The organism is Pseudomonas costantinii (assembly GCF_001870435.1).
GTDB classification, from domain to species: Bacteria; Pseudomonadota; Gammaproteobacteria; order Pseudomonadales; family Pseudomonadaceae; genus Aquipseudomonas; species Aquipseudomonas costantinii.
Map to the genome: position 1 here is coordinate 1 of NZ_MDDR01000045.1, position 57,671 is coordinate 57,671.

At 60.6% G+C, this 57,671-nt stretch carries 49 protein-coding genes and 1 pseudogene (1 of these 50 running past the window's edge); 28 read left to right on the plus strand and 22 right to left on the minus strand.

All coding sequences use genetic code 11. The features are described from left to right. A partial coding sequence (locus BFL40_RS25910; protein WP_071486602.1) for a response regulator transcription factor occupies positions 1-606 on the minus strand: 606 nt, incomplete at its 3' end. 378 nt (positions 607-984) lie between these two features. On the opposite strand from BFL40_RS25910, the gene BFL40_RS25915 reads away from it, so the two are divergent. Then, entirely contained in the window at positions 985-1,761 is a 777-nt protein-coding gene (locus BFL40_RS25915; RefSeq protein ID WP_071486603.1) for an ABC transporter substrate-binding protein, read from the plus strand. A gap of 208 nt (positions 1,762-1,969) precedes the next feature. Here the strand turns inward: BFL40_RS25915 and BFL40_RS25920 are convergent, their stop codons facing one another. The 11 genes from BFL40_RS25920 to BFL40_RS25970 all read right to left on the minus strand — a co-directional run bounded on the left by BFL40_RS25920 (position 1,970) and on the right by BFL40_RS25970 (position 12,500). Next, positions 1,970-2,596: a helix-turn-helix transcriptional regulator gene (locus BFL40_RS25920; RefSeq protein WP_071486604.1), complete on the minus strand. Its 627-nt coding sequence runs from the start codon at positions 2,594-2,596 to the stop codon at positions 1,970-1,972. Next, positions 2,596-3,729: an NAD(P)/FAD-dependent oxidoreductase gene (locus BFL40_RS25925; protein WP_071486605.1), complete on the minus strand. Its 1,134-nt coding sequence runs from the start codon at positions 3,727-3,729 to the stop codon at positions 2,596-2,598. Before BFL40_RS25925 ends, BFL40_RS25920 begins: the two co-directional genes overlap by 1 nt. A 20-nt stretch (positions 3,730-3,749) precedes the next feature. Then, positions 3,750-4,697, minus strand: coding sequence for an ornithine cyclodeaminase family protein (locus tag BFL40_RS25930; protein ID WP_071486606.1), 948 nt, complete (start codon positions 4,695-4,697; stop codon positions 3,750-3,752). Positions 4,698-4,805: 108 nt separating this feature from the next. Further along, the gene (locus BFL40_RS25935; protein WP_071486607.1) at positions 4,806-6,161 is read right to left on the minus strand and encodes an ATP-binding protein; all 1,356 of its coding nucleotides are present in this window, start codon (positions 6,159-6,161) and stop codon (positions 4,806-4,808) included. After that, positions 6,137-6,802, minus strand: a complete 666-nt coding sequence (locus BFL40_RS25940) for a response regulator transcription factor (protein WP_071486608.1) — start codon at positions 6,800-6,802, stop codon at positions 6,137-6,139. Before BFL40_RS25940 ends, BFL40_RS25935 begins: the two co-directional genes overlap by 25 nt. 80 nt (positions 6,803-6,882) lie before the next feature. After that, positions 6,883-7,311 carry a hypothetical protein gene (locus BFL40_RS25945; RefSeq protein WP_071486609.1) on the minus strand — a complete coding sequence of 143 codons (429 nt, stop codon included), beginning with the start codon at positions 7,309-7,311 and terminating at the stop codon, positions 6,883-6,885. Positions 7,312-7,334: 23 nt separating this feature from the next. Then, entirely contained in the window at positions 7,335-8,099 is a 765-nt protein-coding gene (locus BFL40_RS25950; protein ID WP_071486610.1) for a COG4705 family protein, read from the minus strand. A gap of 61 nt (positions 8,100-8,160) precedes the next feature. Beyond that, a complete protein-coding gene (locus BFL40_RS25955) occupies positions 8,161-9,228 on the minus strand; it encodes an ABC transporter ATP-binding protein (RefSeq protein ID WP_071486611.1) in 1,068 nt (355 codons plus the stop codon). After that, on the minus strand, positions 9,225-10,823 hold the full coding sequence (locus BFL40_RS25960; protein ID WP_408003990.1) for an ABC transporter permease: 1,599 nt from the start codon (positions 10,821-10,823) through the stop codon (positions 9,225-9,227). Before BFL40_RS25960 ends, BFL40_RS25955 begins: the two co-directional genes overlap by 4 nt. 3 nt (positions 10,824-10,826) lie before the next feature. Further along, on the minus strand, positions 10,827-11,843 hold the full coding sequence (locus BFL40_RS25965; RefSeq protein WP_071486613.1) for an iron ABC transporter substrate-binding protein: 1,017 nt from the start codon (positions 11,841-11,843) through the stop codon (positions 10,827-10,829). A 348-nt stretch (positions 11,844-12,191) separates the two neighbouring features. After that, the gene (locus tag BFL40_RS25970; RefSeq protein WP_071486614.1) at positions 12,192-12,500 is read right to left on the minus strand and encodes a DUF6124 family protein; all 309 of its coding nucleotides are present in this window, start codon (positions 12,498-12,500) and stop codon (positions 12,192-12,194) included. A 563-nt stretch (positions 12,501-13,063) separates the two neighbouring features. Between BFL40_RS25970 and BFL40_RS25975 the strand changes: the two genes are divergently transcribed. Together BFL40_RS25975 and BFL40_RS25980 are read left to right on the plus strand one after the other, a co-directional pair. Beyond that, positions 13,064-14,053, plus strand: coding sequence for a hypothetical protein (locus tag BFL40_RS25975; protein WP_071486615.1), 990 nt, complete (start codon positions 13,064-13,066; stop codon positions 14,051-14,053). A 2-nt stretch (positions 14,054-14,055) separates the two neighbouring features. Beyond that, the gene (locus BFL40_RS25980) at positions 14,056-14,418 is read left to right on the plus strand and encodes a hypothetical protein (protein ID WP_071486616.1); all 363 of its coding nucleotides are present in this window, start codon (positions 14,056-14,058) and stop codon (positions 14,416-14,418) included. A 29-nt stretch (positions 14,419-14,447) separates the two neighbouring features. Here BFL40_RS25980 and BFL40_RS25985 read toward each other — a convergent pair whose 3' ends face one another. Together BFL40_RS25985 and BFL40_RS25990 are read right to left on the minus strand one after the other, a co-directional pair. Beyond that, complete coding sequence (locus BFL40_RS25985) at positions 14,448-15,821, minus strand: sensor histidine kinase (protein WP_071486617.1); 1,374 nt, start codon at positions 15,819-15,821, stop codon at positions 14,448-14,450. Beyond that, positions 15,799-16,491 carry a response regulator transcription factor gene (locus BFL40_RS25990; protein ID WP_071486618.1) on the minus strand — a complete coding sequence of 231 codons (693 nt, stop codon included), beginning with the start codon at positions 16,489-16,491 and terminating at the stop codon, positions 15,799-15,801. Before BFL40_RS25990 ends, BFL40_RS25985 begins: the two co-directional genes overlap by 23 nt. A 116-nt stretch (positions 16,492-16,607) precedes the next feature. Between BFL40_RS25990 and BFL40_RS25995 the strand changes: the two genes are divergently transcribed. The 5 genes from BFL40_RS25995 (at position 16,608) to BFL40_RS26015 (ending at position 24,272) form a co-directional block, all read left to right on the plus strand. Then, entirely contained in the window at positions 16,608-17,285 is a 678-nt protein-coding gene (locus BFL40_RS25995) for a response regulator transcription factor (protein ID WP_071486619.1), read from the plus strand. A gap of 84 nt (positions 17,286-17,369) precedes the next feature. Beyond that, positions 17,370-18,746: an efflux transporter outer membrane subunit gene (locus BFL40_RS26000; RefSeq protein ID WP_071486620.1), complete on the plus strand. Its 1,377-nt coding sequence runs from the start codon at positions 17,370-17,372 to the stop codon at positions 18,744-18,746. Then, entirely contained in the window at positions 18,743-19,906 is a 1,164-nt protein-coding gene (locus BFL40_RS26005) for an efflux RND transporter periplasmic adaptor subunit (RefSeq protein WP_071486621.1), read from the plus strand. The genes BFL40_RS26000 and BFL40_RS26005 overlap by 4 nt, the downstream gene beginning before the upstream one ends. Then, entirely contained in the window at positions 19,903-22,980 is a 3,078-nt protein-coding gene (locus tag BFL40_RS26010; protein ID WP_071486622.1) for an efflux RND transporter permease subunit, read from the plus strand. Before BFL40_RS26005 ends, BFL40_RS26010 begins: the two co-directional genes overlap by 4 nt. A 26-nt stretch (positions 22,981-23,006) precedes the next feature. Continuing rightward, the gene (locus BFL40_RS26015) at positions 23,007-24,272 is read left to right on the plus strand and encodes a sensor histidine kinase (protein ID WP_071486656.1); all 1,266 of its coding nucleotides are present in this window, start codon (positions 23,007-23,009) and stop codon (positions 24,270-24,272) included. 10 nt (positions 24,273-24,282) lie between these two features. On the opposite strand, the gene BFL40_RS26020 is transcribed toward BFL40_RS26015, so the two are convergent. Genes BFL40_RS26020 through BFL40_RS26030 form a run of 3 tightly spaced genes read right to left on the minus strand, consistent with a single transcriptional unit; the run spans position 24,283 to position 28,335 of the window. Beyond that, complete coding sequence (locus BFL40_RS26020) at positions 24,283-25,629, minus strand: c-type cytochrome (protein ID WP_071486623.1); 1,347 nt, start codon at positions 25,627-25,629, stop codon at positions 24,283-24,285. Between the two features lie 16 nt (positions 25,630-25,645). Further along, positions 25,646-27,883: a xanthine dehydrogenase family protein molybdopterin-binding subunit gene (locus BFL40_RS26025; protein WP_071486624.1), complete on the minus strand. Its 2,238-nt coding sequence runs from the start codon at positions 27,881-27,883 to the stop codon at positions 25,646-25,648. Next, a complete protein-coding gene (locus BFL40_RS26030) occupies positions 27,883-28,335 on the minus strand; it encodes a (2Fe-2S)-binding protein (RefSeq protein ID WP_071486625.1) in 453 nt (150 codons plus the stop codon). The genes BFL40_RS26025 and BFL40_RS26030 overlap by 1 nt, the downstream gene beginning before the upstream one ends. A 310-nt stretch (positions 28,336-28,645) precedes the next feature. On the opposite strand from BFL40_RS26030, the gene BFL40_RS26035 reads away from it, so the two are divergent. The 3 genes from BFL40_RS26035 to BFL40_RS33325 all read left to right on the plus strand — a co-directional run bounded on the left by BFL40_RS26035 (position 28,646) and on the right by BFL40_RS33325 (position 30,569). Then, positions 28,646-29,347 carry an alpha/beta hydrolase gene (locus tag BFL40_RS26035; protein ID WP_071486626.1) on the plus strand — a complete coding sequence of 234 codons (702 nt, stop codon included), beginning with the start codon at positions 28,646-28,648 and terminating at the stop codon, positions 29,345-29,347. 177 nt (positions 29,348-29,524) lie between these two features. Further along, positions 29,525-29,779, plus strand: a complete 255-nt coding sequence (locus tag BFL40_RS26040) for a hypothetical protein (RefSeq protein WP_071486627.1) — start codon at positions 29,525-29,527, stop codon at positions 29,777-29,779. 280 nt (positions 29,780-30,059) lie between these two features. After that, positions 30,060-30,569, plus strand: a complete 510-nt coding sequence (locus tag BFL40_RS33325; protein ID WP_074851730.1) for a hypothetical protein — start codon at positions 30,060-30,062, stop codon at positions 30,567-30,569. 48 nt (positions 30,570-30,617) lie between these two features. Here BFL40_RS33325 and BFL40_RS26050 read toward each other — a convergent pair whose 3' ends face one another. Both BFL40_RS26050 and BFL40_RS34135 read right to left on the minus strand, forming a co-directional pair. Further along, on the minus strand, positions 30,618-31,244 hold the full coding sequence (locus BFL40_RS26050; protein ID WP_071486628.1) for a helix-turn-helix domain-containing protein: 627 nt from the start codon (positions 31,242-31,244) through the stop codon (positions 30,618-30,620). Between the two features lie 5 nt (positions 31,245-31,249). Further along, complete coding sequence (locus BFL40_RS34135) at positions 31,250-31,408, minus strand: hypothetical protein (RefSeq protein WP_162843043.1); 159 nt, start codon at positions 31,406-31,408, stop codon at positions 31,250-31,252. A gap of 248 nt (positions 31,409-31,656) precedes the next feature. On the opposite strand from BFL40_RS34135, the gene BFL40_RS26055 reads away from it, so the two are divergent. Then, positions 31,657-33,774, plus strand: a complete 2,118-nt coding sequence (locus BFL40_RS26055) for a TonB-dependent receptor family protein (RefSeq protein ID WP_071486629.1) — start codon at positions 31,657-31,659, stop codon at positions 33,772-33,774. A 33-nt stretch (positions 33,775-33,807) separates the two neighbouring features. Here BFL40_RS26055 and BFL40_RS26060 read toward each other — a convergent pair whose 3' ends face one another. Beyond that, entirely contained in the window at positions 33,808-35,640 is a 1,833-nt protein-coding gene (locus BFL40_RS26060; protein ID WP_071486630.1) for a sigma-54-dependent Fis family transcriptional regulator, read from the minus strand. A 292-nt stretch (positions 35,641-35,932) separates the two neighbouring features. Here BFL40_RS26060 and BFL40_RS26065 point away from each other — a divergent pair, with 292 nt between their 5' ends. The 6 genes from BFL40_RS26065 to BFL40_RS26090 are packed head-to-tail and all read left to right on the plus strand — an operon-like array spanning position 35,933 to position 41,861. Next, entirely contained in the window at positions 35,933-37,027 is a 1,095-nt protein-coding gene (locus BFL40_RS26065) for an ABC transporter ATP-binding protein (protein WP_071486631.1), read from the plus strand. Next, on the plus strand, positions 37,027-38,124 hold the full coding sequence (locus tag BFL40_RS26070) for an ABC transporter ATP-binding protein (protein WP_071486632.1): 1,098 nt from the start codon (positions 37,027-37,029) through the stop codon (positions 38,122-38,124). The genes BFL40_RS26065 and BFL40_RS26070 overlap by 1 nt, the downstream gene beginning before the upstream one ends. Next, a complete protein-coding gene (locus tag BFL40_RS26075) occupies positions 38,121-38,987 on the plus strand; it encodes a carbohydrate ABC transporter permease (protein WP_071486633.1) in 867 nt (288 codons plus the stop codon). The genes BFL40_RS26070 and BFL40_RS26075 overlap by 4 nt, the downstream gene beginning before the upstream one ends. Positions 38,988-38,997: 10 nt before the next feature. Further along, entirely contained in the window at positions 38,998-39,798 is an 801-nt protein-coding gene (locus tag BFL40_RS26080; protein WP_071486657.1) for a carbohydrate ABC transporter permease, read from the plus strand. Positions 39,799-39,809: 11 nt separating this feature from the next. After that, positions 39,810-40,082, plus strand: a complete 273-nt coding sequence (locus BFL40_RS26085) for a DUF2160 domain-containing protein (protein WP_053255547.1) — start codon at positions 39,810-39,812, stop codon at positions 40,080-40,082. Between the two features lie 33 nt (positions 40,083-40,115). Continuing rightward, positions 40,116-41,861, plus strand: coding sequence for an ABC transporter substrate-binding protein (locus BFL40_RS26090; protein ID WP_071486634.1), 1,746 nt, complete (start codon positions 40,116-40,118; stop codon positions 41,859-41,861). A gap of 175 nt (positions 41,862-42,036) precedes the next feature. Here BFL40_RS26090 and BFL40_RS26095 read toward each other — a convergent pair whose 3' ends face one another. Further along, positions 42,037-42,468, minus strand: coding sequence for a hypothetical protein (locus tag BFL40_RS26095; protein WP_071486635.1), 432 nt, complete (start codon positions 42,466-42,468; stop codon positions 42,037-42,039). 163 nt (positions 42,469-42,631) lie between these two features. On the opposite strand from BFL40_RS26095, the gene BFL40_RS26100 reads away from it, so the two are divergent. Next, positions 42,632-43,645 (plus strand): ABC transporter substrate-binding protein, encoded by a 1,014-nt coding sequence (locus tag BFL40_RS26100; RefSeq protein WP_071486636.1) that lies wholly within the window; start codon positions 42,632-42,634, stop codon positions 43,643-43,645. 292 nt (positions 43,646-43,937) lie between these two features. Here the strand turns inward: BFL40_RS26100 and BFL40_RS26105 are convergent, their stop codons facing one another. Further along, positions 43,938-44,726, minus strand: coding sequence for an AraC family transcriptional regulator (locus BFL40_RS26105; RefSeq protein WP_071486637.1), 789 nt, complete (start codon positions 44,724-44,726; stop codon positions 43,938-43,940). A gap of 85 nt (positions 44,727-44,811) precedes the next feature. On the opposite strand from BFL40_RS26105, the gene BFL40_RS26110 reads away from it, so the two are divergent. The 9 genes and pseudogenes from BFL40_RS26110 to BFL40_RS26150 form a co-directional block, all read left to right on the plus strand. Then, a complete protein-coding gene (locus tag BFL40_RS26110) occupies positions 44,812-45,810 on the plus strand; it encodes a bile acid:sodium symporter family protein (protein ID WP_071486638.1) in 999 nt (332 codons plus the stop codon). Between the two features lie 106 nt (positions 45,811-45,916). Further along, the gene (locus BFL40_RS26115) at positions 45,917-47,104 is read left to right on the plus strand and encodes an EAL domain-containing response regulator (protein ID WP_071486639.1); all 1,188 of its coding nucleotides are present in this window, start codon (positions 45,917-45,919) and stop codon (positions 47,102-47,104) included. A gap of 135 nt (positions 47,105-47,239) precedes the next feature. After that, positions 47,240-47,866: a response regulator transcription factor gene (locus tag BFL40_RS26120; RefSeq protein ID WP_071486640.1), complete on the plus strand. Its 627-nt coding sequence runs from the start codon at positions 47,240-47,242 to the stop codon at positions 47,864-47,866. Next, positions 47,867-51,504: pseudogene (locus BFL40_RS26125) on the plus strand (transporter substrate-binding domain-containing protein). Positions 51,505-51,686: 182 nt separating this feature from the next. Next, the gene (locus BFL40_RS26130; RefSeq protein ID WP_071486641.1) at positions 51,687-52,232 is read left to right on the plus strand and encodes a fimbrial protein; all 546 of its coding nucleotides are present in this window, start codon (positions 51,687-51,689) and stop codon (positions 52,230-52,232) included. Positions 52,233-52,294: 62 nt separating this feature from the next. Further along, a complete protein-coding gene (locus BFL40_RS26135; protein WP_071486642.1) occupies positions 52,295-53,032 on the plus strand; it encodes a fimbria/pilus periplasmic chaperone in 738 nt (245 codons plus the stop codon). Positions 53,033-53,066: 34 nt separating this feature from the next. Further along, complete coding sequence (locus tag BFL40_RS26140) at positions 53,067-55,661, plus strand: fimbria/pilus outer membrane usher protein (RefSeq protein ID WP_071486643.1); 2,595 nt, start codon at positions 53,067-53,069, stop codon at positions 55,659-55,661. After that, positions 55,661-56,761: a fimbrial protein gene (locus BFL40_RS26145; protein ID WP_071486644.1), complete on the plus strand. Its 1,101-nt coding sequence runs from the start codon at positions 55,661-55,663 to the stop codon at positions 56,759-56,761. Before BFL40_RS26140 ends, BFL40_RS26145 begins: the two co-directional genes overlap by 1 nt. A 9-nt stretch (positions 56,762-56,770) precedes the next feature. Continuing rightward, positions 56,771-57,671, plus strand: partial view of an EAL domain-containing response regulator gene (locus tag BFL40_RS26150; RefSeq protein ID WP_071486645.1) — the 5' portion only. It continues 314 nt past the right edge of the window; 901 of the gene's 1,215 nt are visible here — the first part of the coding sequence; its start codon is at positions 56,771-56,773; its stop codon lies off the right edge, out of view.

Sequence of the window (57,671 nt, forward strand, 5' to 3'; positions counted from 1 at the left end):
GACCAGCAGTTCGGCGCGGCTGAACACCCTTTTCGGCGCCTTGGCCAACTGGGCCAGCAACCTGAACTCCGTGACGGTCAGCGCCAAGGCAACGCTTTTGCCTGCAATGTTCACCGTCACTTCATGGCTTTCGATATCAATTTCAAATGCGTCCACCCGGATCATGGCGAGGCTGGTTCGGTCGTTGTTGGCGATGGAGCGCCTGAGCACTGCTTGGGTGCGGGCCACGACCTCTGCCGGGTTGAATGGCTTGACGATGTAGTCGTCGGCGCCGAGGCGCAGGCCCATGAGTTTGTCCAGGTCCTGGTCCTGCGCCGTGAGCATGATCACTGGCGTATTGCCGCGATGGCGCACTTCGGCCAGCACTTTCCAGCCGTCCACATGGGGCATCAGCACATCCAGCAGCACCAAGTCCGGCTTGAGCGTGTGGTGCATTTCCAGGGCGCGTCGTCCGTCGAGCGCGTGGGCGGTGCGAAAACCGCTGCGCTTGAGATAGGCAATCAGAATGTCCGCGATTTCAGGCTCGTCTTCCGCAATCAGCACGAGCGCCTGGGTTTCTCTGGCGCTCTCGGGTCGGGGCGTCGATGCAACGGGGAAATCAATCATGGTCTGCTCGGTGAATGTACCGCGTGCTGTTGTCTCCCTGCGCGCGCGGTTACCTGCCTTGTCGTGGGCGCCTGTCCATGGCCACGTTTACAAGTGCTGATCATAGCTTCTGGGTGAGGGTGCCCAACATCTGGTTGGTCCTGGAAATCACTTTTCGATGGGGCACTGCGGTGAGCGCAATTGTGCGAAACGAACGTGCGCTTTCATGGGAGGTTTTGTGGAGAAATGATGGAGACGGGTAGTTTTTCAAGTTTTCGGGCAGATTGACGTTTAATACACAAAAGTCCAGTATGGAAATATAAGTACAAAATAACGCCTCACTGCTCCATTTCTTTCTTCACTCTTGCCAAATCAACAACAACTTGCGAGACAACGATCATGAAGAAACGCCACCTTATTTCCGCCCTGGCCCTCAGCCTGTTTGCTTCCAGTCACTTGCTGGCCGCCGAGAAAACCCTGCGCATCGGCATAGAGGCGGCGTACCCGCCGTTCGCGTCCAAGACTGAAGAGGGCAAGATCGTCGGGTTCGACTACGACATCGGCAACGCGTTGTGCGCGCAGATGAAGGCCAAGTGCGTGTGGGTGGAAGGTGAGTTCGATGGGCTGATTCCTTCGCTCAAAGTGAAGAAAATCGACATGGCGCTGTCGTCCATGACCATCAACGAAGACCGCAAGAAGTCGGTGGATTTCACTCACAAGTATTACTTCACTTCGTCGCGCCTGGTGATGAAAGACGGCGCTGTGGTGGATGACCAGTACGCCAGTCTCAAGGGCAAGACCGTGGGTGTGCAGCGGGCTACGACCACCGACCGTTATGCCACCGAGGTGTTCGAGCCCAAGGGCATCAACGTCAAGCGCTACAGCAATAACGAAGAAATCTACATGGACTTGGCGGCGGGGCGCTTGGACGCAATTTTTGCCGACACGATTCCGTTGAGTGACTTCCTGTCGATGCCACGTGGCAAGGGTTACGCGTTTGTCGGTCCGGAACTCAAGGACCCGAAATACGTGGGCGAGGGCGCCGGGATTGCGGTGCGCAAGGGTAATACCGAGTTGGTCAGTGAGTTGAATGCGGCCATCGACGGTATTCGTGCCAATGGCGAGTATCAGAAGATTTCGCAGCAGTATTTCAAGTCGGATATCTACGGCGACTGAGTACATATCCGTTTTTTGGGTAACGGCGGCTATTGGTTCCGCTCTTACAGCGGCTTACTTTGGGCTGGGCCGGCATTCCGGCTTTTCCAAAGTGAGTCGCCGTAAGGGCGAAACCATAAGCCGCCGTTACCCAAAAAACGGATATGTACTCAGCAAACCAGCGACAACCACAAAGCCCAAGAGACACCTAGGCTGCGATCGCACTAGGTCAGCCCTTCAATTCCTTCAAATGCTTGTAAACCGTTGCCCGCCCCATGCCCAGCACATTGGCCACATAGTTCGAGGCGCTCTTGCCCTTGAACGCGCCTTCGGCATGCAGCGCCAACACCAGTTCACGCTTATGGTCACGAGTCAGCAGATTCAGGCTCAACTGACGCTCGCGCATCCAGGCATGCAAAAAGGTGTTGATCCGTTCCTGCCAATCATCGCGAAACAGCGAGTCCGGTTGCGGGATCAGCTTGCTCGGCGACAGGAACAGGTCCAACGCCGCCTTGGCGTTTTCGAACAGTGAAATATTCAAATTGATGCACAGCACCGCGAGCCGGCGACCTTTATGGTCATGCAGCACAGTGCTCAGGCTGCGAATTTTCTGACCGTCCCAATTAAGCTTTTCGTACGGCCCGATATTCACTTCGCTGATGTCATCGCTGAGCATGTCCTCCAGTGACGAGTCGTCACCGATGGCCCGTTTCGACAGGTTGTTGGCGATGTAATCGACCTTTTGCGTGCGCAAGTCATGCAGCACCACTTCTGCGTGGGGGAAGAACAGCGTGGCGATCGCATCGGCGACCGCGCGGAAATTCTGCATGACCTTTTCTTGTTCGGCGGTGTTCATCAATGCGGCTCCAGGCGGACGGGGGAGAGCATACCAGCGTCCAGGCCGAACCGTGTCAGTTGCTCGGGCAGCGGGGCGCCGCGCACCAGGGCCGCACTCGCCTGGCCCATGGCCGGAGACGTCTGGATGCCATAACCGCCTTGTGCCGCGACCCAGAACAGGCCGGGCACCCGGGGGTCGAAGCCCGACAGCAAATCACCATCGTGCACAAAACTGCGCAGGCCGGCCCAGGTCCGGGTCGGGCGGCGGATGGTCAGGGTGGTGGCTTCTTCGATCTGGTAAATACCCATGGCGATGTCCAGCTCTTCAGGCTGGACATCCTGGGGTTCGACCGGGTCGGCGTTGGCCGGTGAACCCAGGAACATGCCGGCATCGGGCTTCATGTAGAAGGCCTCGTCGAGGGCTACCAGCATCGGCCAATGGTGGGTGTCCAGGCCTTCGGGCCCGGCGAAGATGAAGGCCGAGCGGCGCTTGGGTTGCAGCCCGAGGGAGGCCGCGCCGGCCAGTCCGCCGATATGATCGGCCCATGCCCCGGCCGCGTTGATGATGATGGAAGTGGTGTACGTCGCGTCCTGGGTACGCACATGCCAAAGGCCGTCGGCGTCACGGTTCAGGCCCTGTACGTGGCTGTCGGTGCGCACTTCACTGCCGTTGCGGCGGATGCCGCGCAAGTAGCCTTGGTGCAGGGCGTCGGTGTCGATGTCGCTGGCCGTTGGGTCATAGATCGCGCCGTGGACTTTTTCGCGCCGCAGGATCGGCAGCCTTGCGCATGCTTCGTCGACACTCAACTGTTCGACCTGCGGCACGGTGGCTTTGGCGCTTTGGTATTGAGCCTTCAATTCGGCCGGGTCGCCGTTGAAGTCGACCGTCATTTCGCCGCGCGGTGTCAGCAATGGGTGCTCGCAGAAACCAGTTGGCGGGTTATCGAAAAACTCACGGCTGGCCAGGGTCAGTGCCCGCACTTGTGGTGTGCCATAAGCGGCGGTGTACAGCGCCGCCGAACGCCCGGTGGAGTGATAGGCTGGGTGGCTTTCACGCTCGAGCACCAGCACTTTACCGTGTTGCGACAGCCAGAAACCGGTGGACGCGCCTGCGATGCCGCCGCCGATGATGATGAAGTCTGCATGGCTCATGAACGTCTCCTGAAAGGGGGTTAGCGCTGGATTTGATACAGGGCATTGGCCAATGCGACATCTTCCAGGCCTAACCCGATCGAGCGGAAAAACACAGGACGGTCGTAGTTCGGGCGCTGGACCATATCACTGAGCAACTCGGGCAGGTCGCCGACCACGGCGCGTTTATCCCAACCGTGCTGTTCGCTGGCGATCAGCATTTCGCCGGCCGCGCCCGGGGTGGTCTGGCGGTAGTCGCAGAACACCTGCATGTCGTTGAGGCTTTGGGGCGGCACTTCATGGGCGCGCGGGGCGTTGGTGCTGATCGAGGTGATCAGCGCGGGTTTGCTCAGTCGCGACGGGTCGATCACCGGCCCGGCCGAAGAGGTGCAGAGCAGGATCACGTCGGCGTCTTCCAGGGCCGCCTCGCAGGTATTGGCGATAACCAGCCGTGGGTCCAGGCTTTGGAGGTGTGCGAGGGTTTCAGCACTCGCGCTGGCCAGGCGTGGCGAATACAGGCGGATGCTCTGCCAGTCCCGCAGGTTCTGCACGTAGCGCAAGTGGGCCTGGGCGACCTTGCCACTGCCGATGATCGCCAGGCGGCGGGCGGCGACGGGGGCCAGGGCGTCCACCGCCAACGCGGTGGTGGCCGCGGTGCGTTCGGTGGTCAGCTCGGCGGCATCGCAAAGCAACAGCGGCTGGCCGGTGTGCATCGACATCAACAGGGTCCAGGCCGTCACCAGCGGCCCTTGCTCGCGCACGATATAGGGCGAGGTCTTGACCCCGTACACTTCATCTTCGGCCAGCACGCCAAGGTAATTGATGAAGTCGCCGGCGCCATGCGGGAACTCCACCCGTTGTTGCGCCGGCTGCACCGCTTGCCCGGCGGCCATGTCGCGAAACAGCTTGTGCAGGATGTGGGGCACATCAACTTGCGCGAGTAGTTCACGGGCCTGGGCCCGGTTGATCACTAGAGGTGTGCTGGACATGGAGATCTCCGCAAATAAACTATTTTGTCCATTATGGACTTTTAGTTCTGCTGAGCAATATCCAGGCGAAAAAAAGCTGTGGGCCGGGAGCTACGGTTGAAGGTGACCTCAAACCGGATCGACGCGCAGCCAGACCGTGACGCACAAACCCCGTTGCGCCACCGCATCAGTAAACGACAGCTGCACCCGTGCCCCGGTGCGATCGGTGATCGCCTTGACGATCGACAACCCCAGCCCGGAACCGGCTTCGTCAGTGCCCAGGCTGCGATAGAACGGGTCGAACACCCGCGCTTGTTCCTCCACGGCAATGCCTGGGCCGGAGTCTTTGACTTGTAGCTGTACAGCGCCAGGTTCCAACACCACCGACAGGTCGATGCGCCCACCCTGCGGGGTATAGCGAATGGCGTTATCCACCAGGTTTTTGACCAGGGTGAACAGGTCCATTTCGTTGAAAACCACCTGCACATCCTGGGTGCTTTCAACGCCGATATCGATCTGCTTGCGTTCAGCAAGTGGCAGTAAATCTTCCAGGACTTGTCGATAAACGTCGTGCACCGAAAGCGTGGTTTGCAGCCGGTCCGACGCTGACTGCGCAGCCGCCAGGCTCAGGAGCTGATCGATCAGTTTTCGGCCGCGTTCGATGCCGCGCGACAACGGTACAAAACGCTCGCGGGTCGTGGGCGACATCTCAGTGGCGGCCAGGCGGTCGGCTTGCAGCGACAAGGCCGTCATTGGCGAGCGCAGCTCATGGGCGGCATCGGCGACAAAGCGCCGCTGGCTGTCCATGGATTGCGCGACGCGGGTCAGCAAGCGGTTGATGGCCACCACGAACGGGCGCACTTCAGTCGGCAGGTGCTGTTCCTCAATCGGGTGCAATTCCTGTTCTGCGCGCTGATCGATCTCCGCCGCCAACACGCCAATCGGGCGAAACAGCTTGCGCACCAGGTCGCCGACCACCAGCAACAACACCGGGAATAAAATCAGGAACGGCAACAAACTGCGCCAGGCGCTTTCGCGGGCGTCCTTGTCGCGGGCATCGGATTCCTGGGCCACGGCAATGCGCTCGCCGCGTGCGGTGGTGTGCACCAGTACGCGAAAGGCTTCGCCCGCCACCTCAACCGTGGACAGGCCATCGGCGAGGCCAGTGGGAAATGGTAATGGCAGGGCTTCATCGGTGGTGCCCGCAGCGTGTTGGCCGTCACTCAGGTACTGAATGATCACCCGGGACTCTTCGTCGTCGCCCTTGATGGTCGGGCCTTGCGCGTACTGCAGGGTCATCTGTTGGCGGTCAAACAACATCGCCACCTGGCGCAAGGTGTCGTCCTGCTGTTCGTGGGTTTCTTCGAAGGCTGAGACAAACGCAAACACGCTGGCCACCAACGCCACCAGCAGAATCGCCAGGGACAGCGTCACCGACAGCCGCAGTTGGACCGATTCACTCAAACGCTTTTTGAAACCATCCATCCCATGCCCCTGACGTTCTTGATCACGTGACTTCCCAACTTGCGCCGCAAGGCGTGAATCAAGAACTCGATGGCGTTGCTTTCCACCTCGTTGCCCCAGCCATACAGCCGGTCTTCCAATTCACTGCGTGAGAGGATCGTGCCCGGGCGAATCAGCAGTGCTTGCAGCAGCGCAAATTCGCGGCTGGACAGCGCCACGCCGCGATGCTCCTCGGTGCTGGCCTCCTTGGAGAGCAGGTCCAGCGACACCACACCGTTTGCCAGTAAAGACAGGGCGCTCCCGCCTTTACGACGCAGCACGGCCCGAATGCGCGCGAGCAATTCCGAAATGTCGAAGGGTTTGAGTAAGTAGTCGTCGGCACCGCCGTCGAGGCCGCGCAGGCGGTCATCGAGGCTGTCGCGGGCAGTGATGATCAGCAGGGGCACGGGGTTGTTGCGGGCGCGGATGCTGTCCAGCACGTCGAGGCCGTCTTTGCCGGGCAGGCCGAGGTCCAGCAGCACCAGGTCGTAGGGGTGGGTGTCGAGTGCGGCGAGACCCGTGAGGCCGTTCTTGACCCAGTCGGCGGCATAGCTCGCATCGCTGAGCGCGCGCTGGATGGCGTCGCCAATCATTGGGTCGTCTTCGACCAGCAGTATCCGCATGTCCCTCTCCGCAAAAAGCAAACGCGGCGAGGTGATCGCCGCGTTTGTATTGAAGCACTCAGGCAGGTATTTGTCTGGTATTAGCCTTTCATCAAATCGAAGGTCTTGAGCAGGTCATCCATCGAGGACTTGCAGTCAGCCGGGTTCGGGTTGCCGTCACGCAACGCCGAGAGTGCACGGTCGATGGCCTTGTCCAGCACATGCCAGTCGTTCGCGGCCCGAGGTTTGATGCCGGCTTCGGCGGAGTCCCAGGTGGTTTCCAGGTCCTTGATACGGGCTTTGGCACCCGGCAGGTCGTTCTTGGCGACAAGCCCGGACACGTCCACCGCGATGCTGCGGAACTCGGACAGGTCGCCCAGTTTCGACGCCTGGCGTTGGCTGGCTGGTGCGCTGGCGTTGGAGGCGTCTTTGGGCTTGTCGGCAGGTTTCGAACAGCCCGTGGCGATGCTCAGCATAAAGATCGCTGAAACAATGGCGGCGTGGCGGATCATGTTTTGAACTTTGCTCATGAGGGTGTCCTTGGTGTGAGTATTTATTGAGTAATGGCTTTGCGGTTGCCGACACTGAGTTGCGCGACGGCCACCAGCAGGACAATCACGCAGAGGAACAGCGCGCTGGTCCAACTGGCGCCCATGCCCAGGCCGCCGTAGGTCTTGGCCTGGGTGAGCAGGTCGCCGAGGGACGCGCCGAACGGTCGAGTGAGGATGTAGGCGACCCAGAAGGTCAGCACGCTGTTGACGCCCAGGCGCCAGGCCAGCAGGGCGACACCGATCAAACCGGCGAAGATCACCGCGCCAAGGGTGAAACCCAGGCCCAGTGCTTCAGTGGCCAGGTCACCGGCGGCAGTGCCCAGGGCAAAGGTGCAGAGCACGGTCGTCCAGTAGAACCACTCACGGCGTGGGGTCACAATGTCCTGGATCGACAGGCTGCGTTCCGTGCGGTACCAGACGGTAAAGTTAAGCGCGAGCAACACCGAAAAAATCGCCGTGCTGGCGTACAGGCTGACGTCGAGTTTATCGGTGAGGATATCGGTGATCTGCGTGCCGACGATGCTCACCAGCACTACGGTCAGCCAGTAGATCCAAGGGGTGTAGGCCTTGGTACGCATCTGCCAGAACAACGCGATGGACAGCAGCGCGGCCATGCCGATGCTGGTCCAGCCGGCGCCGAAGCCGGCATCGACGGCGAGGTAATCCGCGCCGGTTTCGCCCACGGTCGTGGACAATATCTTGATGACCCAGAATGACAGCGTCACCTCGGGTACTTTGTTCAGCCAACGGGCTGCTGTGGCATTCATCGGGGTTACCTCTCCTTGACGGCGCTGTGGTTGGCGCAGGGGAGAAGGTAAACCCCGAAACTTAGCTGAGACTGAGGGCCGGCTCTTTTTTCAATACATGGGCCATGCCGACCGTCGTGAGGTGCACCACGCTGCCGGTGGGCGGGGCCTGCAGGCCGGAGCTGCGCACCAGAATGGCTTGGCCGGGTTCGGACTCATCGGGTTGCAGCACCACGGTCAGCGTGCAGGTATTGCCGCCGAACTCGCGTTCGGTCACCACCCCACGGCAGCCGGAAACATCGGTTGTACTTAACTGCAACTGCTCCGGGCGCAGCATGATGCGCGTCGTTTCGTGGTTGAGTTTGCTATCGACCTGCACACGCCCCAAGCCGCAATGCGCCCAACCGGCTTCGATTCTGGCGGGCATCACCACGGCTTCGCCGAGAAACAACGCGGTTTGCTCGTCGACGGGGTACTGATAGAGGTCCATCGGGTGACCCGATTGCACCAGGCGGCCCTGGCGCATCACCGCCAATTGGTCGGCGAATGACAGCGCTTCACTTTGATCATGGGTGACCAGAATCGTGGTGATACCCGCATCGCTCAGCAATCGCGCGACCATCTTGCGCATGGCCGAGCGCAACCCGGTGTCCAGTGCGGAGAACGGCTCATCCAGCAACATCAGCCGTGGCTGTTGCGCCAGCGCCCGGGCCAGTGCCACACGTTGCTGCTGGCCGCCGGACAGTTCGTGCGGCCAGCGCCGGGCCATGTTGGCGTCGAGGGCTACGCTGTCCATCAGTTCGGCGATGCGGGTGTGCCGGGAATCACCCTTGGTCGCCAGGCCGAAGCCGATATTGTCGGCCACGGTCATGTGCGGGAACAGCGCGCCATCTTGCGGCACGTAGCCGATTTGGCGCTGGTGGGCGGGCACGGCGTGAGTGGCGTCGACCAGTGTCTGGCCGTTCAGGGTCAGGCTGCCGGTGTCGGGGAATTCAAAGCCGGCAATCATCCGCAGCAAGGTGGTCTTGCCGGAGCCGGAGGGCCCGACGATCACCGTGCGGCTACCCGTGGGCACCGACAAGTTGACGTCCGCCAGGGCACGCTGGGCGCCGAAGGATTTGCAGATGGCGTGGAGTTCGAGGGCGTTCATCGGCCTGCCGTGCGTTTGGATTGATGGTAGAGAAGGCCGGTCAACGGCAGTGAAAGCAGGATCATGATCAGTGCGTAGGGCGCAGCGGCGGCGTAGTCGATCTCGCTGGTCATCGCCCAAAAACCGGTGGCCAAGGTGCGCGTGCCGTTAGGCGCCAGCAGCAGGGTGGCGGTCAGTTCGTTGGTGATCGCCAGGAACACCAGCGCCGCACCTGCGGCAGCGGCCGGTGCAGCCAGGCGCATCGTGATCAGCCACAGTGCGCGACCGGGTGAGCGACCAAGGCTGCGCGCCATGTTTTCCAACTCCACCGGGGCCTGGGCGATACCGGCGCGCAAACTGACCAGCGCCCGTGGCAGGAACATCAACAGGTAGGCCAGCAGTACGGTAATCGTGGTCTGGTAGATCGGCCGGGCAAAGTGAATAGTCACCGTGACCAGCGCCAGGGCCACCACGATACCGGGCAAGGAACTGGTGATGTAGTTGCAGCTTTCCAGGATGCGCTGCAAACGCCCCGGTGCCCGAATCGACAGCCAGGCAATCGGCACCGCCGCGCAGGTGGTCAACACGGCACCGGCAATCCCCAGCAGCACGGTTTGCTCCAACGCCGGCAACAGTTCGCTGAACTGCCAGACTTCACGGCCACCGGCGATCAACCATTTGCCCAAGGTGAACAGCGGAACGCCCAGGGCCAACACACAGGTCATGCCTTGCAAGCCAAGGGCGAGCAGGGTGGTGCCTGAACTCAGCGTTACGATGCGCTGTTCCCGTGCGCTGCCCGACCCGACCCGCGCATAGCGCGCGTGGCCGCGTGCAGCGGACTCCGCCGTCAGCATCGCCAGGCAACACAGTGCCAATACGGCCGCGAGCATATTGGCCGCCGGGCCATTAAAGGTGGATTTGAACTGATCGAAAATCGCGGTGGTGAAGGTGTCAAAGCGAATCATCGCGTACAGGCCATATTCGGCCAGCAAGTGCAGGCCCACCAGCAGCGCACCGCCGCAGATCGCCAGGCGCAGTTGCGGCAACACCACACGCAAAAACACCGCCCAAGGCTTGAGGCCCAGGGACTCGGCCACGTCTTCAATCGCAGGATCAAGCCGGCGCAAGGTCGCCGCCACCGGCAAGTACAGAAAGGGGAAATAGGCAATCACCGAGACCAGAATGCCGGCCGGCAAACCGTGAATGGAGGGCACCAGGCTGACCCAGGCGTAACTGTGTACAAACGCCGGCACCGCCAGCGGCGCAACCGCTAATAACGACCAGGCACGTCGGCCCGGCAGGTTGCTGCGTTCGGTCAACCACGCCAGCGCAGTGCCCAGCACCACGCACAAGGGCAGGGTGAAGACCACCAGCAACACGGTGTTGACCAACAGTTCGCCCACCCGTGGGCGCCATACCAACGCTTCGATCTGCTCCCAGCCGATTTGCCAGGACACGCCGATGACAAACGCTATCGGCAACAGCGCCAACAGCGAAACCAGTACAGACAAGCTCGTGACCCACGTACCCCCACGGCCCCTGAACAGGCCGTGAGTGCGTCGTTGTGGTTGCACAGGTATCGCGTGGGCGATACCTGGCATTGGGGCTTCAGGCAACAATCAGAGCAATCCGGCCTGGGTCATCAACTCGACAGCCTTTTTGCTGTTGAGCTTGGAAGCGTCGACCTTTGGCGCGTCAAGTTGTGCCAACGGCACCAGCTTGGGGTTCGACTGAGCGTTCTGGCCCACAGCGTATTCAAACGAATTGCCGTCCTTGAGAATCGCCTGGCCTTCTTTGCCGGTGATCCACTTCAAGAAGGCTTGGGCCTGTTCCTGGTGTTTGCTGGAGGCCAACACCGCGCCACCGGAGATGCTCACAAAAGCGCCCGGGTCCTGATGCTTGAAGTAGTGCAGGCTGGTGTTTTTGCTGTTTTCGCCGGTCTTGGATTGGTCGACGAAGCTGTAGTAGTGATAAATCACGCCGCTGTCGACCTGGCCGGCATTGACGGCTTTGAGCACTGCGCTGTTGCCCCGGTAAATGCTCGCGTTGGCTTTCATTGCCTTGAGCCAGTCGAGGGTAGCGGCTTCGCCCTTGAGTTCCAACACGGCGGCGACGATGGCCTGGAAGTCGGCACCGGCCGGCGATGCAGCCCAACGGCCTTTCCAGCTTGGCGAGGCCAGGTCCAGCAAGGATTTGGGCAAGTCGGCTTCTTTGAGTTTGCTCGGGTTGTACACAAACACCGTGGAGCGTGCGGCAATGCCCAACCATTTGCCGTGGGCCGGGCGATAGGCTGCGCCCACTTGTTCCAGGGTGGTCGGCGCTACCGGCGCGAACAGCCCGGCGTTGTCTACCAGCACCATGGCTGGAGAGTTTTCGGTGAGGAATACGTCGGCGGGGGAGGCGGCGCCTTCCTGCACGATCTGGTTGCCCATCTCAGTGTCGTCGCCGTTGCGCACGGTCACTGGGATCCCGGTTTCCTGGGTGAAGCCTTCGACCCATGCCTTGGTGAGGCTTTCGTGTTGCGCGTTGTACACCACGATACCGACGGCGTCGCTGGCGGCATAAACGTGCCCGGCGCTGACCAGAGCGGTAGCGAGCAGGGCTTTTTTAATGAACGAAGGAAGGCGGGTGGTCATGCGGTGGGCGCTCCGGGTTTTTTTGGATGCACGGGAAGTCCGTGAGAGGTCAACTGAATCTAGACCAATAGGAATCATTTGCATGTTTGGGCGCGGGGAATGTAGAGGCGTAGATGTGAAAATAATGTCAAGAAAATGGTTACCAAATGTTAGGAGGGCTTTCAGGCGGAGCAGGTTAACTGTGTGTGGGGGGCTTGCTTGCTATGGCCATCGGTATCTATACAGCTCTTGGTGCTTGGCCATTTTCTTTAGGTAGGCTGAGTACATATCCGTTACCCAAACAACGGATATGTACCCAGCGGCACCGCGACAACCACAGAGTCCAAGCCACACAGTGTTTAACCGCGTTTAGGCAGGGGCTTTCCCGGGCGTCAGGCACTCAATGGAGCGACCCACCGTGGTCTTGGCCATTTCCAACAAATGCCACACCGCCAGAATCTTCGCCCGTTCGGGACTTGCCAGCAGATCACCGCAATTGAGCGCAGTAGCCGAAGCGCTGTCGAGCAAACTGGCGGTATAGAGCAGGGCATCTTCGAAGCTCAAGTCTTCGATGGCGCTATGAACACTCTGGGTAGGGAGGTAATGGTCGATGGCGCGGTTGAACGCGGCACGGTCTTTGGCTGAATTACAGGGTGGATCGGGGACGACTTTTTTCATGGTGTAAGTCCACATGGTTGGAGCTGACACCCGTCGCGACTAAACGAAGGTGGCGGCTGTACGCAGGTTAGTCGACCGGCCACATGGCAAACCGGCGCACCCGAAGGTGCCCTACGCACAGCCACCATAAAACTTCACGGGGGACCATGCGCCATATGAACTCCGGGCGACTAAACCCGATCACTGATTAGCAGTGACGGACCGCAGACTAGCCACCGATTCCAACAGGCACAAGGCGGCAGGGATTGTCTAGGAAACGTCCTGCAATTTAAAGAGACACGGCTTGCTGGCCCTTTACAAACCGTGACGAAATGCCACTAGCCCCGCCCGTCAAATGTGGCAACAGGCTTGCCTGTGACTGCCATTGATATCCACACACCTTGGCTCTACACCAAACCCAAAGACCCTAAAACCGTTGAGGTGAGTGGCTTTTTTGTAGGCGCTTCTTCCTTGCGATGTAGGCAACTTCCCAAATGTTATTCAGCCTTCCCAGGCTTGTGTCCAGGGCGTATTCGCTTGCTTATATTCCGACGCCATCTTCATTGCATCCAGGGATGTGAGGCATGGCGCAGGGCTACATCAACGACCGTAGGACGGACTACCACAGCCTAAAATCCCGGTTGATGGGCGGTGCCCCAAGTCGGCAGCGTTTCGATCATTTCGACGTGCTGAACAGGCACCTGCGTCCTGGGCTGGTGACGCCGGGGCAGTTGGTGATTGTTCCCGATACCTACAGCGTGACCTGCTCGCTGGAAGAAGCCTGGTTGATGCGCCAGGCCGAGACGATTCGTCGGGATCTGGACACAGGCTCCGGAACCCAAGTGGTCAACAACTATGACCTGCTGCAGAGCTTTCTGGGGTACGGCTCGTTGGGAGTGGGCAGCGCGACATCGGCGTGGGCGCGGCACCTGGACGAAGTGGCGCATACGCTGGCGGAGATTGAGCGGCTGCATCAGCGCCTGAAAACCGGTGGCTTGGAGCGTGATGCGTTTTTTCGCCAGCGCAAGGCTCTGTTCGGGCTGCTGGACACCCAGCTGCAAGGCGCAGCGCGATTTGGCACGGGGTTACAGGGCAATCAGGCGCTGAAAAAGGTGCTGGGGATTTCAACCAAAAGCTATCTGCATAAGGGTGAAATTGCCGGGTATGCGCAGCGGACGCGGGATATTGCGCAGATGTCGAAGTGGTTGGGGAAGGGGGCGTATGTCGGGTTGGCACTGGACGTGGGTGTGGCAGGGTTGGAGATCAAGGAGGCGTGTGTGGAGGGTCGGGAGGCGCAGTGTCGGCGGGCGAAGTACGTGGAGACGGGGAAGTTGGTGGGCGGTGTGGCGGGGGCTCATTGGGGAGGGAAGATAGGTGCGAAATTAGCCCGTCGCAGTTGTGAGGTTTTTTTGGGCGTTGCGGCTAAAGGAAACGGTGTGCTGGCCTGCGCAGTGATCGGCGGTGCTGCGGGAGGATATGCCGGAGGCAACTTATTCGGCGCTGGCGGTGCGTTTCTGGGTGGGCAAATCGAAGAGATCGATGGTGATTTTATCTTTCAGCCAGAGGGCGCTTAAGCATGGATTTTCAACTCATCCTTGCAATCTTTATGTCTGTAGGTGCGTTCGTTTTCGCGGGGCTGACTTTATACGCTGAGTACACAAAGCTCGAAGCGCTGGAAAGCTACTTCAGCGAGAACAAGGTGGTCTGTGATCACAAACGTTTTTGGGGCAGAAATCAGCACATCGACCGATTTCATCGCATGCTCCTGATCACTGAACTGTTGGGCATGCCTAAATTTCACATCAAAAGAGGGGAGGTGACCGAGGCTGAACTGGCGTCCGTCCCCCTATCCCTCAAGCGTTGGGCGTTGTGGCCGTATCATTTTGGGATGGTATGGGCTGCTAGTGGTGTCCTCTGGGGCGTCTTGTATGGCTGGTAGCCTACGATGATTTTTCGATGCATCAGCCCTTATCGCGAGCCGGCAACCCTATTCAATCGCATCTCCACCCGGCACCCCGGCGCCGCATCGCTGACCGTCAGTTGCAGATCATGCAACCGCGCCACCGCCGCCACCATGCTCAACCCAAGCCCATTGCCCGGCGTATGTCGGCTTGCCTCGGCACGATACAACCGGCGCAGTACGGCTTGGCGTTCGGCTTCGGGAATTCCCGGTCCGTTGTCAGTCACCTGAATACTCACCCCCGACGCATCGGCCACGATGCTCAAGCGCACTTGACTGTGTTCGGGTGAAAACTTGATGGCGTTATCCAGCAGGTTGCACAGGGCGTCGAACAACAGTTGGGCATCGCCCGCGATGATCGCCGGCGCCTGGCTGTTGTCGACGCGCAGGCTGATGCCACGTTCTTCCGCCAGCGGCTCGTAGAGTTCGGCGGCGTCGGCGGCGATCAGGTTCAGGTCCACCGGGGCAAAGTGGCTGCGGCGGGCGCTGTTTTCAATTTCGGAGATGCGCAGCAAGGCCTTGAAGGTCAGCAGCAAGCCCTTGGCTTCGCTCAGCGCGGCATCGACGCTGACGGCGTAGTCCGCAGGTTCCATATCGCGCCGCTGCGCGCGTTCCAGGCCGGCGATCAGGCGGGTCAGTGGGGTGCGCAGGTCGTGGGCGATGTCATCGCACACGCCCTTGACCTCGCTCATCAAGCGTTCCAATTCATCGAGCATGCTGTTGACCACCAGGGCCAGGCGGTCGATGTCGTCGTTGTTGCCGCGCACCGGCAGGCGGCCGGTCAAGTCGCCTTCGATGATGCCCTTGATCGAGCGGCTGACCTTGTCCAGGCGCCGATGCGCCAGGTACCCCAGCGCGACTGCGCCCACCAGCCCGACCAGCAGTAGCAGCAGGCCGCTGGAGATCAGCGCGTTGATCAGCAGTTCGTCGAATTCGCGAATGTCGTGCATGTCCTGGGCGACCAACAGCAGCGTGCCGTCATCCAGCCGATGCACGATAAACCGCACGGGGCGGTGGTGCCCGTTGGCCCTGAGCCAGCGAAATTCCTGGGGTGTGTCCAACGCGGTGTAGTGCGGCAACTCGCGAATGGCGCCGGCAATGTACTGCCCTTGTGCGTCAAACAGGCTATGGGGCAGGCGGGCTTCGGTGTCTTGCGCGACGTGTTTGCGAATTTCATGCAGGCGTAACTCGGGGTCCTGCGCACTGCGATTTTCCACCTGGCGATACAGCGCGGTGTCCGCTTCGGTTTTCAAGTAGAACGCGGTCTGCCAGTAGATGTAGCCGAACAACGCCAAAAACGAACAGCCGAACAGCCCCAGGAATAACAGGCCGGTGCGAAAGCTGATGGTGCGCGGGATCTCACTCAGGCGAGCGAAGGACATAGCCGGCTCCTCGCACGGTGTGGATCATCTGCCCTTCGCCTTCGCCATCGATTTTGCGGCGCAGGCGGCCGATGTGCACTTCGATGACGTTGGTGCGCTCGTCATAGCTGTAGTTCCACACCGCTTCAAACAGCATGGTGCGGGTGATCACTTGGCTTGCGTTGCGCATCAGGTGTTCGAGCAGGGCATATTCGCGCGGCACCAACTCGATCACGCGCTCGCCGCGCCTGACCGTACGGCGCATCAGGTCGACTTCCAGGTTGGCCACCCGCAGGTGCGTCTCCTGCGCCGGGGCCGTCGGCTCGGCGCGTCGGCGGTTCAGGGCGTCCAGGCGTGCGGTCAGTTCGATGAACTCGAAGGGTTTGGTCAGGTAATCATCGCCTCCGGCACGCAGGCCGCGCACGCGCTCATCAAGGGCGCTCAAGGCGCTGAGGATCAACACCGGCGTGGTGGTGCCCGCTGCGCGCAGGGCGGTAAGCACGCCAAGGCCATCGACGCCGCCGGGCAGCATGCGGTCGAGCACGATCAGGTCGAAGGGCTCGCTCAACGCCTTGAGCAGGCCGTCGCGACCGTTCAACACGGTGGTCACGGTAAAACCGTAGTCACTGAGTGCCAGTTCGATTTCGCGGGCGGTGGTTATGTCGTCTTCAACGACCAGAACATGAGTCATGGCAAGAGAACCGGTCACGTCTTCAGGGCAGAGGTGGCATAGTGTGGCAAAGCCTTGGGGGGCGCTACGTCCCCGCCAGATAAATTAAAGTTTAGATTCACGCCGGAGACGAAGCCGTGCGCATCCTTGTGGTTGAAGATGACGAACAGACCGCCACCTACCTGCTGCGTGGGTTGAGCGAAAGCGGGCATGTGGTCGACGTGGCCAGTGACGGCACCCACGGCCTGGGCCTGGCCCTGGAAGGAATTCACGATGCGTTGATTGTGGACCGGCGTCTGCCGGGCCTTGACGGTATCGGCCTGGTCAAGGCGCTGCGGGCGCGACAGTCGCGGGTGCCGGTGCTGATGCTCAGCGCCCAGTCGTCGACGCAAGACAAGGTCGAAGGCCTGCAAGCCGGTTGCGATGATTACCTGGGCAAGCCCTATGCCTTTGCCGAAGTGTTGGCGCGGCTCGATGCGCTGCTACGCGGCCGTGAACAGCCAGGCAGTCCGGCCCGCACCCTGCACGTGGGCGAGTTGCAACTCGATTGCGCCACCCGCACCGCCGTGCGCCAGGGCCGCACGATTGTTCTGCAACACCGCGAGGCGCTATTGCTGGAAAAACTCATGCGCCACAGCGGCCAGGTGGTGACCCGCGACATGCTGCTCGACAGCGCCTGGGACTATGACTTCGACCCCAATGACAATGTGATCGACAAACACATCCATCGCCTGCGTCGCAAGCTGGACGAGGGTTTCGAGTACTCGCTGATCAAGACCATTCCCGGTGCCGGCTACAGTTTTCAGGCTAGTTAAACAAAAGTTTATCGACTGACGAACGCCCTGGCAGGCACCTCTCGCTATCTTCGCCGCATTCTTTAGCGGGGGGATCGCGTGCCCATGTCAGTTGCAAGAAGCTCTTTTTGGCTCGTCGGTCTGCTGCTCAGCGGCTGCTCGATGGTGCCCGACTATCAAACACCCAGCGTGCCCCTGGCCTCACAGTGGGAAACCGGGCAGCCGGCGCAAGCCCCGGCGGGCGGGGCCTGGTGGCGGGAATTCCACAGTGCTGAACTGGACCAATTGATCGCCCGTGGCCTGGCCACCAATTACACGCTCAAGGCGGCGGTCAGCCGTATCGACCAGGCGCGTGCTTCGGCTCAGGTAGTGGGCGCCGCGCAATACCCGGCGCTCAACCTGGGCGGTAATTTCCAGCGCCAGAACAACTACGGCACCACGCCAAAGCGCAGCGTGTTCGGCGAAGCCACCTATGAACTGGACTTCTGGGGCAAGCAGCGCGCGGCGGCGGACTCGGCCGACGCGCTGGCAGAGGCCACGGTGTTTGACGCGAACACCTTGCGCATGAGCCTGAGTGCGAGCATCGCCGACAGTTACTTCCAGGTCTTGTCGTTGCAGGAGCGTCTGCGCCTGGCTCAATCGATTGCCGACGACGCGCGCCAAGTACTCGACCTGGTCGAAGTCCAAGCCAGCCAGGGTGCTGTGTCCAACCTGGAAGTGGCCCAGCAGCGCAACGCCATGCAAACCTTCGAAGCCGCCATGCCGGCGCTGCGTCAGCAACGCGACCAGGCGCTGTATCAACTGGCGGTGCTGGTCGGCGCGCCACCCGAGGGTTTCCACGTGCAAGGCGAAGGCCTTAAAGGCTTGCAGGTGCCGCAGCCGGCCACGGGTTTGCCGATTGGCCTGTTGCGCCAGCGCCCGGACATTCAGGCCGCGGAAGCGCGGTTGGTCTCGGCCAACTTCGATGTGGGGGTGGCCCGCGCCGCGTTTTTGCCCAACCTGTCGGTGGACTTGCTGGGCGGCTTCGACACGCTTGCCGGTGGGCAAATCTGGAGCGCCATCGGCACCCTCAGACAGCCGTTGTTCAGAGGCGGCCAGCTCAAGGGCCAACTGCATTTTGATCAGGCCCACGTGCAAGAGCTGACGGCCAGCTACCGCGAGTCGATCATCGAAGCGCTGCAAGACGTCGAGACTCAACTGAGCGCCGCCCGTGAACTGGACAAGAGCTACACATTGAACCAGGCCGCGGTCGACTCGGCCCGCGAAGCCGCGCGTCTGGCACAGGTGCGCTATCGCTTGGGTTCTACCGACTTCCAGACATTGTTGATCGTCGAACGCACTCAATACCAGGCCGAAGACAGCGTGCTCCAGGTGCGCCTGCAACATTTGCAGGCCGCCGTCGGCTTGTTTCGCGCCTTGGGCGGGGATTTTTCCACCGCCGCCATCGCTTCCCAATCTCCTGTACAGGTGGCTCAGCCATGAGTGTCTTGAATTCACGTCATCGCCTGGTGCTGGGCACCATGATTCTGCTGTCGTTGGCCGCCGTCGCCGGTGGTGTTCAATGGATCCGTCGTGCCCAGGCGGCACCGCTGACAGTGGAGGCGAGCGCCGTGCCGGTGCGCCTGTCAGCGGTCAGCCGCCAGGATTTGCCGATCTGGATCAGCGCGATCGGCAACGTGCAGGCGCTTAACAGCGTCAATGTGCGGGTGCGGGTCGACGGCGAGCTGCAAAAGATCCTGTTCAATGAAGGCCAGATGGTCACTGCGGGCAGTTTGTTGGCCGTGATCGACCCGCGGGTTTATCAGGCGCAAGTCGCCCAGGCCCAGGCGCTGGTCGCCAAGGACCAGGCGCAACTGGCCAACCTGCGGGTTAACCTGGACCGCGCCAGTAAATTAGCCGCCGCCAAGGCCGGGCCGACCCAGGATGTGGATACCTTCCGCGCCCAACTGGCCGCGCAACTGGCCACGGTGCAGGCCGATCAGGCGGCGCTGGACAGTGCGCGCCTGCAATTGGAGTTCACCCAGGTCAAGGCACCGTTCACCGGGCGTACCGGCCAGCGCTTGTTGGATGTGGGCTCCATTGCCCACGGGGCCGAGGCCACGGGGTTGGTGACCATTACCCAGATGAATCCGATCTCGGTGGCGTTCGCCGTGTCCCAGGACGACCTGGCCGAGATTCTTGAAGAGAACGCCAAGGGCGCGTTGCAGGTGGTGGCGATGACCCGCGATGGTCGACAAGCCATCGCCGAGGGGCGCTTGAGTTTTATCGACAGCCAGGTCGCCGCCGCCAGCGGGCAAATTCAACTCAAGGCGCAGTTTGACAATGCGGCCGGCCAGCTGTGGCCCGGTGAGCTGGTCAGCGCGCGCTTGCTGGTGCAAACCCGTCAGGCCGTGACCGTAGTGCCTGCCGAGGCGGTGCAGTTCGGTCGCCAAGGCAACTTTGTGTATGTGGTGGGCGATGACCAACGCGTCCAGCCAAGGCTGGTCGACGCCGGAACTGTGGTCGACGGTAAACAGTGGATACGTCAAGGGCTGACCGCCGGGGAAACCGTGGTGGTGCAGGGCCAGTCGCGGGTGGCGCCAGGCGTCAAGGTGATGCCGGCCAACCCCGACAGCGCTGCGCTGGCGGAGGCTAAACCATGAAAGGCCTGGCCGGTTTGATTCAACGCCGCGTCGGCCTCAGCCTGCTGGCCGTGGGTGTGATGCTGCTGGGAGCGTTTGCGTACTTTCAGTTGCCGGTGGCGCCGTTGCCTACGGTCGACTTTCCCACCATCCAGGTTACCGCCAAGTTGTCCGGCGCCAGCGCCGAAACCATGGCCTCGTCGGTGGCAACCCCCTTGGAGCGGGCGTTTGCCGCCGTGCCGCAAGTCACCTCGATGACCTCATCGAGTGCCGCCGGCAAGACCCAGATTGTCTTGCAGTTCGACCTCAATCGCGACATCGACGGTGCTGCCCAGGACGTGCAAACCGCGATCAACACCGCGACCCCGAACCTGCCGAAAACCATGTCCAGCGCGCCGACCTTCAACAAGGTCAACCCGGCCGAAGGCACCGTGTTGTCGCTGGCGGTGACATCGCCCACCAGAACCCTGCCGGAGCTGGACCGCTACGCCGACAACTACATCGCCCAGCGTCTGTCGCAAATGTCCGGTGTGGGCTTGGTGGACTTTCACGGCGAACAGAAACCCGCCGTGCGTGTGCAGATCGACCCGGATGCCTTGGCCGCTCGCGGCCTGACCCTGGAAGATGTGCGCAGTGTGATTGGCGTCAGCACCCTGGATCAGCCCAAGGGCAGCCTGGACGGGCCAAACCGTTCGATTACCTTGGGCGCCACCGACCAGTTGCTCGACCCCCAGCATTATCGTGATCAGGTCATCGCTTACAAAAATGGCATGCCAATCAAGCTGGGTGATCTCGGCCGGGTGATTGCCGGGGCTGAAGACACCCAGCAAGCCGCGCAACTGGGCAGTGAGCCCACGGTGATCGTGGATATTCACAAGCAGCCCGGCTTTAACCTGCTGTCGACCATCGCCACCATCAAGGCCAAGCTGCCGGAACTCACCGCCTCGTTGCCGCGCGACGTTCAGGTGCAAGTGGTTGGCGACCGCACCCAGACCATCGAAGCCTCGGTCAACGACATGCAATTCACCTTGCTGTTGTCCATCGCCCTGGTGGTCGTGGTGATCTTTATTTTCCTGCGCAAGGCCACGGCCACGCTGATTCCCAGCCTGACCATCCCGTTGTCGCTGGTGGCGACCTTTGGGGTGATGTACCTCTTGGGCTACAGCCTCGACAACCTGTCGATCATGGGCCTGGCGATTGCCGTCGGCTTCGTGGTGGACGACGCCATCGTGGTCATGGAAAACATCGTGCGCCACCTGGAAATGGGCAAGTCACGCTTGCAGTCGGCGGTGGATGGCCTGCGTGAAGTGGCGTTTACCATCGTCTCGATGACCGTGTCGTTGATTGCGGTCTTCCTGCCGATCCTGCTGATGTCGGGGATCGTCGGGCGCTTGATGCGCGAGTTTGCGGTGACGGTCAGCGTGGCGATCATGATGTCGTGCATCGTTTCGCTGACCATCACGCCGATGCTCTGCGCCTGGCTGCTCAAGCCGCATGCCGAGACAGAAGAAGGGCGGTTTGCCCAGGCCTGCGAGCGGGTGTTCAGCCGTTTGCACAATGGCTACCGGCGCAGCCTGGATTGGGTGCTGGACCATCAGCGGATTACCTTGGCGGTCGCGGTGGCGACACTGGCCGCCACGGCGGTGCTGTATGTCGCCATTCCCAAGGGCTTCTTCCCGCAGCAAGACAACGGCCTGATCCAGGGCGTGGCGGAAGCGGCGCCGGATATTTCACCGCTGGCCATGCGCGCCCAGGTCAACCGTGCCGCCGAAGTGATCGGCCAGGACCCGGCCGTGGCGCGGGTGTATTTCTGGATCGGCCCCAACCCGACTGTCAGCCAGGGCAAGGTGATGATCAACCTCAAGCCGTTCAGCGAACGCACGGCCAGTGCCGGTGAAGTGATCCGCCGCTTGCAGCCGGCGCTGGATCGCTTGGACGGCATCAAGGTGTTCATGCAGGCCAACCAGGACATCCAGATCGGCGGCCGCGCGAGCAAGACCCAATACCAATACACGTTGCAAGACCCGGACAGTGTTGAGCTGGACCATTGGAGCGGTGTGCTGCTGGCCAAGCTCAAGACCTTGGCGCAGTTGCAGCACGTGACCTCCGACCAGCAACAGGCCATCGCCCAATCGACCCTGGTGATCGACCGCCCGACGGCGGCGCGTATGGGCGTCACGGTGCAGGCGATTGACGACGTGTTGTATGACGCGTTCGGCCAGCGGCAGATCGCGACGATGTTCACCCAGCTGGACCAGAACCATGTGATCCTCGAGCTCGACCCGAGCTGGCAAACCTCGACCGCCACCCTGGAGCACTTGTTTGTCCGCGCAAGCACAGGTGGGCTGGTGCCGTTGAGCCTGCTGGCGAGTGTGCAGACCGAGCAAGTGCCGATCATCATCAACCACCAGGGCGTGTTCCCGGCGATCACCTTGTCGTTCGACCTGGCGCCCGGCCAAGCCTTGAGCGCGGCCGTGGATGCGATCAACCAGGCGACCCTGGCGGTGGCGCTGCCGGACACGGTCGTCGGCAGTTTCCAGGGCACTGCGCAGGCGTTCCAGGACTCGCTGAAGTCGCAGCCGTGGCTGATTCTGGCGGCGATCCTGACGGTGTACATCGTGCTTGGCGTGCTCTATGAAAATGCGATTCACCCGCTCACGATCATCTCGACCTTACCGTCCGCCGGTTTTGGCGCGTTGCTGGCGCTGATGCTGTGCGGCCAGGACTTGTCGGTGCTGGGCATGATCGGCATCATCCTGCTGATCGGTATCGTCAAGAAAAACGCAATCATGATCGTCGACTTCACCTTGCAGGCTCAGCAACAAGGCCTGTCGCCACGGGATGCGGTGCGCGAAGGCTGCTTGCTGCGCCTGCGGCCTATTCTTATGACCTCGTTGGCGGCGCTGCTGGGCGCGGTGCCGTTGGCGTTCGGCCATGGCGCCGGTTCTGAGTTGCGCCAACCCTTGGGGATTGCAATTGTCGGCGGGCTGGCGGTTTCGCAGATTCTCACGCTCTACACCACGCCTGTGGTCTATCTTTGGTTCGAACGTCGGCGTCGAAGGGCATTACCCGACTCCACCGGTATTGCAGTTTGAACGCGGCAGTGGGACCACGAATGGCAATTGATTTCAAGCAAAGCCTGACGACACGGATCGTGATTGTTTTTGCGCTGATGAGCGCCTTGGTGGCGGGTGTGTTTGCGGCAGGGATTATCGCCACCGTGCATGTGGTCGAATACAAACTCACCAGCGCCGACCTGGGCGGTGGGCTCAATCGCCTGTTGCGCCAGGATGACGCCGCCAGTTGGAGGCATCGCCCGGAAAAAGACGAATTGTTTTTTGCCCAGGGCGAGCAGGGTGATATGGCGCTTGACCCGGCGTTGGCCAAGCTGGCACCGGGGTTCCACGAAATCGAGTACCAGGGCGAGGCCTACTACGCCGTGGCCCAGGCGGTGGATGGCCGTCAATATGTGTTGCTGCGCAACCAGGAAAGCTTTGAACAGCGCGAGCGCGTGCTGTTCGCCGTGGTGGCCGTCGGTTTTATCCTGAGCATTCTGCTGGCGATCCTGCTGGGCCGCTTGCTGGCACGCAAGGTGATGGCGCCGGTGATTCGCCTGGCGTTCCAGGTGCGGCATCGCGACCAGTTGTTGGACATGGCCCCGCCGCTGCATCCGGATTACGCGGTGGATGAAGTGGGGGAACTGGCCCTGTCCTTCGACAAGACACTGGGGCAACTTCGCGACGCGTTGAGCCGAGAAAAGCTCTTCACCAGTGACGTCAGCCACGAACTGCGCACGCCGCTGATGGTACTGGCCAGCTCCTGTGAATTGTTGCTCGCCGACCCCTCGCTGGATCAACGATCGGTGGCCCAGGTGGGCCGTATCGCCCGGGCCAGCGATGAAATGCGCCAACTGGTCGACACGTTCCTGATGCTGGCACGGGCCTCGGATGCCCGAGGGGCCAGTGCAACGTTGAACGAGGTGGCGGATGGCTTGGTGGAAATCTGGGGCCGAATGATTCGCGAAAAAGGCCTCGACTTCATTTATGAAAACCACAACACCTCACCCCAGCTGTACAACCTGACCTTCCTGCAATCGGTCATGGGGAACCTGTTGCGTAATGCCTGGCATTACACCGACCACGGGTTTATCCGCCTGACACTCGGCGAGCAGGGTTTCAGCGTTGAAGACAGCGGCATCGGCATTCCGGATGACAAGCGCGAGGCGATGTTCCAACCCTTTGTCCGCGGCGAGCAAAGCCGAGGAGAGGGGCTGGGCCTCGGCCTGTCGCTGGTCCAGCGTATCTGTGGTACCCAGCAGTGGCGGGTCGAGCTCACTGCCAGGCAGCCGAATGGCTGTTGTTTTACGGTGGACCTGGCGGCCGGGTGACCGCCTTTTTTCAGCGCATATGCAGGATGATCGGGCTGCTGCTGGCCGGGTCGGTATGCCCGCGCAGCTTGTTCACCGCGGGTGCGTCGACCGCGCCGCCGCTGTTGCCCCAGGTGCTGCGCACATAGGTCAGTACCTGGGCGATCTCCTGGTCGGACAATTGCTCGCGAAACGCGGGCATGCGATAGGCGTCCGGCACGCCGGCAGCCACCACCCGTTGTGAGCCGTTCAGGGTGATATTGATCGCTGACGCGCTTTCCTTCGCCAGGGCCGAAGTGGCGCCGGCCAAGGGCGGCATCCACTCGGGCTGGCCCTTGCCGTCCAGGCCATGGCATGAAGCGCAGCGGGTCGCATAGGTGTGGGCGCCGGGCACGTCCGGTCGTGCGTCGGCGGACACCGCCTGGTACTGCCACGCGGTGCCATCACGCTGTGGGTCGCCGGGCAGCGACTTGAGGTAACGGGCGATGGCGGCCAGGTCTTCATCAGCCATGAACTGCGTGGAGTTGTTGAAGGCTTCGGTCATCGAGCCATACACCACCGCATGCTGGTTGCGCCCGACCTTGAGGAACTGCACGATCTCAGGCTCGCTCCAGCGCCCCAAACCGGTGTTGGGGTCCTGACGCAGGCTTGGCGCAAACCAGCCGTCGAGCAGCGCCCCGGACAGGAATGGCGCGCCGGATTCGTCCAACGCTTTCTCGTTGAAGGCCAAGCCACGCGGCGTGTGGCAACTGCCGCAGTGGCCCGGGCCCTGGACGATGTAGGCGCCACGGTTCCACAGCGCGTCCTGGTTAGCTTTGGCCTCGTAGGTTGCACTCGGGGCGAACACCCCGTTCCACAGCGCGATAGGCCAGCGCAAATTGAGCGGCCAGGGAATATTGCTGGGGATGTTGGGTTGGTCGGCCGGTTGCACGCCTTTCATGAAAAACGCATACAGCGCGCGCATGTCGTCGTCGCTGAGCTTTACATACGAGGGGTAGGGCATGGCCGGGTACAGCCGTCGCCCGCCCGGCGCCACACCGTGGCGCACCGCGCGGTCGAAGTCGGCCAGCGTGTAGGCGCCGATACCGGCGTTGCGGTCCGGGGTGATATTGGTGGCATGAATGGCGCCCAGCGGCGTGGCCATCTCCAGGCCCCCCGCGAACGGCGTTTTGCCCGGCAAACTGTGGCAGGCCACGCAGTCGCTCAGGCGGGCGACGTACTCGCCGCGACTGACCAATGCAGGATCAACAGTGGCGGCCTGCGCTTGCTCGAACGGCGAGGCAGGTTCACGGGTGACGTACCAGGCCAGCAGGCCTGCCGCGACCAGGCAGGGCAGCGCCAGCCAGCCTGCGGTTCTTACGAATCGACGGTTGTTCATGGGCGGTCCCTGTCGGTTAGCTGAAGGTGTAGCGGCTCAATGGCAGGCTGCGGATGCGCTGGCCGGTCAGTTGCGCCACCGCATTGGCCACAGCCGGCGCCACTGCGGGTAACGGAGGCTCGCCGATACCGCCCATTTTTTCGCCACTCTCGACGATTCGTACGTGAATGCGCGCCATCCGTGCGGGCGGCAGAATCGGGTAGAGGTCGTAGTTGCGCGCCCGTGGCTTGCCGTCCACGTACACCGCTTCTTCCAGCAACGTTTGAGACAATCCCAAGGCCACGGCGCCATTGACCTGCGCCTCGACGATCGCCGGGTTGACGATGCTGCCCGGGTCGATGGCCTGCCAGATGTCATGCACCTTGACCTGGCCGTTTTCAATCGACACTTCAGCGATCACCGCCGTTTGGGTGCCGAACGGTGAGGCCATGGCCACGCCACGCGCTCGCCGAGTGCCATCCTCGGCGGTGTAAGGGCCGCGCTTCCAGCCACCGGACAAATCACCCACCGCTTGCAGCAGGGTGGTCAACCGCTTGTTGTCGCGTAACAGGTGCAGGCGTAGTTCGTAGGGGTCGTGGCCACCTTTGTCGGCCAGTTCGTCGAGGAACGCTTCGTAGAAGAAATCGTTGAGCGAGTTGCCCACCGAACGCCAGTAGCCAAGCATCACGGGGCCTTTGACGTAGATCTGCGCGATGCGTTTGTTGGGGATTGCATAAGACTTGCCCGACAGCCCTTCGAGGGCCGTGGGGTCGATTTTGTCGCCCTGTTTACCGGCGAGGGCTTCGGTGGGGCCCTCGGTGGCGCTGACCGCCTCGATTGCCACCGGCAGGCCTTTGTCATCCAGCGCGGCACGGAACTTGACCACGGCGACCGGGCGCAGCACGTCGCGCAGGAACTCTTCCTCGCGGCTCCAGATCAGTTTGATCGGGCGGCCCACTGCCTTGGCTAAGGCAATGGCCTGCGGGTAGGGGTTGGCCGAGTCATATAGGAAATGCCGTCCAAAAAAACCGCCCAGCAACGGCGAGTGCAGGGTGATTTGCTCGATGGAAAGGCCGGTGCGCTTGGCGATGTCGGCACGGAACATGTCGGGCGCCTGGTTCGGCAACCAGATCTCCAGCGAGCCGTCGGGGTTGAAGCGTGCCAGGGCTGAGGGCGGCTCCAACTGGGCATGGTTGAGGTATTGGTTGTGGTACGTGGCCTCGACCTTGGTTTTGGCGTTAGTCAGCGCGGCGGCTACATCGCCTTCGTTCTCGTCGTCGCGGGCCGGGCCTTGCTGGGCGGCGAGAAAGTCGCGGTGCTTGTCGGTTGAAAAATCCGCCGGCATCGCCCGCACTTTCGAGTCGGCAGCCGCTTCCAGCCACTCGACCTGGATGGCCTCCACCGCGCGTTTGGCGTGCCACCAGCGTTCGGCAACCACCGCCACCGCACCGGGCAGTTGATGAACTGAATGCACACCTTTCATCGCTTCGACCTGGGCCTGGTTACGCAGGCTGCCCACGGTCATGCCCAGGCGCGGCGCGTGCTGTACGGCGGCGTGAAGCATGCCGTCGACTTTCAGGTCGATGCTGTATTGCGCCTTGCCGGTGGACTTGTCGTAGGCATCCAGGCGCTTCACCGGCTTGCCGATCCAGCGGAACTGGCTCGGGTCACGCAGCGTGATGGTGGCAGGGTCAGGCACCGGCATGTCCAGGGCGCGACCGGCCAACTCACCGTAACCCAGCGAGCGGCCTGAAGCGGCGTGCACCACCCGGCCCGGTTGTGTACTCAGTTGCGCCACCGGCACGCCCAACTGCTCGGCGCCAGCCTGCAGCAGCATGGCCCGTGCCAGTGCGCCAAGGCGGCGCATGGTCGGGTAGCTCATGCGTATCGACATACTGCCGCCGGTAATGCGCAGGCCGTTTTCCATCACCACATAGGCTTCGCCGGGTGGCGCAGCTTCGACCACGAAGGTGGCGGGGTCGGCATCCAGTTCTTCACCCACAATCTGTGCCATCGCGGTGTGGGTGCCTTGTCCGCCTTCCATAAAGGGGCTGAGCAGACGAACGGTACCGTCCGGGTGAATCTCTAGAAATGCCGGGACTTGGGTCCCGCGTTCTGCGGCAGTGGCCGTGGCGGCGTACACCCTGGACGCGCCGAGCGGCAGGCCGAAGCCGATGACCAGTGCGCCCACGGCTGTGCTGGCCAGAAAGCGTCGACGGGACAGATTGACCGGATCACCCAAAGCCAGGTCGAGGATGTCGTTGGGCATGTTCATCAGACGCTCCCCTTCGCCAGGTCATGCACGGCGGTGCGGATGGCGTTGTAGGTGCCGCAGCGGCACAGGTTGACCATCGCCGCTGCGATTTGCGCATCACTGGGCGCGGCGGTCTGTTTGAGCAGTGCGGTGGCCGCCATCACTTGCCCGGACTGGCAGTAACCGCACTGCGCCACTTGGTGCTCGACCCAGGCCGCGACCACGCGCTTGCCCACTTCATCGGCTTCAATCGCCTCGATGGTGGTGACCTCGCGGCCCACCACCCCAGCCACCGGCGTGACGCAAGAACGCACCACATTACCGTCCACCAGTACGGAACATGCACCGCACTGGGCCAGGCCGCAGCCGTACTTGGTACCGGTCAGGCCCAGGTCATCGCGGATCACCCAGAGCAACGGCGTGTCGGCGTCGGCATCGACCTGATAGGCCTTTTGGTTGATACGTAGCTCCATAATCGTCGCTCCAGGGCTCATCTGCTGATCATCGGTAGGTACAGCTTTTTTCTTATGGGGGCGTGCAACCCGGCAGGCATCGCCGGTGGCGGGCTCTGGTCATTACGACTGGCCGCACGCCGTTAAACTCTAGACCACGGCGCAAGGGCTATCTATCCAATAGCCGATAACTCGGAGGATCAGGCAAGTATTCAAGAGGATTGCATCAGCGACAGCTTCATATTGCTCGACCATACTGCGATGTGCTTAAAAAACACCCGGTTTCACAATCATTGGCGAGCAGTCTTTATTCCCGAATAGGAGTCTGGCGATGAGCAATAAACCCACGGTTTTATTAGTACACGGTTTTTGGGGCGGTGCCGCGCATTGGGGCAAGGTCATCCTTGAACTGAAGCGAAAGGGCTACACCTCCATTCATGCGGTGGAAATGCCGCTGACGTCGCTTGCCGAGGATGCGGAGCGTACGCGCAAGATGATCGCACAGCAAAAAGGCCCAGTATTGTTGGTGGGGCACTCCTATGGTGGTGCGGTGATCACCCAGGCGGGTGACCAGCCGAATGTGGTGGGGCTGGTGTACATCGCTGCATTCGCCCCGGACGCAGGGGAAAGCCCCGGCGGCATCACGCAACAGCACCTGCCCGCCGCAGCGCCCAATCTTGAGCCGGACAGCGACGGTTACTTGTGGCTCAAACCCGAGAAATTCCATGAAAGCTTTTGCCAGGACCTGAGCGCCGACGAAGCGCTGGTCATGGCCGTCACCCAGAAAGCGCCCCTTGCCAGCACGTTTGGCGACACCATTTCTGCGCCTGCCTGGAAGAAGAAGCCCTCCTGGTACCAGATATCCAGTGAAGACCGGATGATTCATCCGCAGAACCAGCAAGTCATGTCAGCCCGCCTCAACGCTCGTAAGGTCATTACCCTGAACGCAAGTCACGCTTCGTTGGCATCCAAGCCAGTGGAAGTGGCCGCGTTCATTGACGAGGCCGCGACCGAAGCGGTGAAAGCCCTGTAAGGCCACAGGTCATGCCCTCGCGTCAGGTCCTGCTGCGAGGGCAGTAGCAGGTAGATAGATCGGTCAGTGCGGCATTTCCCTTTCCGGCGTAGGAAGGGTCTTATCTTGAGTCCCTCTGCTTGAAACACCCCTCGGTCGGCAATAGCCTCGGACGTTTTTTAAACATGAGTGCCTACCTTGGGTAAGCAAAAAAAGCTTTGGCCTACTGAACGCGAAGTCCGCCTGCGATTTATCCTTTTTGCCGTGATCGACGTGGCGAGCGCCCAAGGTGCTCCCGCCGAATTGTTATTGCCTGCACACAAGCTGCTACGCACTTCACCGACGGAGTCGCAGCTACGCGAAACACTCGCCGACATTCTGGCGTGCGATGAAATGTACGGATTCAGGTTTCCACTGGGTTCGGAGGCGGATGATTTGATGCAGGCGCTTTAGCTCAAGGTTTTTCAGGCTGGTTAGATCGTTTATTTCCTTAAGGTTGGACTCAATTCCTTAATCGAATATCTATAGCAGCGAATATCGGTATGAATTAGACAGTTAAGTTGTCACTGCATCGATTTGGGTGTCATCACGTCGTGCGTGGCTGTCTTGATTCACTAAGCGTGCCCCCGAACATCCGTTCCTGCTGCTCTGCCGCCGTCTTGCGTCGCGGCCCGGCGTCTCTAGAATCGGTCCCAGAACTTAGCCATTTCCTGTCGATTACGGAGTTTCGAACATGATGAATGCAATGCAGATGCCGATGAACACCGCCATGCCAATGATGCCGATGATGGGCATGCCGATGATGATGGCAACCATGAAGTGCGAAATGGCCGCTGACGCCATGATGTGCACCATGAAGCCGGCAGCCGGCATGGACATGGCTCAGTTCAAGACCAACGCCGAAATGATGGCGATGATGATGAACTGCGGCATGCCGATGATGATGCAGTGCGCCAACATGTCGATGATGTGCCTGTCGGCCGATGCCATGAAGATGATGACTGACATGAACATGCCGATGATGCCGATGATGGCAATGGGCATGTCGATGCCGATGATGAAGTGCATGATGGAATGCACCCTGATGGGCGACAGCATGATGTGCAAAATGATGCCGATGCCGGGCATGAGCATGGACATGATGAAAAACTGCTGCATGCTGATGAACAAAATGATGAACGACTGCGCCATGCCGATGATGATGAGCTGCAATGGCATGCCGATGATGTGCTGCACCTGCTGATAGGTTACGCGCACTAAAAAAGCCCCGACGTGTCGGGGCTTTTTGCATTCAGTCCAGGCGTTCCGGGTAGGTGATCACCAGGAACGCCACCGCCTCGCTGTCTGCCGGGTTACGGTAGCGGTGGGGCTGGTCGGCGTAGAACAGGATCGAGTCGCCGGTGGAGAGCAGGTAGCGTTCGTCGTTGACACTGACTTCCAGCACGCCTTGGGCCACCACCAGGTTTTCCTGGATGCCGGGGCCATGGCCTTCGGAGACTTCTTCTCCGAGCGCTCGCAAGCGGATCTCGTAGAACTCGGACTGGCGCGCCGTATCGTAGGGAAACAACGCGCGGCTGACGAATGCACCGTCGGCGCTCACCAGGCGTTTGCTCTGTTGCGCCGGCAGCACTTCAACCCCTTCAAAGGCGCGGTCCTCCAGGAACGCCGCCACCGACACCTTCAACCCCTTGGCAATCTTGCACAGCACCTTGATCGACGGCACGCTGCGCCCGGATTCGATCTGCGCCAGCATCGCTCGGCTTACGCCGCAGGCGCGCGCCAGGCCGTCCAGTGACAGATGGCGTTTGCTGCGCAGGCGTTGCAAGTTTTGCGCAACACACAGGCTGGTATCGTCATCGTCGGTACCGGGTTTTGGAAGAGGATCGGGTGGTTCGGGGATCACGTGCAGGAAATTCATCGGCCTTACGCCCGGCGGGTATCGCTGGACGGTGCGGCCTGTGCGGTAAACACCGCCAGCCCGGCACGCGCCGCATACATCGCCCACATCAACTCGGCCGCGGTGCGCGCCTGGCGGCGTTTACGGTGGAGCGTGAAGTCGATGATGTTGGCGGATGTTTGCATGGGGGCGATCTCGTGGGGCGTGGGTGACTCAGTGGTTCCACAGTAATGCTTGCCGGTTATTTCTTTAAATACTGAGTTTGCATGTGTTAATGCTTTTTTGGACTTAGTAAATAAACCCCGTCCGACGCTGTTGTGGGAAGGGTCTGGTCCGTTAATAAGGAGTGACTTGGCGCGCCTGCCTGTCTTCCCATCACAGTTCGCGTGGTGGGCTCGGCCTTTCACGCCCCCGCATTCCAAGGACCTGCCCCATGCTGTTGCGCCAACCGCCACTGCTTTTTGCCGCCCTGACCCTCACTTCACTGGTGCAAGCCGAAGACCTGCAATTGGCGCCGATTGAAGTCACCAGCGGCGAAGCCAGCGCGGGCGAAGTGGCCCAGGCGCAGCTCAGGAGCGTGCCCGGTGGCACCAACTACATCGACATGGGAGGCGTGCAGCAGGGGCGGGTGAGCAGCAACGAAGATGTGTTCAAGTACCAGGCCGGGGTGTACGCCAAGGCGGCGAACAATGAAGGGGTGAAGCTCTCGATCCGCGGCTCGGGCTTAAACCGCAGTCCGGGTTCCCACGCCTCCGGGCTTTATGAAATGTTCGACGGGTTGCCGCTGACCGGCCCCGGCGGTACGCCTTATGAACTCAAGGACCCGCTGTGGCAAAGCCGCGTCGAGGTGTTGCGCGGCGCCAACGGGTTTGATCAGGGCGCGCTGGCCTTGGGTGGTTCGGTCAACTACGTCACCCACACCGGCTATGACGCCCCCAAGTTGCAGGTGCGCTATGAAGCGGGCAGTCGCGGCTATGCACAACGCGAGATCAGCTCGGGCCAGGTAGTGGGGGATGCTGATTACTACATCAGCCTGACCGACTCGGAGTCTGACGGTTACCAGCACCAGAGTGCCGGAACAGGCAAGGGCGTCGCGGCTAACTTCGGCTACCGCTTCAACCTGGATTTGGAAACGCGCTTCTATTTTCGCTACCGCGAAACCACCAATGACACACCCGGCAAGCTGACGCGTTACCAGATCAGCCATGATCCACGGGCCGCCAACAGCCTCAATGTCGCGCGCGACTCAAAGCGCCTGCAACCCGGCTCGACCTGGATCGCCAACAAGACCACCTTGCAGTTGGATGACAATGCCCGCGTCGAGGTCGGACTGGCCTATCACGACTACCCGATGGACCTGCGCGAAGGCACCAACCGCCTGAAAGTCGCCTACACCGATATCAGCAGCACCCTGAATTACATCCGCCAGGACCTGTTGTTCGGTCACGACAGCAAAACCACCCTCGGTTTGCGTACCACCCAGGCGATGCCTAACAACGGGGCTTCGGAATATGTGCGTACGCCTGCTGGTAACACCGCAGGCTATGCCCCTGGCACCAAGACCCGCGACTACAGCTATCTGGGTTCCGACACCGTGTTGCATATCGGCAATGACCTGGAACTGGTCGAGGATTTGTGGCTGACCACGGGGTTGGCTGCGATCTACACCCGCCGCGAAACCCAAGTCACCTATCCCGAAGGCCAGGCGCCGCTCAGTCAACATGACTGGGACTACGCGCCGCGTATCGGCCTGCGTTATGACTTCACCCCGCAATTGCAGGTGTACGGCAACTTGAGCCGCTCGGTCGAGCCGCCGCATGCGTGGTCGATGATCTGGGGTTCCAACAACTATTTCCCGAAAGGCAGCGGCCCGGCCACCGGTTTGGCACGCGAAGGCGTGAGCCTGCACAACCAAACCGCGACCACCCTGGAAATCGGCGGCCGTGGCGAGCAGTGGTTCGGTCAATGGGACTTGGCCGTGTACCGCTCCGAAGTGCGGCACGAACTGCTCACCGTCGAAACCCAGGCCCAAACCGCCAACAGCAACGCAATCGTCGCCGAAGCCAACGCCAGCCCCACCGTGCACCAAGGCGTGGAGCTGAGCCTGCTCAGCCCGCTCTGGGACGGTGGCCGCAACGGCCAACTGGCCCTGCGCCAGGCCTACACCTACAGCGATTTCCACTACCGCGACGACGAGCGCTTTGGCGACAACACCTTGCCGGGCATTCCCAAGCATTACTACCAGGCGCAGCTGCGCTACAGCCATCCGACGGGCTTTTACACCAGCCTCAACACCGAGCATGCTTCACGGGTGGCGGTGGACTATGCGAACTCCTATTACGCCGCGGCTTACACCACGCTCGGCGCCACCTTCGGCTACGACGCGCCAAAGCAGGACTGGCAAGCCTGGGTCGACCTGCGCAACCTCACCAACCGCCGCTACGCGAATACCGTCACGCCGGGTTACGACGACAAGGGGTTGGATGTTGCCCGGTCCACGCCGGCTGATGGTCGAGGCATCTATACCGGTGTGTCATGGAGCTGGCGTTAAGCGACCAACGCTCGGAAACCCCGAGGGTTCCGGTCAGGTCTCGCTCTGGCGCAGGCGCTTGTACAGGGTGTTGCGGCTGACCCCCAACTCCCGCGCCAGGTGGGAAATATTCCCGCCCGCCGCCTTCAGGCGTTGTGTCAGGTCGATGCCGTCATCCACACATTCATTGGTGGGCAGCGGCGCCGCGACGTTCAAATCCACAAAAAAATCATCCGGCAGATGCTCCGGGCGCACCGGCTGCTCCTCAGCCATCGCCAGCGCCACCTGCAGCACGCTGCTCACCTGACGCAAGTTCCCCGGCCACGGGTGCTGCTCGAATAACGCCAGCACCTCGGCACTGAGCCCTGCCCATTGGGTCGGCTCGCGGTGCTGCTGCCACAACTGCTGGAACAAGGCCTGTTTGTCGGTGCGCTCGCGTAAGGGCGGCAGCTCCAGGGTCAAGCCGCCGATGCGGTAATACAAATCCTCACGAAACCGCCCGGCCTGCACCCATTCCCGCAGTGCGCGGTTGGTGGCGGAGATGATGCGCAAGTCCACCGGGAACAGCTCGCTGCTGCCCACCGGTTGTACGCAACGCTCCTGCAACACCCGCAACAGGCGGGCTTGGGTCGGCAGCGGCATATCACCGATCTCATCGAGAAACAGCGTGCCTTTATCCGCTTTGCGGATCAGGCCGATGCTGCCTTTTTGATTGGCGCCGGTGAAGGCGCCTTTTTCATAGCCGAACAACTCCGATTCCACCAGCTCGGCCGGAATCGCCGCACAGTTCACCGCGATAAATGCCTGCTGGCTGCGGGAACTGGCCTGGTGCAGGGCTTTGACGAACACCTCTTTGCCGACGCCGGTTTCACCGTGGATCAGCAATGGAATGTCCTTCTCCAGCAGGCGTTCGGCTTGGCGCACGGCTTTTTCCACGCGCACATCGCCAAAATGCAGGGTCTTGAGGCCAATCGAGGCCGGCTTTGTCGGTGGTGGGGCGCTGGGTTTTGGCTCACTGAAGACGCGTGCCTGCACCGGCATTTGCTTCGGACGCTTCAATAAACACTGGAACCGATTGCGTCCCGCCGCGTGCAGCGAAAACGGCAACCCTTCCGGTTGATTCAACAGCTCCAGCAGCGACACCTTGAACAAACTGTCGATCATTACTCGCGACAAACTGATGCCCAGCAAGTTATCTGCGCGGCGGTTGGCTGATAGTACCTGGCCGCTTTCATCAAAGATCAGCAGGCCCGCCCACTGGCTGTCGAGGTTGTTCAGGCCGGTGTTGAAGGTCAGTTGGAAATGCTCGCCGTGAAACAGGTTGAGGATCAGCCGGTTTTCCACGGTCTGGCTCATCATCTTGACCATGCCCAAGGTGTGGGAGGGCGGCAGGTAGCTGTCGCTGGACACATCCAGCACCGCGATGATTTCGCGCTGGGCATCGAAGATCGGTGCCGCCGAGCCAATCATGAAACGGTTGGCCTTGAGAAAGTGTTCATCGTGCTCGATATGCACCGCTTGGGCACAGGCCAGCGCAGTACCGATGGCGTTGGTGCCGCTGGAACGTTCCATCCAGCTGGCGCCGGCGCTGAAACCCCGCGCCAGTTTCGGTTCGATAAAGCGTTGGGTGCCCCACGACGTCAGGACCTGGCCTCTGTTGTCGGCCAGCATGATCAGGCAGTTGGAGTTACTCAGGATATTTTCGTAGTAGGGCAGGACTTCCTGGTGGGTGGTCTGCACCAGGGAATGCTGGCTTTCCAGCAGTTGGCTGATGCCCTCGGCGGGCAGCAGGTCGAAGCTGGGGGCGCTCTGATGATCCAGGCCAAACGCACGGCAGCGGCGCCAGGAGTCCTGGATAAGGGTGTCGTGAGCCAAGGGTTCGGCCATCGGGCGACCTTCTTTTTATTGTTATTTTTATGGAGCCTTGCGCGATCAAAGTGTGGGAGCAGGCAAGCCAGCTCCCATATTTGTTCTGTGTTGTTCGGTAAATCGAGTCCAGACAGTGTTGTTCAGAACTGTTCATTGTCAACCTCCAGACTGTTCAGTTGTTCAGTCCGACTGTTCACCCCTGAACACCGCGATTAACCCATTTCCTTATGCATCAAGCGCTTGCGGTTTTGGCACGAAACTCGCTCTGACGACTGGCCAGATTCATTCCAATAATAAAAAAGGGCGTGTCATGTCATTGACCCTGGAGCACGTTACTCGCGTCGTTGAAGGCCAAACCTGGATCGACGACGCCAACCTGCGTTTCGAAGCCGGTTCCTTCAATGTCTTGCTCGGCCGCACCTTGTCCGGCAAGACCAGCCTGATGCGCCTGATGGCCGGTCTGGACAAGCCCGACAGCGGCCGCATCCTGATGAACGGTGTGGATGTCACGCAAAAGCCGGTGCGCCTGCGCAACGTGTCGATGGTGTACCAGCAATTCATCAATTACCCGACCATGACCGTGTTCGAAAACATCGCCTCGCCATTGCGCCAGGCCGGTATGTCAGACGAGTTGATCCAGAGCAAAGTGCTGGAAACCGCGAAGATGCTGCGCATCGAAAAGTTTCTCCAGCGCCACCCGCTGGAGCTGTCCGGCGGCCAGCAGCAACGCACGGCGATGGCCCGGGCACTGGTGAAAGACGCCGAGTTGATCCTGTTCGATGAGCCGCTGGTGAACCTGGACTACAAACTGCGCGAAGAGCTGCGTCAGGAAATGCGCGAGCTGTTCAAGGCGCGCCACACCATTGCCATCTATGCCACCACCGAACCCAATGAGGCGCTGGCCCTGGGTGGCACCACCACCATCCTGCACGAAGGCCGAGTGATTCAGAGTGGCAAGGCCGCCGAGGTCTACCACCAGCCACAGACAGTATTGGCCGCCGAACTGTTTTCCGAACCGCCGATCAACCTGATGCCGGGCCGTATCAGTGGCAACGAGGTGAGCTTCGCCAATGTCGTGCACTTCCCGCTGAACGTCGACCTGCGTCCCATCGGCGAAGGCGAGTTCCGCTTTGGCGTGCGCCCCAGCCATATCAGCCTGGTGCCGAGCAACGACGATGACCTGGAGCTGGCGGTGACCGTGGAAGTCGCCGAGATCAGCGGCTCGGAAACCTTCCTGCATGTGCGCAGCGAGCACTTCCTGCTGGTGCTGCATTTGCCGGGCGTGCATGAGTACGACGTCGACGCGCCGATCCGCGTGTATATCCCCACCCATAAACTGTTTGTGTTCGATGGCCAGGGTCGTTTGGTCCAGGCCCCCGGTCGTCGCGTTGCGAGGGTTGCCTGATGGCCGAGATCCATTTGCAGAACCTCGCCCACAGCTACAGCCCTACGCCGACTGGTCCTGAGGACTACGCCATTCGGGAAATGAACCATGTGTGGGAGCAGGGCGGCGCCTACGCTTTACTGGGGCCTTCGGGCTGCGGCAAGTCGACCCTGCTCAATATCATCTCCGGCCTGCTCAGCCCGTCCGAAGGCCAGGTGCTGTTCGACACTAAAGTGGTCAACGACCTGACCCCGGAAAAACGCAACATTGCCCAGGTGTTCCAGTTTCCGGTGGTGTACGACACCATGACGGTGTTCGATAACCTGGCTTTCCCCCTACGAAACCAGGGCATGCACGAGGCGAAAATTCACAGCAAGGTACAGGAAATTGCCGAAGTCCTTGACCTGCAAAACCTGTTGAGCAAGAAAGCGCGCAACCTCACCGCCGATGAAAAACAAAAAGTCTCCATGGGCCGTGGCCTGGTACGCGACGACGTTTCAGCGATCCTGTTTGATGAGCCGCTGACGGTGATTGACCCGCACCTCAAATGGAAGCTGCGGCGCAAGCTCAAGCAGATTCACGAGCAGTTCAATATCACCATGGTCTACGTGACCCACGATCAACTGGAGGCCTCGACCTTCGCCGACAAGATCGCGGTGATGTACGGCGGCCAGATTGTGCAGTTCGGCACGCCTCGCGAGTTGTTCGAGCGACCGAGCCATACCTTTGTCGGCTATTTCATCGGCAGCCCTGGGATGAATCTGATCGAGGTGCAGGCCGAGGCGGGCGGGGTGCGTTTTGCCGACACCGTTCTGCCATTGCCAGAGGCGTTGCAGCAACGGATTACCGAAACGAACCCCAAGAAGCTGCAGGTAGGTATCCGCCCGGAATTTATCCATGTGTGGGATGAGCATAATCCCGACGCACTGCAAGCCGATGTCATGCACCTCGAAGACCTCGGCACCTACAAGATCATGACCCTCAACCTCGATGGTGCGCCGTTGAAAGTGCGTCTGGCCGAAGACAAACCGGTGCCCGAAGGCAAAGCGTCTATCAGCTTCCCCGCGCAATGGCTGATGGTCTACGCCGACGATTACCTGGTGGAGGTGCTGCCATGAACAAGGTGCAGAACAACAAGGCCTGGTGGCTGGTGTTGCCGGTGTTCCTGCTGGTGGCGTTCAGTGCGGTGATCCCGATGATGACGGTGGTCAACTACTCGGTGCAGGACATCTTCGACCAGTCCAGCCGCTACTTCGTCGGCGCCGACTGGTACAAGCAGGTGCTGCTCGACCCGCGCCTGCACGACTCGTTGCTGCGCCAGTTCATCTATTCAGCCTGCGTGTTGCTGATCGAAATCCCGCTGGGCATCGCCATCGCCCTGACCATGCCGACCAAGGGCCGCTGGTCGTCGCTGGTGTTGATCATTCTGGCGATTCCGCTGCTGATTCCGTGGAACGTGGTCGGCACCATCTGGCAGATCTTCGGCCGCGCCGATATCGGCCTGCTCGGTTGGACGCTCAACGCCATGGGCATCAGCTACAACTACGCCGCCAACACCATGGACGCCTGGGTCACCGTACTGGTGATGGATGTTTGGCACTGGACCTCGCTGGTGGCATTGCTCTGTTACTCGGGGCTACGGGCGATCCCGGATGTGTACTACCAGGCCGCGCGTATCGATCGCGCATCCGCCTGGGCGGTTTTCCGACATATCCAATTGCCCAAGATGAAAAGCGTGCTGCTGATCGCGGTGATGTTGCGCTTCATGGACAGCTTCATGATCTACACCGAGCCCTTCGTGCTCACCGGCGGCGGGCCGGGTAACGCCACCACGTTCTTGAGTCAGACGCTGACCCAGATGGCCGTAGGCCAATTCGACCTGGGCCCGGCCGCGGCGTTTTCCCTGGTGTATTTCCTGATCATCCTGTTGGTGTCCTGGCTGTTTTACACCGCCATGACTCACTCCGATGCCAACCGCTGAGGCCGCAGACATGAGCAACCGCAAGCTGATTCCGCTGCTGATCTACATCCTGTTCCTGCTGGTGCCGATCTATTGGCTGCTGAACATGTCCTTCAAGAGCAACACCGAAATCCTTGGCGGGCTGACGCTGTTTCCGCAGGATTTCACCCTGGCCAACTACAAGGTGATTTTCACCGACCCGAGTTGGTACACCGGCTACCTCAACTCGCTGTACTACGTGAGTTTGAACACGGTGATCTCCCTGAGCGTGGCGTTGCCGGCGGCCTACGCCTTCTCGCGTTACCGTTTTCTCGGCGACAAGCACCTGTTCTTCTGGCTGCTGACCAACCGCATGGCGCCACCGGCGGTATTTTTGCTGCCGTTTTTCCAGCTGTATTCGTCCATCGGCCTGTTCGACACGCACATCGCCGTGGCCCTGGCGCACTGCCTGTTCAACGTGCCGTTGGCGGTGTGGATTCTCGAAGGCTTCATGTCGGGCGTGCCCAAGGAAATCGACGAAACCGCCTACATCGATGGCTACAGCTTTCCCAAGTTTTTCGTGAAGATTTTTATCCCGCTGATTGGTTCCGGCATCGGTGTAACCGCGTTTTTTTGCTTCATGTTTTCCTGGGTCGAGCTGTTGCTGGCGCGCACCTTGACCTCGGTCAACGCCAAGCCCATCGCGGCGGTGATGACCCGCACGGTCTCGGCGTCGGGTATTGATTGGGGCGTGCTGGCAGCGGCGGGGGTGTTGACCATCCTGCCGGGCATGCTGGTGATCTGGTTTGTTCGCAACCATGTGGCCAAGGGCTTCGCCCTGGGCCGGGTCTAAAGGAGTCGATGATGGAATGGATGGCCTGGACCACCCCCACCGCGTTGTTCTTTGCGGCCATTGCCCTGTTGCTGGTGGGCATGACCACCTGGGAACTGCGCTCGCCGAGTATTCCTCGGCGCGGCTTACTGCCGATCAGCACCACCCGTGGTGATCGCTTGTTTATTGGTCTTCTCGGCAGCGCCTACCTGCATTTACTGGTGATCGGCGTAACCGGCTGGAGCATCTGGGTGGCGACTGCGCTGTCCCTGGTGTGGCTGTTGTGTGTGATGCGTTGGGGCTAGTGCTCCGCTTGAATAAACAACCAGGAGGTCTCTATGTTCGATAAAAACAATAAGCTGCGACATAGCATTTCATTGGCCGGCGTACTGGCCCTCAGTGGTTTGAGCGCCACGGCGTGGGCCGATGCGTACGAAGAAGCCGCGAAAAAATGGATCGGCAGCGAGTTCAAACCATCCACGCTCACCGACGCCCAGCAACTCGAAGAGTTGAAGTGGTTTATCAAGGCGTCGGAACCGTTCCGTGGGATGAAGATCAACGTGGTGTCGGAAACCCTCACCACCCATGAGTATGAATCCAAGGTACTGGCCAAGGCCTTCACTGAAATTACCGGGATCAAGCTGACCCACGACTTGCTGCAGGAAGGCGACGTGGTGGAGAAGCTGCAAACCCAGATGCAGTCCGACAAAAATATCTATGACGGCTGGGTCAACGACTCGGACCTGATCGGTACACACTTTCGCTATGGCAAGACCGAGTCCATCACCGACCTGATGGCCAACGAAGGCAAGGCCTTCACCTCGCCGACCCTGGACATCAAGGACTTTATCGGCCTCTCTTTCACCACTGCGCCGGATGGCAAGATCTACCAACTGCCTGACCAACAGTTCGCCAACCTCTACTGGTTCCGCGCCGACTGGTTCGAACGTCCGGAGTTGAAAGCCAAGTTCAAGGAGAAATACGGCTACGACCTCGGCGTGCCGGTGAACTGGTCGGCTTATGAAGACATCGCCAAGTTCTTCAGCGAAGACGTCAAGGAAATCGACGGCAAGCGCATCTATGGGCACATGGACTACGGCAAAAAAGACCCATCCCTGGGTTGGCGCTTCACCGATGCCTGGTTCTCCATGGCCGGTGGCGGCGACAAAGGCCTGCCCAACGGCTTGCCGGTGGACGAGTGGGGCATTCGCGTAGAGGACTGCCACCCGGTGGGTTCCAGCGTGACCCGTGGCGGCGACACCAACGGCCCGGCGGCGGTGTTCGCCACACAAAAATACGTAGACTGGATGAAAGCCTACGCACCACCGGAAGCGGCGGGCATGACCTTCTCCGAATCCGGCCCGGTGCCGTCCCAAGGCAGCATCGCCCAGCAGATCTTCTGGTACACCGCGTTTACCGCCGACATGACCAAGCCGGGCCTGCCGGTGGTGAACGCCGACGGCACGCCGAAATGGCGCATGGCCCCATCGCCCGTCGGGCCTTATTGGGAAAAGGGCATGAAGAAGGGGTATCAGGACGTGGGCTCCTGGACCTTCCTCAAATCCACCCCGGAGAAACAGAAACTCGCAGCCTGGCTTTATGCGCAGTTTGTGACCTCGAAAACCGTCTCGTTGAAAAAAACCATTGTCGGCCTGACGCCGATTCGTGAGTCCGACATCAACTCCCAGGCCATGACCGACCTGGCGCCGAAACTCGGCGGGCTGGTGGAGTTCTACCGCAGCCCGGCCCGCGTGGAGTGGACCCCGACCGGCACCAACGTGCCGGATTACCCACGCCTGGCGCAACTGTGGTGGAGCAACATCGCGGCCGCTGCCAGCGGCGAGAAAACCCCGCAACAGGCGCTGGACAATCTGGCCAAGGAGCAAGACGCGATCATGACGCGTCTGGAACGCTCCAAGGTGCAGCCGGTGTGTGGCCCGAAAATGAACGAAGAGCGTGACGCGCAGTACTGGTTCGACCAGCCGGGCGCGCCGAAGCCGAAACTGGCCAATGAGAAACCGAAGGGGGAGACGGTGGCTTACAACGACCTGCTCAAGTCGTGGGAGGCAGCGCGTAAGGAATAGCGTGGAGTAAAGTTGTTTCCTATGGCGAGCGGGCTTGCCCCGCGTTGGGCTGCGTAGCAGCCCCATGACAGGCGCCGAGTTCATCCAGTAGGAACTCGGTTGTCAGGTTTTGGGGCCGCTACGCAGCCCAGCGGGGGACAAGCCCCCTCGCCACACGTATGAGTGGTGTTCTAGTTCAGGCAACTGCCTGCGGCTGAATCTGCAACTCACCTTCAACATCCTTGACCAACTCACTGGCCAAGAACAGCGGCACCAAACGCTTGTGCAACTGCGGCTCGACAAACTCTTTCACCGTATCCAACGCCAACACGCCACTGAGCGGTAGCTCGGCCTTGGTGTACGACAACCAGGCCTTCTTCAGCGCCATCAACACATCGCTGCCCGCCGTGGAGGCGAAACGACGGTGGGTGGGTTTGGCATCAAAGTGGAAGGTGTGCTGGAACGCGTAGCCGGTTTCATCGCCATTGCCGGCGGCGCAGCGTACGCAGGTGCATGGGCCGTCGCCGAACGCAGTGCGCAGGTAGGTGTTGAAGTCCACCACGGGCTTGAGTGACAGGCGCTTATCGACCTCGAACAGGTCTCCGGTCATTTTTTCGTCAGTGTTCAACGTCCATTTCCTCGCTGGTCAGGCTGAATTTCGATGCGCGGCACAATACCAGCCGGACGGGATTTTGGGGATTATTTGCATAACAATAGACCGCGATATTCTTTTCCTGTCTTAAAAATGGCCGCTACCCTCGTTCACCTTCTCAAAAGCGCGGCAGACTCCCATGACCCTCAAGCGTTCCTCCCTGACCCTCCTGGCCGCGTCCCTGGCTACCGCGAGCGCCTTGCTCAGCCCTGGCGCGCAGGCCGAAGGCAAGATCAGCATCGCCCAGCAATTCGGCATCGGCTACCTTATCCTCGACGTGGTGCGCGACCAGAACCTGATCGAGAAACACGGCAAGGAACAGGGGCTGGATATCAAAGTGGAGTGGAACAGCATTTCCGGCGCCACCGCAATGAACGAGTCGCTACTGGCCGGCGCCCTGGACGTGGTCTCGGCCGGTGTGCCGCCGATGCTGACTGTGTGGGACCGGACCCAGGGCAAGCAGAACGTCAAAGCCATCGCCTCCCTCGGCTCGATGCCCAACTACCTGCTGACCAACAACCCCAACGTGAAGACCCTCAAGGACTTCACCGAGAAAGACCGCATCGCCGTGCCTGCCGCCGGTGTAGGCTTCCAATCGCGCACCTTGCAGATCGAAACCGCCAAGCAATTCGGCGATGCCAACTACAAGAAGTTCGACGACATCTCCATCAGCCTGGCCCACCCCGACGCCACGGCGGCGCTGATTGCCGGTGGTTCGGAAATCAATTCGCACTTCTCCAGCCCACCGTTCCAGTATCAGGAACTGCTCAACCCGAACGTGCACAAGGTGCTCAGTTCCTACGACATCCTCGGCGGGCAGGCCACGTTCAACGTGCTCTACACCACACAGAAATTCCACGATGAAAACCCCAAGACCTACAAGGCGTTCTACGACGCGTTGGCCGAAGCCGAGAAGATCATCAAGGCCGACAAGCCCGCCGCGGCCAAGGCGTATATCCGTGTAGAACAGTCGAAGTTGCCGTTGGAACTGGTCGAAAAAATCGTCCAGGACCCGGAAATCGACTTCACCATCGTGCCGCAGCGCACCTTCATCTATGCCGAGAAACTGCAAGAACTTGGCGTACTGAAAAACAAAGCCGCCAGTTGGAAAGACTACTTCTTCGAAGAGGCCCACGGCGGCAACGGCAGTTGACCCTGTCAGATGCACACCGATCAAAATATGGGAGCTCCATACATCAGGAAAACACCCCATCGCGGCGGCCCACGGATTCAAGCCTGCGTGCGGGCACACCGAGCCTAGGCGAGGTGCCGAGTGGTGGGGTAAGAGCCTTTTGGTTACTTTTGGGCTCCTTTCAAAAGTGACCCGCCGTAAGGGCGGAACCAATACCCGCCATAACCGCAAAAAACGGATATGTACTCAACCTACCTAAAGAAAATAGCCACCCCGAACTCCACCACACAGTGGATCGACATTACTTGAACGATCAGCGGAAAAACTCCCCGGGAGTAGCATCAAACTGCTGCCGAAACGCATTGATAAACGCCGAGGTGGATTCATACCCACACCCCAACGCCACATCCGTCACCCGCTCACCCTGCTCCAGCGCGGGCAGGGCACTCAGCAATCGCAATCGCTGGCGCCACGCCCGAAACGTCAGCCCGGTGTCACCCAGGAACAACCGACTGAGGGTCTTCTCGCTGACCCCCAGCTTCCGGCTCCAGTCACCCAAGGTCGTCTGCTGCTCCGGGTGCACGTTCAGGCTGCGGTAAATCTGCCGCAATCGCGGGTCATGGGGCAGCGGCAGCATCAAATCCACCTGAGGCGCCGCCGCCAGCTGGTCCAGCACCACCTGCGCCAGTCGCCCATCCGGCCCATCCTCGGCATATTCCACCGGCAACTCGCTGAACCTGCGGATCAACTCGCGCAATAAACTGCTCACTTCCAGCACCTGACAACGCTCGGCCGCCCAGGCGGTGACGCTGCAATCGAGGTACAGGCTACGCATTTCCGTGTGCGGCGAACTGAACACCCGGTGCGGCACACCCGCCGGTATCCACACCGCGCGCTGGGGCGGAGCAACGAAACGGCCGACGCTGGTCTGGATCTCCAGCACCCCGGAAATCGCGTACGACAATTGCACCCACGGGTGGCTGTGCTGACGGGTCAGCGCGCGGTTGGGCAGGGATTCGGTGCGCCCATACACCGGCCGTGGCAGGCTGGAAAGCCCAGGCACGCTGCGGCGGACGGTCTTTTCATGTCCTTTAGGCGGCATTTACTGGCTCATTGGCGTTAGTCGGTAACAAGCCGTTACGTTAGAGTCGCGACGATGCTCTTGGCAACCCCTGGAAGATTTGCTTATGACCCGCCCGCGTTTTCTGCCCGACAACTTCACCCTGACCCTGGTGGCCACGGTGATCCTCGCTTCTTTCCTGCCCGCCAGCGGCCAGACCGCCGTGGCCTTCGGTTGGGTGACGAACCTGGCCATCGCGCTGCTGTTTTTCCTGCACGGTGCCAAGCTGTCGCGCCAGGCCATCGTCGCCGGTGCCGGCCACTGGCGCCTGCACTTGCTGGTGTTCAGCCTGACGTTCGTGCTGTTTCCGCTGCTGGGCCTGGCGCTCAAGCCGGTGCTGTCGCCGCTGATCGGCAAAGACCTGTACATGGGCATGCTCTACCTCTGCGCCTTGCCGGCCACTGTGCAATCGGCGATTGCCTTCACCTCCCTGGCACGCGGCAATATCCCGGCGGCAATTTGCAGCGCGGCGGCGTCCAGCCTGTTCGGCATTTTCCTCACGCCGCTGCTGGTGACCCTGCTGCTTAACGTACACGGTGATGGCGGCTCCACCGTCGACGCGATCCTGAAAATCAGCGTGCAACTGCTGCTTCCATTTGTCGCCGGGCAAATCGCCCGCAATTGGATCGGCGAGTGGGTCGGCCGCAATAAATCCTGGCTGAAGTTCGTCGACCAGGGCTCGATCCTGCTGGTAGTCTTCGGCGCGTTCAGTGAAGCCGTCAACGAAGGTATCTGGCACCAGATCCCGCTGTGGGAATTGGGTGGTCTAGTCGTCGCGTGCTGTGTGTTGCTGGCCTTGGTGCTGGTGGCATCTACCGTGCTGGGTAAGGCTTTCGGTTTTAGCCAGGAAGATCGCATCACCATCTTGTTCTGTGGCTCGAAGAAGAGCCTGGCGACGGGCGTGCCGATGGCTCAGGTGTTGTTTGCCGGGGCGACCATGGGTGTGCTGATCCTGCCGCTGATGCTGTTTCACCAGATCCAGTTGATGGTGTGTGCGGCGCTGGCCCAGCGTTATGCCAAGCGGCCGGAGTCGATTCCGGAACTGATGGGGCAGGTCGATCCTTAATAATTGCTGGGAAATTTCCTACAGGTCGATAGGACGCTTCCCTCAATAATCAGGACTAACCCCGGCCACTATCACCCTCTTCGCACCTGCAAAGTGGTTGATAAGCATGGCCTCTCCTCGCGTACTGGTTTTGGAAAACCAACGATTTCAGCGCAGTGTCCTGATCAAGATGCTGGATCACCTGGGGGTGCGCGATGTCGTCCAGGCCAGTGATGGCGAGCACGCTATGGCGCAATTGCAGGAGTGCGGCGGGGTCGACATTGTGCTGTGCGACTTGGCCGACCGCAGCCTGGACTGTTTGGCGTTCTTGCGCAGTGCCGGCCAGTTCGGCATGGTCCGCGCGGTGGCGCTGTGCAGCGAACTGGGCCCGGAGTTGCGTCGCGCGCTGGAGCAGATGGGTTCGCTGTCGGGCTTGCAACTGCTGGGGGTCATGGCCCCCCCGCTGCAACTGCGCACACTGCGCAAGGTTTTGCATCGTTACACCTACCGACGTGCCCAGTCGAGTGTTGCGCCCATCGTCAAATCCTTGCCCAGTGAACTGGAGATCCAGCGCGGCTTGGCCTTGGGCGAGTTTCGGGCCTGGTTCCAACCCAAACTTGTGATGAGCACCGGTCAACTGGCCGGTGTTGAGGCCTTGGTGCGCTGGGAGCATCCGGCGCGGGGTGTGTTGTTGCCCGGCGACTTTCTGGCCGCCGTGCTGGCTTACGACCTGATTGACGACATGTTCAAGCAACTGCTGGAGCAAGGCTTGAGCTTGCTGGGCGTACTGCGTCGGCAACAAGTGCAATTGGAGCTGGCCTTCAATCTTCACGCGTCACAATTGCTCAACAGCAACGTGGTGGCGCACATCCAATGGGCGTTGGGCCAGCACGGTTTTCCCGGTTCCACCTTGATGTTCGAGTTTGCCGAAAATGGCTTGCTGAACATCACTCCACCGATCCAGGAAAACCTGTTACGCCTGCGCATGCTGGGCTGTGGTTTGTCGATTGATGACTTTGGTACAGGCTTTTCGTCCCTCAAGCTGCTCTGCCAGTTGCCATTCAACCAACTCAAGCTGGACAGTGAGTTTGTCCGTCATGTGGACGAGCCACGCAGTCAGACCATGATCAGCAGCACTCTGGCGTTGGCCAAGTCCCTGGACATGAGCCTGGTGATCGAAGGTGTCAGCAATCAGCGCATTCGCGACGGCGTGCTGGCGATGGGCTGCGAGCTTGGCCAGGGTTACTACCTGGCACGGCCAATGTCGGCTTATCGGCTGCTACCTTGGCTGGAGGCGCATGCTGCTGGGGGCTGAAAGATCTAAGAAATTTCCTACACTTAGGTCGCGCTCGTGTATTTTTAGTAACGCGTCGATCGGTCACTTTTCCTACTTTTTGCGCTATAGACAGGCGAGTCACCCGCTAGGCGAGCCTGTCATACAGGGGTATCTATGTTTAAAGCGATAGTCGTGGACGATCATCCGTTTATTCGCTCTTCCGTCAAAATGCTCTTGAAGCAGGAAGGCTTCGAGGTGGTGGCCGAGGCTGATAACGGCGCAGACGCTGTGCAGTTGGCCCGCGAGCATGAGCCCGAGCTGATTGTGCTGGATATTGCTATGCCTAAACTGGATGGCCTGGAAGTGATTGCGCGGATCTGCGCCCTGGGCCTGCCGTGCAAGATCCTGGTGCTGACCTCACAGTCGCCGCTGTTCTATTCCATGCGCTGCATGAAGGCCGGTGCGGCGGGTTATGTCTCCAAGACCAACGATCTGGATGAGCTGATCAAGGCGATCAAGGCGGTCATGGGCGGTTACACCTTCTTTCCGAATCTGGCTCATAGTTCGGTGCGCCGCAGTGATGTGGAAAGTACTGATCTGGAGCTGATCCAGACGCTGTCCGACCGTGAGTTGACCATTTTGCAGCAACTGTCCCAAGGCCTGAGTAACAAGGAAATCGGCGATGCGATGCTGCTTAGCAACAAGACTGTCAGTACTTACAAGACCCGCCTGATCGAGAAACTCAAGGTGAAGTCGGTGGTGTACCTGGCCGATTTTGCCAAACGTAACAATCTGGTCTGAATGAATACTTTCTTGCGCAGATGGTTGGTGGGTGTGGTGCTGGCAGGCACTTTGAGCGGGACCGCGCTGGCGGCCGTACCGGCAGAGACCTTTCAGGTACTGGGGCGCTCCCATGTTTCGGAGTACGGTGTTTCATTGTCTGAGCCGGACTGGAGCTGGCTGCGGAGCAAGGGCGTGCTGGTGATGGGGGCGTCGGCCCCGGACTATTCGCCTTTTGCCATGACGACGAATAGCCACGACTACGAAGGCCTTACCGCCGACTACGTGCGGCTCTTGAGCGAATTATTGCGCACCCCGGTAGAGGTCCGCCGTTTTGCCTCCCGCGCCGAAGTGATCGAAGCCCTCAAGCAGGGATCTGTGGATTTTCTCGGAACCGCCAATGGCTATGAGCAGGCGGACCCCGAACTGTTGATGTCGACGTCCTACGCCGAAGACCAGCCCACCCTGATCACCCGGGTTGCCGACAGCCATGCACTCACCCAGGATTTGGCGGGCAAGAAAATCGCCATGCTTTATCACTACCTGCCACCGGAGGCAGTCGAGGCGTTCTATCCCAAGGCCACATTACAACTCTACCCCTCGACCTTGAGCGCGATTGGTGCTGTCGCCTTTGGCAATGCCGATGTGTACCTGGGCGACTCCATCAGTGCCCAGTACCTGATCAACAAGAACTACCTGAACAACGTGCAGTTGTCTGACTTTTCTCAGTTGGAGGTCAGTAACTTTTCCTTTGCAGTGGCGCGTGACAACAGCCGTTTGCTGCAGATACTCAATAGTGCACTGGCCGTGATCCCCCAAGGCGAGCGCATGACTATCCTGCGGCGCTGGAGTGCCGGTGGCGGCAGTATGCCGGGGCGCACTGTGCTGAATTCAGTGCCAGTGAGCAACGCTGGATGGCCGCTCACCCACGCTTGAAGGTGGCGATCGATGACAGTTTTCTACCGTTCTCGTTTTTCAATGAAGAGGGCGAGTTCCGCGGGATCAGCGCCGATGTGCTAGCCAAGGTCGCGTTGCGTACCGGCTTGAAGTTCGATGTGCAGCGTGCGCACTCCGTGGCCGGCATGCTCCAACAAATCCGCACTGACAAGGCGGACTTGCTGATTACGCTGACCCCCAGCCAGTCTCGGGAAAACCTGTTGCGTTTTACCCGGCCCTACTTGAACACGCCCTTTGTGCTGGTCAGCCGTATCGACCCGGGCAGCCCAGGCACCCTGGATGAGATGGCCGGCAAGCGCCTGGCTGTGATCAATGGCAATTCGGTGCGAGACCAGTTGCTGGATGATTTCCCCAACATCACCCTGGTCGAGGCCGAAAACGCCCAGCAGGCACTGGCCCTGGTGGCCAATGGGCAGGCGGATGCCTCTGTCAATTCGTTGATTACCGCGCGCTACATGATTTCGCGTCAGTACCGCGACCAGTTGCGTATCACCAGTACTGTCGGCACCCAGTTGGCGAGTGTGGCGTTCGCTACTTCTCGCGGCTCCTTGGAGCTGTACTCGATCCTGGAAAAAGCTCTGCTCAGTATTCCACCGGAAGAAATGGATGAAGTTACTAACCGCTGGCGCAGTGAGATTGCCGTGGATGACAGCTACTGGCTGCGCAACCGCACCCTGATCCTGCAGGGTTTCGCCGTGGCAGCCGTGTTGTTGCTGGTGGCGCTGGGCTGGATCGCCTATTTGCGCATGTTGATGCGCCAGCGCAAGCAGGCGCAGATAGCCCTGAATGATCAGATGGAATTCATGCGGGTGCTGATCGACGGCACGCCCCATCCCATCTATGTGCGCGACCGCCAGGCACGGTTGCGCATCTGCAACAGTGGCTACCTTGAAGTCTTCGGTGTGGAGCGCGAGGCCGTGCTCGGCAAGACCGTGGTCGAAGGTGTGCTGAAAAGCGCCAGCGAGGCCGCCGCCTACCATGAGGACTATTTGCAGGTCATGGCAGAGGGCGTGCCCAGGGTGCAGGACCGTCGCCTGACCATGGGGCCGGACAAAGTATTGACCATCTACCACTGGATGCTGCCGTACCGGGGCAGCGACGGTGAAGTCAGCGGCATGATTGGTGGCTGGATCGATATCAGCGAGCGCCAGCACCTGCTCGAAGCACTTCGCGAGGCCAAGGAGGGCGCCGACGCAGCGAACCGCGCCAAGACTACCTTCCTGGCGACCATGAGCCATGAAATCCGCACGCCGATGAATGCGATTATCGGCATGTTGGAGCTGGCGATGAAAAAGGCTGACCAGGGCGTCACCGACCGCCTCTCCATCGAGGTGGCGTCGGGTGCCGCCCATGGCCTGCTGGATTTGATTGGCGACATCCTCGATATCGCGCGCATCGAATCCGGCCGCCTGTCCCTGGCACCGGAGCGCGCTAACCTGCGTGAGCTGGTGGAGTCGGTGGCGCGAATTTTCGAAGGGCTGGCGCGACAGAAGCACCTGCAACTGATCCTCGATCTGGACGCTACTGTGAGCCGCCAGGTGCTGGTGGACCCTCTGCGGTTCAAGCAGGTCGCCTCTAACCTGTTGAGCAATGCGATCAAGTTCACCAACGAAGGTGTCGTACGCCTGCGGGTGAGTGCCGAACCCAGTGGCGATGATGAACGCCTGGCGATCTGCCTGCGGGTGGAAGACACCGGCAGCGGTATTTCCAGCGAAGACCAACAGCGCCTGTTCAGCCCGTTCGCCCAGGCCGGCAACCATGGCCAGTCGGCTCGCAGCGGCTCGGGGCTGGGCCTGATGATCAGCCGTACGTTGTGCGAAATGATGGGCGGCAGTCTGGTACTCAACAGCGTGCTGGGGCAGGGTACCCAGGTTGAAGTACGGATCAGCCTGCCGACATTGGCGACGCTCGAAACCCCGCCGATTGTCGAACCGGCGCAGTTGCCTGCCGCCCAAGCCCTCAATGTGCTGGTGATCGACGATTACCCGGCCAACCGTCTGCTGTTATCCCAGCAACTGCACTACCTCGGCCACCGGGTGGTGGATGCCGAGGATGGTGCGCATGGCCTGCGGGCCTGGCGCGCCCAGCATTTCGACGTGGTGATCACTGACTGCAATATGCCGCTGATGAATGGTTACGAATTGGCCCGGGCGATTCGTGATGAAGAGCGCACCAGGGACTTGCGGGCGGGGCTGATCCTGGGCCTGACCGCCAATGTCCAGCCGGAAGAAAGGGGCCGCTGCCTCGATGCTGGCATGGACGATTGCCTGTTCAAACCCATCAGCCTCCAGGACCTCAGTGCACGCCTGGCTTCCTTGGTGCCCCACACCACGCCGGTGCTCACCGACGAAGCGCATCGCGAGCTGCCGGATGGCATCGACCTGAGCAGCCTGGAGCAGCTCAGCCGGGGTGACTCTACGTCGATCAAAAGTCTGCTGCAGGACCTGGCCACCAGCAACGAGCAGGACATGGCACGCCTGATGCTGCTGTTTACTCAGCACGATGTCACCGGTCTGGCCGACCTTGCCCACCGGGTAAAGGGCGGTGCGCGGATCATCAAGGCACAACGCTTGATTCAGGCGTGTGAAGCGTTGGAAGTGGCCTGCGAGGGGCTCAACTCCGCTGTGCTCACGGAGGCGGTGGATGGGCTGCAGCAGGCGATGGAGCAGCTTGAGCAAACATTGGAGACTTATCTGTATTAGTTTTCATGGGAAATTTCCTACATCTGGCAGGGATAGGTACTACATGGTCGGGTAACTCTTAAGCGGAAGATAAACCTGTCGCACACAACAGATGCTTTGTTTATTACCAGCGCGCATTCGGCGCCTGGCAACTCATCAACGTTGGGCGGCAGTGTTTAAAACTTTCCCATTGGAGTTGCACCATGAAAACTAAAGCTCTCACGCTCGCTGCCCTGGTTTGCGCTTCTGGCGCGCAGTTCGCCAACGCCGCCGATGGCACCATCAATTTCAACGGTGAACTGGTCAACCAGACCTGCACCATCGCGGTCGATGGCGTGGTCACCCCAGCCGCCGCCACCGTCACCCTGCCGACCATCTCCACCGGCCTGTTGACCGCTGCCGGCCAGGCCGAGGGCCGCACCGGTTTCAACATCCAACTGAGTGCCTGTGTGGGGGCGGCGGCTACCGCCGCTGCGTTCTTCAACTCCGGCGCCACCGTCGACCCGGTCACTGGCAACCTGAACAACATGACCGGCACCGCCACCAACGTGCAACTGCAACTGGTCGATGCCCAGGGCGGCGCGGTGATTCAGGCCGGTAACACCAACCAGCGCACCCAGACCACCCGCAACACCATTGACGGTAACGGCGCGGCCAACATGCCATACGCCGTGCAGTACTTCGCGACCGGCGCCACTACCCCAGGCACCGTGGTCAGCTCCGTTACGTACAACGTCGACTACCAGTAAGCCGCAAGCATGTCTGCGCGCTGCATGTGCGGCGCGCCGATGTCTGGCTGATGAGGTGTGTTATGTCCTGCCTGAAAATGCTTCGTCGTAGTGTATGTGTGGCCCTCGCCATGGTGGCCTGCTCCCAGGCCATGGCCGGTGTGGTGATCACCGGTACCCGCATGATCTACCCCGCGGGTCAGAAGGAAATCACCGTCAAATTGAACAACAACGGTATGCGCCCCGCGCTGGTTCAGGCATGGGTGGACACCGGTGATGTGCAGTCCAGCCCTACCAGTTCCAAGGCGCCGTTTGTGTTGTCGCCGCCGGTGTCGCGCATTGATCCGAGCAAGGGCCAGAGCCTGCGCCTGATGTTCACCGGCGTGCCATTGCCCGCCAACAAGGAGTCGGTGTTCTGGCTCAATATCCTGGAGATCCCGCCCAAGGCTGAAGGCCCGGTGGACCTCAACGTGCTGCAAATGGCATTTCGTTCGCGGATCAAAATTTTCTACCGCCCCGATGGCCTGACAGGCAGCGCCACCGATGCCCCGGCGTTGGTGCAATGGAAGATCATTCCCCAGGGCCAGGGTTATGCGCTGCAAGCGTTCAACCCGACACCGTTTCATGTGTCGTTGGTGGAGTTGAACCTGGCAGTGGGTGGCAAGCGCTTTGAAGGCGAGAACGGCATGGTCGGCCCCGGCGCGACCCAGGTGTTTGCCGTGTCCGGCCTCAAGTCTGCGCCGGGCACTGGCCAGGTCGAGTTCAACGCAATCAACGACTACGGCGCATTGATGCCGATCCAGCAACCGCTCAAGCCCTGACCTCCACGCGAACGTTCTAGTGCACGAGTAATTTATGATGACGATTCCCCGCCTGGGCCAACCGCAGGTGCAACCGCGCTTTGCCCTTAATCCGCTGACCTCGATGGTTCTCAAGGCCCTGGCTGTATTGTCTGGTGCATTGCTGGCCTCTTCGGTATGGGCTGAAGACGTGCAGTTCAACGACGCCTTCCTGCCCGATGATTCCCGCAGCCTCGACCTGACCCAGTACGAAAAGGGCAACCCGGTGTTGCCGGGTAACTATCGAGCGGATGTGGCGGTGAATGGCACCTTGGTCAGTCGTCAGGATATTCGCATCAATGCCGATGCCGACGGCAGTCATCCGGTGGTGTGTTTCAACAGCGGCTTGCTGCAACTGATCGGCGTGGACCTGCGCAAGTTGTCGGCACACGCCACGGCAGCGCTGGAGAGCGGCGCGACGTGCCTGGACCTTGGCCAGTTGATCGAAGGCGCCACGGCGACCTTTTCGCCGGCCAACCAACAACTGGATATCAGCATCCCGCAGATCGCTTTGCGCCGTGACGCCCGTGGGTATGTCAGCCCTGAGTTGTGGGACCGAGGCGTGACCGCCGGAACCTTGAGTTACACCTTCAACGCTAACCACAACAAAACCGATTTCGGTAATTACGATTCCGCCTATCTGGGCCTGAATGCCGGTTTGAACCTGGGTGATTGGCGTCTGCGCCATAACGGTTCGTTGAACTGGCAGAAGAACACGGGCCAGGATTACCAGACGCTCAATACCTACGCTCAGCGTGATGTGACCAGCCTGCAAAGCCAATTGACCGTGGGCGAGGCCAATACCAGTGGCGAGATCTTCGACACCTTGGCCTACCGTGGTGTGCAACTGGGCACTGATGACCGCATGTTGCCCGAGTCCCAGCGCGGTTATGCGCCAGTTATCCGTGGCATTGCGCGTACCGGGGCGCGAGTGGCTGTGCGCCAAGCCGGCAATCTGCTCTACGAAACCACGGTGGCGCCGGGCGCTTTTGTGATCGATGACCTGTACGCCACCGGCTACGGCGGTGATCTGGACGTGACCGTGTACGAGGCAGACGGCAGCGAGCAGCGTTTTATCGTGCCGTACGCCGCCACCGCCCAACTGTTGCGCCCGGGGACTTCGCGATTCAGCGTGACCGCCGGTGAAACCCGCAGCAACTACCTCGACCAACAAGCCAAGCTGGTGCAAGGCACCTATCAGCTCGGCCTGAGCAATGTGTTCACCGGTTACACCGGCGTGCAGGCCAGCGACGATTACCGTTCGATGCTCGGCGGCCTGGCGTTCGGCACGCCGGTGGGTGCTATGGCCGTGGACGTGACCCAGGCCCAGACCGACCTGAAAGGCGGCCAGGCCAGCGGTCAGAGTGTGCGCATGAGCTACAGCAAAAATATCCTCAGTACCGGTAGCAACTTCGCGGTGGCGGCCACACGGTTTTCCACTCAGAACTACCTGGACTTCAGCAACGCGATGCAACTGCTGGATGCCGAACGCACGGGTTTGGATTCCAGTTTGTTCGGGCGCCCTCGCAGCCGCCTGTCTCTCACGGCCAACCAGAGTCTTGGCGCCTTGGGGCAGGTGGCGTTCAGTGGTTTCACCCAGAACTACTGGAATCAGCCGGGACGCGATGTGCAGTACCAGTTCAGCTACAGCAAGCAGGTGCGCCAGGTCAGTTTAGGCGTCAGCGCCAACCGCAGTCGTGTCGGCCTGGGCGAGATGGACAACAGCCTGTTATTTACCGTGAGCATGCCGCTGGAGTTCGGTAAGTCTCGCAGCCAGCCGCAACTGTCGGCGCGTGTCATGCGTGACAACCAAGGTAACTACAGCGAGCAAGCGACCCTCAGCGGCACCGCCGGCGAGGATCGCGAGTATCAATACAGCCTCACCGGTAGTCACGATGGTGCTAGTCGTACCAACAGCACCTCGGTCAACGGCCAGTACATCGGGCCCAAGGCGATTGTCGGCGGCACGGTCAGTCGGGGCGAGGGCTACGACAGCCTGTCGCTGAATGCCAGCGGCAGTGTGGTTGCTCACCCTGAAGGTGTGACGTTCACGCCGTATCGCGGTGAAACCATGGCTGTTATCAGCGCACCGGGAGCAGAGGGCGCCAGGGTGGCTGGCTTCCCTGGCCTGAAACTCGATGGTCGCGGCAATGCGGTCGTACCGTACTTGCGCCCTTACGAGTTGAACGAAGTGGCCATCGACCCGATGGGCTCCTCGTTGAATGTCGAACTGACGGAAACCAGCCAGCAAGTGGCACCGCGTGCCGGTGCCGTGGTGGCCCTCAAATACGGCACCAGCAGTGGCGAAGCCGTGTTGCTCAACGTGACCCTGGCCGATGGCAGCGCGCTGCCGTTCGGTGCCAGCGTAGCGGACGACCGTGGGGTATCGGTGGGGGTGGTCGGGCAGGGCGGCCAGTTGTATGCACGGGTCAAGGAAAATGCTCGTCGCCTATTGATCAGTTGGGGAACCCAGGCGGGGCAGCAATGCGCGTTGGCGTTACCTCCAGGGAAAAGTGATGGCAAACAACTGCGTCAAGTGGACGTGGTGTGTTCGGTCGTTCAACTCGATGAACGTGTTGCTTCTGTGAACAGCGGACAGGATAAATTGTGATGAAAGTCATGCAAATGTTGAAAGCCGGTGTGGCTGTCGTGGGGATGGTGTTGGCGGCAGGGGCAGCGTTTGCCGACTGCAACATCAACAGTGGTTCGGTCAAAATGGTGCGTACCCAGCCGCTGCTGGGAGTCAACCTGACGGTGGGGCGTGACGTACCGCTGGGCGCGGAAATCTACCGACAAACCTTCACCCCTGTCAGCGGGCTGCAGGTGGGTTGTACCGCAGGGCTTTATAGCATCGAGACCAGGCGTTCGTTGGCGGTTACCCCGTTGCCCCATGCCAATTGGTCGGGTACGCCCTATGCGGGAAAGGTGTATGAGACTGGCGTCAAAGGGATAGGCGTAGCGATCTGGTACAGCGGTAATGCCATGCCAACCTCTGGTTTCGGTACCAACTGTGGCGGTGGGACCAGTTCCTGTAACTGGAACATTAGTAGCACGATGGTGTTTGACCTTTCGTTCATCAAAATTGGTGAGGTCGGAGCAGGGACGATTCAGGGCGCCTCATTGCCGACTATGGTGCAAAGCTTCATCACGACTAACACTGTCGAATTCGAACGGGTCAACTTCTCCGGCAGCATCAATATCGTCTCGCGCACTTGCTTGACATCGAACGTCAATGTGCCCATGGGGACGCACCTGACCAACGAGTTCGGCGGCAAGAATACCTTTACGCCGTGGCAGGACTTTTCGATCGAGCTGAATAATTGCCCAGCTTTCAATGGTTACTATCAGGGTACCGGCCCGCGCTGGTTAAGCGATGGCACCTCGAACAATCTGGACTCGCGCAAGAGCAACACGTTGAGGGTACGCATCGATCCGACGCTGCCGGCTATCAATCCGTCGCAGGGCATTCTCAGCCTCGACCCCAGCGCAGCGGGCAAGGCGCCGGCTGCAACCGGCGTGAGCGTGCAAGTCGCCGACAGTGGTGGTGGCCCCTTGCCGCTATCCACGTTGCGCGCCAGCGGCATCGTGCCGTTGGACGTGGAAGGTCACGCTTACTCCATCAAACTCAAGGCCCGCTATATCCAGACCGAAGACCGCATCACCGCCGGCCCGGCAAACGCCACGGCTACGTTCACCATCGACTACTACTGAGGCCCTGCCATGTCCTTTCTACCACTGCGGGTATTGGTGCTCGAAGATCATCTTTTCCAACGTTCCGTGGCCGTCAGCCTGTTGAAGCAACTGGGTTGCGGTGAAGTACTGGAAGCTGCCAACGGCAGTGAGGCCATGGCTGTGCTTCAGCGTGCGGGGTCGGTGGACGTGGTGGTGTGCGACCTGCAAATGGATGGCATGGATGGGTTGGAGTTTATCCAACGTATCAGTGCAACCGGCCAGGTGGGCGCGATCATCGTCAGCAGTGGTTTGCCATGGGATGTGCGCCGTGCGGTGCGGCAGATGGGCGCGTTGCTGGGGATGAACATGCTGGGTGACGTTGGTAAACCGTTGCAGGCGGAGGCGTTGCAGCCGTTGCTCGAACTTGCGTTGAGCCAGCGTCCAGCAGAGTGCGCAGCACTATCGACACCGGAGATCGCCGATGAGCAGGAAGTGCGCCAGGCTATCCTCGATCAGCAGTTGGAGGCCTATTACCAACCTAAGTTCGACCTGCGCAGCGGCGCTGCTCTCGGGGTGGAAGTGCTTGTGCGTTGGAACCATCCGCTCAAGGGCATTCTTTCACCTGCGGTCTTTCTGCCGGCAATGGAGCGTAGCGGCCTGATGGATCAGTTGTTGTTTACCTTGATGCAGCAGGCACTGAGCTTGCAGCGACAGGCCAAGGGGCAGGGGCTGAGCCTGGACCTGGCGTTTAACCTGCAAGCGGCGCAGTTGGCCGATGCGGGTTTGACTGCCCATATCAAAGGCATCCTGACGGCTTACCAGGCCCCGTGCTTTGGTATCACGTTTGAGCTCACTGAAAGCGGCTTGCTGGAAGTGCCCGCAGTGTCCCTGGAAAACCTGGTGCGCCTGCGCATGATGGGCTGCCGCCTGTCCATCGACGATTTCGGCG

Coding starts and splice junctions, on each gene's coding strand:
- BFL40_RS25915 (WP_071486603.1), top strand. CDS start 985: ATGAAGAAACGCCACCTTATTTCCGCCCTGGCCCTCAGCCTGTTTGCT.
- BFL40_RS25920 (WP_071486604.1), bottom strand. CDS start 2,596: ATGAACACCGCCGAACAAGAAAAGGTCATGCAGAATTTCCGCGCGGTC.
- BFL40_RS25925 (WP_071486605.1), bottom strand. CDS start 3,729: ATGAGCCATGCAGACTTCATCATCATCGGCGGCGGCATCGCAGGCGCG.
- BFL40_RS25930 (WP_071486606.1), bottom strand. CDS start 4,697: ATGTCCAGCACACCTCTAGTGATCAACCGGGCCCAGGCCCGTGAACTA.
- BFL40_RS25935 (WP_071486607.1), bottom strand. CDS start 6,161: ATGGATGGTTTCAAAAAGCGTTTGAGTGAATCGGTCCAACTGCGGCTG.
- BFL40_RS25940 (WP_071486608.1), bottom strand. CDS start 6,802: ATGCGGATACTGCTGGTCGAAGACGACCCAATGATTGGCGACGCCATC.
- BFL40_RS25945 (WP_071486609.1), bottom strand. CDS start 7,311: ATGAGCAAAGTTCAAAACATGATCCGCCACGCCGCCATTGTTTCAGCG.
- BFL40_RS25950 (WP_071486610.1), bottom strand. CDS start 8,099: ATGAATGCCACAGCAGCCCGTTGGCTGAACAAAGTACCCGAGGTGACG.
- BFL40_RS25955 (WP_071486611.1), bottom strand. CDS start 9,228: ATGAACGCCCTCGAACTCCACGCCATCTGCAAATCCTTCGGCGCCCAG.
- BFL40_RS25965 (WP_071486613.1), bottom strand. CDS start 11,843: ATGACCACCCGCCTTCCTTCGTTCATTAAAAAAGCCCTGCTCGCTACC.
- BFL40_RS25970 (WP_071486614.1), bottom strand. CDS start 12,500: ATGAAAAAAGTCGTCCCCGATCCACCCTGTAATTCAGCCAAAGACCGT.
- BFL40_RS25975 (WP_071486615.1), top strand. CDS start 13,064: ATGGCGCAGGGCTACATCAACGACCGTAGGACGGACTACCACAGCCTA.
- BFL40_RS25980 (WP_071486616.1), top strand. CDS start 14,056: ATGGATTTTCAACTCATCCTTGCAATCTTTATGTCTGTAGGTGCGTTC.
- BFL40_RS25985 (WP_071486617.1), bottom strand. CDS start 15,821: ATGTCCTTCGCTCGCCTGAGTGAGATCCCGCGCACCATCAGCTTTCGC.
- BFL40_RS25990 (WP_071486618.1), bottom strand. CDS start 16,491: ATGACTCATGTTCTGGTCGTTGAAGACGACATAACCACCGCCCGCGAA.
- BFL40_RS26000 (WP_071486620.1), top strand. CDS start 17,370: ATGTCAGTTGCAAGAAGCTCTTTTTGGCTCGTCGGTCTGCTGCTCAGC.
- BFL40_RS26005 (WP_071486621.1), top strand. CDS start 18,743: ATGAGTGTCTTGAATTCACGTCATCGCCTGGTGCTGGGCACCATGATT.
- BFL40_RS26010 (WP_071486622.1), top strand. CDS start 19,903: ATGAAAGGCCTGGCCGGTTTGATTCAACGCCGCGTCGGCCTCAGCCTG.
- BFL40_RS26020 (WP_071486623.1), bottom strand. CDS start 25,629: ATGAACAACCGTCGATTCGTAAGAACCGCAGGCTGGCTGGCGCTGCCC.
- BFL40_RS26025 (WP_071486624.1), bottom strand. CDS start 27,883: ATGAACATGCCCAACGACATCCTCGACCTGGCTTTGGGTGATCCGGTC.
- BFL40_RS26030 (WP_071486625.1), bottom strand. CDS start 28,335: ATGGAGCTACGTATCAACCAAAAGGCCTATCAGGTCGATGCCGACGCC.
- BFL40_RS26035 (WP_071486626.1), top strand. CDS start 28,646: ATGAGCAATAAACCCACGGTTTTATTAGTACACGGTTTTTGGGGCGGT.
- BFL40_RS33325 (WP_074851730.1), top strand. CDS start 30,060: ATGATGAATGCAATGCAGATGCCGATGAACACCGCCATGCCAATGATG.
- BFL40_RS26050 (WP_071486628.1), bottom strand. CDS start 31,244: ATGAATTTCCTGCACGTGATCCCCGAACCACCCGATCCTCTTCCAAAA.
- BFL40_RS34135 (WP_162843043.1), bottom strand. CDS start 31,408: ATGCAAACATCCGCCAACATCATCGACTTCACGCTCCACCGTAAACGC.
- BFL40_RS26055 (WP_071486629.1), top strand. CDS start 31,657: ATGCTGTTGCGCCAACCGCCACTGCTTTTTGCCGCCCTGACCCTCACT.
- BFL40_RS26060 (WP_071486630.1), bottom strand. CDS start 35,640: ATGGCCGAACCCTTGGCTCACGACACCCTTATCCAGGACTCCTGGCGC.
- BFL40_RS26065 (WP_071486631.1), top strand. CDS start 35,933: ATGTCATTGACCCTGGAGCACGTTACTCGCGTCGTTGAAGGCCAAACC.
- BFL40_RS26070 (WP_071486632.1), top strand. CDS start 37,027: ATGGCCGAGATCCATTTGCAGAACCTCGCCCACAGCTACAGCCCTACG.
- BFL40_RS26075 (WP_071486633.1), top strand. CDS start 38,121: ATGAACAAGGTGCAGAACAACAAGGCCTGGTGGCTGGTGTTGCCGGTG.
- BFL40_RS26080 (WP_071486657.1), top strand. CDS start 38,998: ATGAGCAACCGCAAGCTGATTCCGCTGCTGATCTACATCCTGTTCCTG.
- BFL40_RS26085 (WP_053255547.1), top strand. CDS start 39,810: ATGGAATGGATGGCCTGGACCACCCCCACCGCGTTGTTCTTTGCGGCC.
- BFL40_RS26090 (WP_071486634.1), top strand. CDS start 40,116: ATGTTCGATAAAAACAATAAGCTGCGACATAGCATTTCATTGGCCGGC.
- BFL40_RS26100 (WP_071486636.1), top strand. CDS start 42,632: ATGACCCTCAAGCGTTCCTCCCTGACCCTCCTGGCCGCGTCCCTGGCT.
- BFL40_RS26105 (WP_071486637.1), bottom strand. CDS start 44,726: ATGCCGCCTAAAGGACATGAAAAGACCGTCCGCCGCAGCGTGCCTGGG.
- BFL40_RS26110 (WP_071486638.1), top strand. CDS start 44,812: ATGACCCGCCCGCGTTTTCTGCCCGACAACTTCACCCTGACCCTGGTG.
- BFL40_RS26115 (WP_071486639.1), top strand. CDS start 45,917: ATGGCCTCTCCTCGCGTACTGGTTTTGGAAAACCAACGATTTCAGCGC.
- BFL40_RS26120 (WP_071486640.1), top strand. CDS start 47,240: ATGTTTAAAGCGATAGTCGTGGACGATCATCCGTTTATTCGCTCTTCC.
- BFL40_RS26130 (WP_071486641.1), top strand. CDS start 51,687: ATGAAAACTAAAGCTCTCACGCTCGCTGCCCTGGTTTGCGCTTCTGGC.
- BFL40_RS26135 (WP_071486642.1), top strand. CDS start 52,295: ATGTCCTGCCTGAAAATGCTTCGTCGTAGTGTATGTGTGGCCCTCGCC.
- BFL40_RS26140 (WP_071486643.1), top strand. CDS start 53,067: ATGATGACGATTCCCCGCCTGGGCCAACCGCAGGTGCAACCGCGCTTT.
- BFL40_RS26145 (WP_071486644.1), top strand. CDS start 55,661: ATGAAAGTCATGCAAATGTTGAAAGCCGGTGTGGCTGTCGTGGGGATG.